This is a genomic window from Pseudomonas sp. B7(2017), assembly GCF_002112745.1.
GTDB classification, from domain to species: domain Bacteria; phylum Pseudomonadota; class Gammaproteobacteria; order Pseudomonadales; family Pseudomonadaceae; genus Aquipseudomonas; species Aquipseudomonas ekonensis.
Genome location: NZ_NEIP01000025.1, coordinates 1 through 50,027, shown reverse-complemented (window position 1 = coordinate 50,027; position 50,027 = coordinate 1). Strand labels below are relative to the sequence as shown.

At 64.5% G+C, this 50,027-nt stretch carries 44 protein-coding genes, 1 tRNA gene and 1 rRNA gene; 12 read left to right on the top strand and 34 right to left on the bottom strand.

Annotated features, from left to right (window positions below):
* Nucleotides 1–39 precede the first annotated feature (39 nt).
* The 5 genes from lon to cmoB all read left to right on the top strand — a co-directional run bounded on the left by lon (nucleotide 40) and on the right by cmoB (nucleotide 5,724).
* Nucleotides 40–2,457, top strand: coding sequence for an endopeptidase La (gene lon, locus CAG29_RS26955; RefSeq protein WP_085634025.1), 2,418 nt, complete (start codon nucleotides 40–42; stop codon nucleotides 2,455–2,457).
* A 354-nt stretch (nucleotides 2,458–2,811) separates the two neighbouring features.
* Complete coding sequence (locus tag CAG29_RS26950) at nucleotides 2,812–3,204, top strand: protease inhibitor I42 family protein (protein WP_085586666.1); 393 nt, start codon at nucleotides 2,812–2,814, stop codon at nucleotides 3,202–3,204.
* Between the two features lies 1 nt (nucleotide 3,205).
* Nucleotides 3,206–3,841, top strand: coding sequence for a lysoplasmalogenase (locus CAG29_RS26945; protein WP_085586665.1), 636 nt, complete (start codon nucleotides 3,206–3,208; stop codon nucleotides 3,839–3,841).
* 222 nt (nucleotides 3,842–4,063) lie between these two features.
* Entirely contained in the window at nucleotides 4,064–4,771 is a 708-nt protein-coding gene (gene cmoA, locus CAG29_RS26940; protein WP_225927287.1) for a carboxy-S-adenosyl-L-methionine synthase CmoA, read from the top strand.
* Nucleotides 4,768–5,724, top strand: a complete 957-nt coding sequence (gene cmoB, locus CAG29_RS26935; RefSeq protein WP_085634022.1) for a tRNA 5-methoxyuridine(34)/uridine 5-oxyacetic acid(34) synthase CmoB — start codon at nucleotides 4,768–4,770, stop codon at nucleotides 5,722–5,724. The genes cmoA and cmoB overlap by 4 nt, the downstream gene beginning before the upstream one ends.
* A gap of 153 nt (nucleotides 5,725–5,877) precedes the next feature.
* On the opposite strand, the gene tadA is transcribed toward cmoB, so the two are convergent.
* Together tadA and CAG29_RS26925 are read right to left on the bottom strand one after the other, a co-directional pair.
* Nucleotides 5,878–6,375, bottom strand: coding sequence for a tRNA adenosine(34) deaminase TadA (gene tadA / locus CAG29_RS26930; protein ID WP_085586662.1), 498 nt, complete (start codon nucleotides 6,373–6,375; stop codon nucleotides 5,878–5,880).
* Nucleotides 6,375–7,751, bottom strand: coding sequence for a multicopper oxidase family protein (locus CAG29_RS26925; RefSeq protein ID WP_085634021.1), 1,377 nt, complete (start codon nucleotides 7,749–7,751; stop codon nucleotides 6,375–6,377). The genes tadA and CAG29_RS26925 overlap by 1 nt, the downstream gene beginning before the upstream one ends.
* Before the next feature lie 184 nt (nucleotides 7,752–7,935).
* On the opposite strand from CAG29_RS26925, the gene CAG29_RS26920 reads away from it, so the two are divergent.
* The gene (locus CAG29_RS26920) at nucleotides 7,936–12,555 is read left to right on the top strand and encodes a membrane-targeted effector domain-containing toxin (RefSeq protein WP_085695407.1); all 4,620 of its coding nucleotides are present in this window, start codon (nucleotides 7,936–7,938) and stop codon (nucleotides 12,553–12,555) included.
* Between the two features lie 94 nt (nucleotides 12,556–12,649).
* Here CAG29_RS26920 and guaA read toward each other — a convergent pair whose 3' ends face one another.
* The 4 genes from guaA to CAG29_RS26900 form a co-directional block, all read right to left on the bottom strand.
* Nucleotides 12,650–14,227, bottom strand: a complete 1,578-nt coding sequence (guaA, locus tag CAG29_RS26915; protein WP_085586659.1) for a glutamine-hydrolyzing GMP synthase — start codon at nucleotides 14,225–14,227, stop codon at nucleotides 12,650–12,652.
* Between the two features lie 96 nt (nucleotides 14,228–14,323).
* Nucleotides 14,324–15,793: an IMP dehydrogenase gene (guaB, locus tag CAG29_RS26910; RefSeq protein WP_085586658.1), complete on the bottom strand. Its 1,470-nt coding sequence runs from the start codon at nucleotides 15,791–15,793 to the stop codon at nucleotides 14,324–14,326.
* A gap of 115 nt (nucleotides 15,794–15,908) precedes the next feature.
* Nucleotides 15,909–16,457: a sugar ABC transporter ATPase gene (locus CAG29_RS26905; protein WP_085586657.1), complete on the bottom strand. Its 549-nt coding sequence runs from the start codon at nucleotides 16,455–16,457 to the stop codon at nucleotides 15,909–15,911.
* Between the two features lie 163 nt (nucleotides 16,458–16,620).
* A complete protein-coding gene (locus tag CAG29_RS26900) occupies nucleotides 16,621–17,388 on the bottom strand; it encodes a sulfite exporter TauE/SafE family protein (protein WP_085586656.1) in 768 nt (255 codons plus the stop codon).
* 101 nt (nucleotides 17,389–17,489) lie between these two features.
* On the opposite strand from CAG29_RS26900, the gene CAG29_RS26895 reads away from it, so the two are divergent.
* The 4 genes from CAG29_RS26895 (at nucleotide 17,490) to leuA (ending at nucleotide 22,998) form a co-directional block, all read left to right on the top strand.
* Nucleotides 17,490–18,422 (top strand): LysR family transcriptional regulator, encoded by a 933-nt coding sequence (locus CAG29_RS26895; protein ID WP_085695406.1) that lies wholly within the window; start codon nucleotides 17,490–17,492, stop codon nucleotides 18,420–18,422.
* Nucleotides 18,423–18,502: 80 nt separating this feature from the next.
* Entirely contained in the window at nucleotides 18,503–19,882 is a 1,380-nt protein-coding gene (gene xseA / locus CAG29_RS26890) for an exodeoxyribonuclease VII large subunit (protein WP_085586654.1), read from the top strand.
* 3 nt (nucleotides 19,883–19,885) lie between these two features.
* The gene (locus tag CAG29_RS26885; protein WP_085695405.1) at nucleotides 19,886–20,707 is read left to right on the top strand and encodes a peptidoglycan DD-metalloendopeptidase family protein; all 822 of its coding nucleotides are present in this window, start codon (nucleotides 19,886–19,888) and stop codon (nucleotides 20,705–20,707) included.
* A gap of 611 nt (nucleotides 20,708–21,318) precedes the next feature.
* Nucleotides 21,319–22,998: a 2-isopropylmalate synthase gene (gene leuA / locus CAG29_RS26875; protein WP_085586652.1), complete on the top strand. Its 1,680-nt coding sequence runs from the start codon at nucleotides 21,319–21,321 to the stop codon at nucleotides 22,996–22,998.
* Between the two features lie 80 nt (nucleotides 22,999–23,078).
* On the opposite strand, the gene CAG29_RS26870 is transcribed toward leuA, so the two are convergent.
* From CAG29_RS26870 to trmJ, 21 genes are all read right to left on the bottom strand, one after another.
* Entirely contained in the window at nucleotides 23,079–23,870 is a 792-nt protein-coding gene (locus tag CAG29_RS26870) for an amidohydrolase (RefSeq protein ID WP_085695408.1), read from the bottom strand.
* Nucleotides 23,858–25,006 (bottom strand): pyridoxal phosphate-dependent aminotransferase, encoded by a 1,149-nt coding sequence (locus CAG29_RS26865; protein ID WP_085586651.1) that lies wholly within the window; start codon nucleotides 25,004–25,006, stop codon nucleotides 23,858–23,860. Before CAG29_RS26865 ends, CAG29_RS26870 begins: the two co-directional genes overlap by 13 nt.
* Nucleotides 25,007–25,140: 134 nt before the next feature.
* A complete protein-coding gene (gene der, locus CAG29_RS26860; RefSeq protein ID WP_085586650.1) occupies nucleotides 25,141–26,613 on the bottom strand; it encodes a ribosome biogenesis GTPase Der in 1,473 nt (490 codons plus the stop codon).
* 194 nt (nucleotides 26,614–26,807) lie between these two features.
* Nucleotides 26,808–27,959 carry an outer membrane protein assembly factor BamB gene (bamB, locus tag CAG29_RS26855; RefSeq protein ID WP_085586649.1) on the bottom strand — a complete coding sequence of 384 codons (1,152 nt, stop codon included), beginning with the start codon at nucleotides 27,957–27,959 and terminating at the stop codon, nucleotides 26,808–26,810.
* Nucleotides 27,952–28,593, bottom strand: coding sequence for a tetratricopeptide repeat protein (locus CAG29_RS26850; RefSeq protein ID WP_085586648.1), 642 nt, complete (start codon nucleotides 28,591–28,593; stop codon nucleotides 27,952–27,954). Before CAG29_RS26850 ends, bamB begins: the two co-directional genes overlap by 8 nt.
* A gap of 41 nt (nucleotides 28,594–28,634) precedes the next feature.
* The gene (gene hisS, locus CAG29_RS26845) at nucleotides 28,635–29,924 is read right to left on the bottom strand and encodes a histidine--tRNA ligase (RefSeq protein ID WP_085586647.1); all 1,290 of its coding nucleotides are present in this window, start codon (nucleotides 29,922–29,924) and stop codon (nucleotides 28,635–28,637) included.
* 22 nt (nucleotides 29,925–29,946) lie between these two features.
* Nucleotides 29,947–31,056: a flavodoxin-dependent (E)-4-hydroxy-3-methylbut-2-enyl-diphosphate synthase gene (gene ispG / locus CAG29_RS26840; RefSeq protein ID WP_007956680.1), complete on the bottom strand. Its 1,110-nt coding sequence runs from the start codon at nucleotides 31,054–31,056 to the stop codon at nucleotides 29,947–29,949.
* Between the two features lie 3 nt (nucleotides 31,057–31,059).
* Nucleotides 31,060–32,109 (bottom strand): RodZ family helix-turn-helix domain-containing protein, encoded by a 1,050-nt coding sequence (locus CAG29_RS26835; protein ID WP_085695404.1) that lies wholly within the window; start codon nucleotides 32,107–32,109, stop codon nucleotides 31,060–31,062.
* Entirely contained in the window at nucleotides 32,109–32,867 is a 759-nt protein-coding gene (gene pilW, locus CAG29_RS26830; protein WP_085586645.1) for a type IV pilus biogenesis/stability protein PilW, read from the bottom strand. The genes CAG29_RS26835 and pilW overlap by 1 nt, the downstream gene beginning before the upstream one ends.
* Nucleotides 32,868–32,879: 12 nt before the next feature.
* Entirely contained in the window at nucleotides 32,880–34,028 is a 1,149-nt protein-coding gene (gene rlmN, locus CAG29_RS26825; protein WP_085641072.1) for a 23S rRNA (adenine(2503)-C(2))-methyltransferase RlmN, read from the bottom strand.
* A 29-nt stretch (nucleotides 34,029–34,057) separates the two neighbouring features.
* A complete protein-coding gene (ndk, locus tag CAG29_RS26820) occupies nucleotides 34,058–34,483 on the bottom strand; it encodes a nucleoside-diphosphate kinase (protein WP_003227894.1) in 426 nt (141 codons plus the stop codon).
* A gap of 88 nt (nucleotides 34,484–34,571) precedes the next feature.
* Nucleotides 34,572–34,772, bottom strand: coding sequence for a Fe-S cluster assembly protein IscX (iscX, locus tag CAG29_RS26815; protein ID WP_085586643.1), 201 nt, complete (start codon nucleotides 34,770–34,772; stop codon nucleotides 34,572–34,574).
* Nucleotides 34,773–34,786: 14 nt separating this feature from the next.
* Nucleotides 34,787–35,128 carry an ISC system 2Fe-2S type ferredoxin gene (fdx, locus tag CAG29_RS26810; RefSeq protein WP_085586642.1) on the bottom strand — a complete coding sequence of 114 codons (342 nt, stop codon included), beginning with the start codon at nucleotides 35,126–35,128 and terminating at the stop codon, nucleotides 34,787–34,789.
* Nucleotides 35,128–36,993 carry a Fe-S protein assembly chaperone HscA gene (gene hscA, locus CAG29_RS26805; RefSeq protein ID WP_085641066.1) on the bottom strand — a complete coding sequence of 622 codons (1,866 nt, stop codon included), beginning with the start codon at nucleotides 36,991–36,993 and terminating at the stop codon, nucleotides 35,128–35,130. Before hscA ends, fdx begins: the two co-directional genes overlap by 1 nt.
* A gap of 51 nt (nucleotides 36,994–37,044) precedes the next feature.
* Nucleotides 37,045–37,566 carry a co-chaperone HscB gene (hscB, locus tag CAG29_RS26800; RefSeq protein ID WP_085586640.1) on the bottom strand — a complete coding sequence of 174 codons (522 nt, stop codon included), beginning with the start codon at nucleotides 37,564–37,566 and terminating at the stop codon, nucleotides 37,045–37,047.
* An 8-nt stretch (nucleotides 37,567–37,574) separates the two neighbouring features.
* The gene (gene iscA / locus CAG29_RS26795; protein WP_085586639.1) at nucleotides 37,575–37,898 is read right to left on the bottom strand and encodes an iron-sulfur cluster assembly protein IscA; all 324 of its coding nucleotides are present in this window, start codon (nucleotides 37,896–37,898) and stop codon (nucleotides 37,575–37,577) included.
* Between the two features lie 31 nt (nucleotides 37,899–37,929).
* Nucleotides 37,930–38,316 (bottom strand): Fe-S cluster assembly scaffold IscU, encoded by a 387-nt coding sequence (iscU, locus tag CAG29_RS26790; protein WP_002552476.1) that lies wholly within the window; start codon nucleotides 38,314–38,316, stop codon nucleotides 37,930–37,932.
* Nucleotides 38,317–38,399: 83 nt separating this feature from the next.
* Entirely contained in the window at nucleotides 38,400–39,614 is a 1,215-nt protein-coding gene (locus CAG29_RS26785) for an IscS subfamily cysteine desulfurase (protein WP_085586638.1), read from the bottom strand.
* Nucleotides 39,615–39,664: 50 nt separating this feature from the next.
* Complete coding sequence (gene iscR, locus CAG29_RS26780; protein WP_007956690.1) at nucleotides 39,665–40,156, bottom strand: Fe-S cluster assembly transcriptional regulator IscR; 492 nt, start codon at nucleotides 40,154–40,156, stop codon at nucleotides 39,665–39,667.
* A gap of 215 nt (nucleotides 40,157–40,371) precedes the next feature.
* Entirely contained in the window at nucleotides 40,372–41,148 is a 777-nt protein-coding gene (cysE, locus tag CAG29_RS26775; protein WP_085586637.1) for a serine O-acetyltransferase, read from the bottom strand.
* 2 nt (nucleotides 41,149–41,150) lie between these two features.
* Nucleotides 41,151–41,921 (bottom strand): tRNA (cytosine(32)/uridine(32)-2'-O)-methyltransferase TrmJ, encoded by a 771-nt coding sequence (gene trmJ / locus CAG29_RS26770; RefSeq protein ID WP_085634015.1) that lies wholly within the window; start codon nucleotides 41,919–41,921, stop codon nucleotides 41,151–41,153.
* Between the two features lie 145 nt (nucleotides 41,922–42,066).
* On the opposite strand from trmJ, the gene suhB reads away from it, so the two are divergent.
* Nucleotides 42,067–42,885, top strand: a complete 819-nt coding sequence (gene suhB / locus CAG29_RS26765) for an inositol-phosphate phosphatase (protein ID WP_085586635.1) — start codon at nucleotides 42,067–42,069, stop codon at nucleotides 42,883–42,885.
* Between the two features lie 189 nt (nucleotides 42,886–43,074).
* Here suhB and CAG29_RS26760 read toward each other — a convergent pair whose 3' ends face one another.
* The 6 genes from CAG29_RS26760 to queA form a co-directional block, all read right to left on the bottom strand.
* Complete coding sequence (locus tag CAG29_RS26760; protein WP_085695403.1) at nucleotides 43,075–43,623, bottom strand: glycine zipper 2TM domain-containing protein; 549 nt, start codon at nucleotides 43,621–43,623, stop codon at nucleotides 43,075–43,077.
* A 120-nt stretch (nucleotides 43,624–43,743) separates the two neighbouring features.
* Nucleotides 43,744–44,658, bottom strand: a complete 915-nt coding sequence (gene secF, locus CAG29_RS26755; protein WP_085586633.1) for a protein translocase subunit SecF — start codon at nucleotides 44,656–44,658, stop codon at nucleotides 43,744–43,746.
* A 9-nt stretch (nucleotides 44,659–44,667) separates the two neighbouring features.
* Nucleotides 44,668–46,536 carry a protein translocase subunit SecD gene (gene secD / locus CAG29_RS26750; protein WP_085586632.1) on the bottom strand — a complete coding sequence of 623 codons (1,869 nt, stop codon included), beginning with the start codon at nucleotides 46,534–46,536 and terminating at the stop codon, nucleotides 44,668–44,670.
* A 63-nt stretch (nucleotides 46,537–46,599) separates the two neighbouring features.
* Entirely contained in the window at nucleotides 46,600–46,935 is a 336-nt protein-coding gene (gene yajC / locus CAG29_RS26745; protein WP_085586631.1) for a preprotein translocase subunit YajC, read from the bottom strand.
* A gap of 45 nt (nucleotides 46,936–46,980) precedes the next feature.
* Nucleotides 46,981–48,096, bottom strand: a complete 1,116-nt coding sequence (gene tgt, locus CAG29_RS26740) for a tRNA guanosine(34) transglycosylase Tgt (RefSeq protein ID WP_170930080.1) — start codon at nucleotides 48,094–48,096, stop codon at nucleotides 46,981–46,983.
* Between the two features lie 14 nt (nucleotides 48,097–48,110).
* A complete protein-coding gene (gene queA, locus CAG29_RS26735; protein WP_085586629.1) occupies nucleotides 48,111–49,160 on the bottom strand; it encodes a tRNA preQ1(34) S-adenosylmethionine ribosyltransferase-isomerase QueA in 1,050 nt (349 codons plus the stop codon).
* Between the two features lie 108 nt (nucleotides 49,161–49,268).
* On the opposite strand from queA, the gene CAG29_RS26730 reads away from it, so the two are divergent.
* Nucleotides 49,269–49,353, top strand: a tRNA-Leu gene (locus CAG29_RS26730).
* Nucleotides 49,354–49,930: 577 nt separating this feature from the next.
* Here the strand turns inward: CAG29_RS26730 and rrf are convergent.
* A 5S ribosomal RNA gene (gene rrf, locus CAG29_RS26725) occupies nucleotides 49,931–50,027 on the bottom strand; the annotation flags it as partial.

Below are 50,027 nucleotides of genomic sequence, written 5' to 3'. Positions count from 1 at the left end.
GCCCCATCTAAGCCCCATACCCCATTGCGCAGGTGCCCCATGAGCGACCAGCAAGAATTCCCGGACAACCCCGACGACTACACCGAAGCCGAACACATCGAACACCGCTCCACCGGCAAGGGCCTGGCCCTGCCCGGCCAGAACCTGCCGGACAAGGTCTACGTCATCCCGATCCACAACCGTCCGTTCTTCCCCGCGCAGGTGCTGCCGGTCATCGTCAACGAAGAGCCGTGGGCCGAGACCCTGGACCTGGTCAGCCAGTCCGGGCACCACTCCCTTGCCCTGTTCTTCATGGACACGCCCCAGGAAGACCCGCGCCACTTCAACACCAAGGCGCTCCCCGAATACGGCACCCTGGTCAAGGTGCACCACGCCAGCCGCGAGAACGGCAAGCTGCAGTTCGTCGCCCAGGGCCTGAGCCGCGTGCGCATCAAGACCTGGCTCAAGCACCACCGCCCGCCCTACCTGGTAGAGGTCGAATACCCGCACCAGCCCACCGAGCCGACCGACGAGGTCAAGGCCTACGGCATGGCGCTGATCAACGCGATCAAGGAACTGCTGCCGCTCAACCCGCTGTACAGCGAAGAGCTGAAGAACTACCTCAACCGCTTCAGCCCCAACGACCCCTCGCCGCTGACCGACTTCGCCGCCGCCCTGACCTCGGCCACAGGCCCCGAACTGCAGGAAGTGCTCGACTGCGTGCCGATGCTCAAGCGCATGGAAAAAGTCCTGCCGATGCTGCGCAAGGAAGTCGAGGTCGCGCGCCTGCAGAAAGAGATCTCCGCCGAGGTGAACCGCAAGATCGGCGAGCACCAGCGCGAGTTCTTCCTCAAGGAACAGCTCAAGGTCATCCAGCAGGAGCTGGGCCTGACCAAGGACGACCGCAGCGCCGACCTCGAACAGTTCGAGCAGCGCCTGGAAGGCAAGGTGCTGCCGGCGCAGGTGCAGAAGCGCCTCGAAGAGGAAATGAACAAGCTGTCGATCCTGGAGACCGGTTCGCCGGAATACGCGGTCACCCGCAATTACCTCGACTGGACCACTTCGGTGCCGTGGGGCGTGTACGGCGAGGACAAGCTCGACCTCAAGCACGCGCGCAAGGTGCTGGACAAGCACCACGCCGGGCTCGACGACATCAAGGACCGGATCCTCGAATTCCTCGCGGTCGGCGCCTACAAAGGCGAGATCAGCGGTTCCATCGTGCTGCTGGTGGGGCCGCCGGGCGTGGGCAAGACCAGCGTCGGCAAATCCATCGCCGAATCCCTGGGCCGGCCGTTCTACCGCTTCAGCCTCGGCGGCATGCGCGACGAGGCCGAGATCAAGGGCCACCGGCGCACCTACATCGGCGCGCAGCCGGGCAAGCTCGTGCAGGCCCTGAAAGACGTCGAAGTGATGAACCCGGTGATCATGCTCGACGAGATCGACAAGATGGGCCAGAGCTACCAGGGCGACCCGGCCTCGGCGCTGCTGGAGACCCTCGACCCTGAGCAGAACGTCGAATTCCTCGACCACTACCTCGACCTGCGGATGGACCTGTCCAAGGTCCTGTTCGTCTGCACCGCCAACACCCTGGACTCGATCCCAGGACCACTGCTGGACCGCATGGAAGTGATTCGCCTGTCGGGCTACATCACCGAAGAGAAGGTCGCCATCGCCAAGCGCCACCTGTGGCCCAAGCTGCTGGAGAAGGCCGGCGTGTCCAAGGGCAGCCTGAGCATCAGCGACGCGGCCCTCAAGGCCCTGATCGACGGCTACGCCCGCGAGGCCGGCGTGCGCCAGCTGGAAAAGCAGATGGGCAAACTGGTGCGCAAGGCCGTGATGAAACTGATCGACGAGCCGAAGGCCGTCATCAAGCTGGGCCCCAAGGACCTCGAAGCCTCGCTGGGCCATCCGGTGTTTCGCAACGAGCAGGTGCTGTCCGGCACCGGCGTCATCACGGGGCTGGCCTGGACCAGCATGGGCGGCGCGACCCTGCCGATCGAAGCGACGCGCATCCACACCCTCAACCGGGGCTTCAAGCTCACCGGGCAACTGGGCGACGTGATGAAGGAATCGGCCGAGATCGCCTACAGCTACGTCAGCTCGCACCTGAAATCCTTCGGCGGCGATCCGAAGTTCTTCGACGAGGCGTTCGTCCACCTGCACGTGCCGGAAGGCGCGACGCCCAAGGACGGCCCGAGCGCCGGCGTGACCATGGCCAGCGCCCTGCTTTCCCTGGCACGCAACCAACCGCCGAAGAAAGGCGTGGCCATGACCGGCGAACTGACCCTGACCGGGCACGTGCTGCCGATCGGCGGGGTGCGGGAAAAGGTCATCGCGGCGCGTCGGCAGAAGCTCTTCGAACTGATCCTGCCGGAGGCCAACCGGGGCAACTTCGAGGAACTGCCGGACTACCTCAAGGAAGGCATCACCGTGCACTTCGCCAAGCGGTTCGCGGATGTGGCGAAAGTGCTGTTCTGATAATCATGTAGTGCCTGCACTACCGCTATCGCTGGCAAGCCAGCTCCCACAGGTTTTGCGTGACCGCAGATCCTGTGGGAGCCAGCCTGCTGGCGATGACGTCAGCCAAGGCTGCGCATGGCCGCAGAACCATGCGGGGGGAGGTTGTACCTTGCCCCCGGCAGCGCCTTCCACGGCGCCATCGCCAGCAGGCAGGCTCCTACAGGGGCGCTGTGTGCACCCTGGATCAGTGCGACGATTCAGCTTGCCCGCGAAGGGGCCGGAATTGACAGCCTCGCCCCGCCAGGTTGTCACACTTTGTCTCATCTTCAGTTATGCTCGCCGTTCGTCGAGAACGCCGGAGCCCCTCACCCCATGTCCCCCATTCGCCTGTTCGTCCCCCTGAGTCTCGCCCTGCTGGCCGCCTGCGCCACGCAACCGAAAACCAACGTGACCGTGGAGAAACAAAGCGAATGCCCGGTGCGGCTGGCCAACGGGCAAAACCTGATCGTGACCCTGCCCAGCAACCCCACCACCGGCTACCGCTGGGCCATCCAGGATTCCGCCGGCGGAGTGCTGCGCGCCCTGAGCCCCGAGGTCTACAGCAACCCCGAGGACGCCGGCGTGGTCGGCGCGGCGGGCCTGTCCACCTGGCGCTTCCAGGCCTTCGCCACCGGCACCGGGCGCCTGCGCCTGACCTCGCAGCAACCGTGGGCGCCGGAAGTGCTGCCGGTGGAAACCTTCGACTGCGCCATTTCGGTCAACTGACATGGGCTGGCTGATCCTGGCGCTGATGGGCGCGGCGACCTTCCTCTACGGCCTGAGCACCCACGCGGCGCTGCTCTGCCTGTTGGTCAAGCCGCTGCCGGTGCTGGCGCTGCTCGGCTGGCTGCACGACGCGCCGCCCGGCGACTACCGGCGCTGGATCAGCCTGGGCCTGATCTTCTCGCTGGTGGGCGACGTGCTGCTGGCCTGGCCGGGCGACCTGTTCGTGTTCGGCCTCGGAGCGTTCCTGATCGCACACCTGGCCTACCTCAAAGCCTACCTCAGCGACTGCCGGCGCCTGGCCGTGCTGCCGCTGGTCCTCGCCCTGGCCTTGGGCGCGGTGCTGCTGGGCATTCTGGTCGCAAGCGGCCTGGGGCCGTTGCTGGTGCCGGTGATCATCTACGGCACGGCCATCAGCGCCATGCTCTGGCGCGCCTTGGCCCGCCTGGGCAGCGGCGTGCCGCAACGTTCGGCGCTGCTGGCCGCCGGCGGGGCCGTGGCGTTCGTGTTCTCCGACAGCGTGATCGGCATCAACCGCTTCGTCGCGCCGTTCCACGCCGCCCCCTACCTCATCATCCTCAGCTACTGGCTGGGCCAGTGGGGCATCGCGGCCTCGGCGTTCTCGCAAAAACCGCGCTGACCGCATCGCCCGCAGGCTGGCTCCCTCATGGACGGTGCAACACCCTGGGGAGCGAGCCCGCTCGCGAAAGCGATGTGCCTGACACGAGGCTGGCAGCGCCGTTCGGGCGTTTATCAGCCAACCCGCGCATCCCCGCAGCAATTTGGCTAAAATGCCGGCCTTTTCCACCGAACCGCCGGAACCGCCGTGAGCAAAGAACCCGACCGCATTTTCGCCCAGCCCATGGCCCAGGTGCCTGACTTCGCCTTCAACGAGGACGTGGTGCGGGTGTTCCCGGACATGATCAAGCGTTCGGTGCCGGGTTACCCGACCATCGTCGAGAACCTCGGCGTGCTCGCCGCGCAGTTCGCCCAGCCCCACAGCGTGCTCTATGACCTGGGCGCCTCCCTCGGCGCCGTGACCCAGGCCCTGCGCCGCCATGTGCGCACCGACGGTTGCCGAGTGATCGCCGTGGACAATTCGGCGGCGATGGTCGAACGCTGCCGCGAGTACCTCAACGGCCAGGATTCGATGTTCCAGGAGTTGCTGCCGGTCGAGGTGATCGAAGCCGACATCCTGGCGCTCGACTTCAAGCCGGCCTCGGTGGTGGCGCTCAACTTCACCCTGCAGTTCATCGCACCAGAGCAGCGCCTGGCCCTGCTCGGCCGCATCCGCCAGGCCTTGCTGCCCGGCGGCGCGCTGATCCTGTCCGAGAAGCTGCGCTTCAACGACGCCGACGAACACGCGCTGCTCACCGACCTGCATGTGGCGTTCAAGCGCGCCAACGGCTACAGCGAACTGGAGATCGCCCAGAAGCGCAGCGCCATCGAAAACGTCATGAAGCCCGACAGCCTCGAAGAACACCGCGAACGCCTGCTGGCCGCCGGATTCTCGAAAGTCGTGCCGTGGTTCCAATGCCTTAACTTCGCCTCGTTGATTGCCCTGCCATGATCGATCTGTCTCCCCTCGCCCGCCGTCTGGCCGGCACGCCGCTGGCCGACTGGGCCAATACCCTGCAAGCGCAGCTCGACAAGAAGATGGAAAAGGGCCACGGCGACCTGGAGCGCTGGCAAAGCGCGCTGGACGCCCTGCCGCAGGTCCAGCCGAGCGAAGTCGACCTGCTCGACGGCCTGACGCTGGACAGCGACTGCGACGACGCCACCCGCGCGCAGATGCGCACCGCGCTGATGGGCCTGTCGCCCTGGCGCAAGGGGCCGTTCGACCTGTTCGGCGTGCACGTGGACACCGAGTGGCGCTCGGACTGGAAATGGTCGCGGGTCGCTCCGCACCTGAACCTTGCGGGCAAGCGCATCCTCGATGTCGGCTGCGGCAACGGCTACTACATGTGGCGCATGCTCGGCGCCGGGGCCGACAGCGTGATCGGGGTCGATCCGAACTGGCTGTTCTTCTGCCAGTTCCAGGCGGTGCAGCGTTACCTGTCGCAGCCGAACGCCTGGCACCTGCCGTTCCCGTTCGAAGACCTGCCGGCGAACCTCGAAGGCTTCGACACGGTGTTTTCCATGGGCGTGTTCTACCACCGCCGCTCGCCGATCGAGCATCTGCTCGCGCTCAAGGATTGCCTGGTCAAGGGCGGCGAACTGGTGCTGGAGACCTTGGTGGTCGAAGGCGACCGGCACCAGGTGCTGGTGCCGGAAGACCGCTACGCGCAGATGCGCAACGTGTGGTTCCTGCCGTCGGTGCCGGCGCTGGAGCTGTGGCTGCGCCGCGCCGGCTTCAGCGACGTGCGTTGCGTGGACGTGAGCTTCACCACCGTGGCGGAACAGCGCAGCACCGAGTGGATGAAGTACCAGTCGCTGAGCGACTTCCTCGACCCGCACGACCACAGCAAGACGATCGAAGGGCTGCCGGCGCCGATGCGGGCGGTGATCGTCGCCCGCAAGTAGATCGACCGGCGCCATCGCCAGCAGGCTGGCTCCCACAGGGTTTTGCGGTGAACACAGTGGCTGCATTCGGCCGAGTCCCCTTGTGGGAGCCAGCCTGCTGGCGATGGCGTCCGCCTAGACGCCGCCGAACGGAAGCAGACACGAGGCAGGCGTTCAGTCCGAAGACTTGGCGCGCCGGGCCCTGAAGAATTCGGTCAGCACCGCCCCGCACTCCTCCGCCAGCACCCCGCCCTCATGCAGCACCCGATGGTTGAGAAAGCCCTGGGTGAAGAACTGCCCCTGGCTCTGCACGATCCCGGCCTTGGGCTCCAGGGCGCCGTACACCACCCGCGCGATGCGCGAGTGCACGATCAGCCCGGCGCACATGCTGCACGGCTCCAGCGTCACATAGAGCGTGCTGCCCGGCAGGCGGTAGTTGCCGGCCGCCTCGGCGGCGGCGCGGATGGCGACCATTTCCGCATGGGCGCTGGGGTCGCTGGTGCTGATCGGGCAATTGAAGCCGCGGCCGACGATCTCGCCGTCCTGCACCAGCACCGCCCCCACCGGCACTTCGCCGAGGGCGGCGCCCTGCGCGGCCAGGGCCAGCGCTTCGCGCATGAAGTCGCGGTCGCGGCTGCGGTCGATGATCGCCGCGGGGCGGATCTGGCGCATCACTTCACCTCGATGGCGGCCATCAGGCCGGTTTCCATGTGGTCGATCACATGGCAGTGGAACATCCACACCCCCGGGTTATCCGCCACCAGCGCCACTTGCGCCCGCTCGTTCTTGCCCAGCAGGTAGGTGTCGGTGAAGTACGGAACGATCTTGCGCCGGTTCGAGGCGATCACCTTGAAGCTCATGCCGTGCAGGTGAATGGGGTGCTGGTACTGGGTCATGTTCTTGAGTTCGAAAATGTAGCTCTGGCCCAGCTTCAGGCTGGCGATCGGCCGGTCGGCGCAGGTCTTGTCGGTGATGTCCCAGGCCTTGCCGTTGATCTGCCACAGGCTCGGCGGCTTGCCGTTGTCGACGTTCACCGACACGGAACCGACCCATTCGAAATTGAAGTTGAGTTTCTCGGCCTTGGCCAGGTCCGGCTCGGCCACCGGGTTGACGGGCAGCGCTGGCGGCCACTCGGTCGGCGCATCGTCGTTGGCCACCGAACGCAGGGTGCCCAGCCGCACCGGGCCGTTGCGCAGCGACAGCTCCTGGCCTGCCGCCGGGGCCTTGATCGCCAGGCAGATGCGCATGCCGGGGCCGAGCCAGTATTCCTTGCCCAGCGGCCGCGGCTCCACCGGGTTGCCGTCCAGCGCGTAGATCTGCGCTTCGACGCCGGGGATGTTGATGCGGTAGGTCAGGGTGTTGTCGAGGTTGAGCAGGCGCACCCGCGTGATCTGGCCGGCGGGCAGTTCGATCACCGGCGACGGCACGCCGTTGATGGTCGACAGGCGCCCCGCCGTGCCGCCCCGGGCCGCTTCGCGGGGGATGCTGAAGTCGACGAAGTTGCCCTCGTCGTCCACGTGCCAGTTCTTCAGGCTCAGGGTCTTTTCGTAGCGGAAGCCGGTCGGCTCGCGCTCCTCGACGATCAGCGGCCCCACCAGCCCGCGGCCGAGCTCTTCGCTGCTGCTGACGTGGGGGTGATACCAATAGCTGCCGGCATCCGGCACACGGAATTTGTAGTCGAAGTATTCGCCCGGCAGCACCGGCAATTGCGAGACGTACGGCACACCGTCCATTTCCAGCGGCAGGCGGATGCCGTGCCAGTGGATGGTGGTCGCCACCGGCAGCCGGTTGATGAAGCGCACCCGCAGCCACTCGCCCTGACGCACGCGCAGTTCGGTGCCCGGCGCCGACGGGCCGAAGGCCCAGGCCTGGGTCTTGTGCCCGGCCACCAGTTCGACGTCCAGGGGCGCTGCGATCAGCTCATAGTCGTGCCCCGCATCGGCTTGCGCCCGCTTGCCCAGCCAGTAGCGCGCCGTCCCTCCCGCACCGACGCCAACGACAACAAGACCGGCCAGGCCACCGAGGATTTGGCGACGGGTAAAGGACATGAACTGGGCTACCTCACGGATCGACGGCAGGCACCGGGCCCGCAAAAGGCGAATACGATACACCCGCAACTGGCAAACAGTAAGGGCGACGTGCCGCCGCAGCGGCAATGCGATAACTATGTACCGCACCTGCGCCGCCCGGACGGGTCATGCTCCCTGCCCGTATCTCAAGGAGTGAGAGAGCATGATCCCAGACAACCACCGCCCGCTTCCCAACGCCGCCGACAAGGCCGCGCTCAAGGCCATCGCCCGCCGCGTCATCGGCGACTGCCCCAGCCTTCAGGACACCGCCCGCGAGGTGGCCGGCGACCTGCTGAAAAAGCACGGCGTCACCGGCCTCGATCCCGACCGGGTGTACTTCCACCGCTTCGATGCGGCCCAGAGCAACGGCCGCACCTTCACCGGCTGGGAACACGTCAACGCCAAACCGACCTCGACGCTGACCCTCACCCAACTGGTGATCCAGCGCTTCCGCGTCGCCGACCAGGACAACGCCGACCTGCTCGACGTGTACGCGGGCTTCTACAGCGCAGGCCCCACCGCCGGCACGTTCAACGAAACCAACGAAGTCCGCCTCCACGGCAACGAAGTATTGAAGGACTTCTGGAGCATCGATTTCAGCACTCGGTACAAGGATCGGCTGAGCACTTTCTGGCACCGCTCGGGCAGCGATTACCGCACCCTGGCCAAGTGCAACTTCCTGCTCAAGGCCGTGCAGGCCCGGGACAAGCGTCTGTTGAGCGACGAAGACTTCCGCTTCGTCACCCAGGCCGCGCTCGGCCCGATCAGTTGGCCGGTCACGCTGCAGTGGCTGCAATCGACGCACCCCACAACGGGTACGGTCCGGACGCTGGACGTCGCCGGCTTCACCGCCACCGACATCCTGCGTTTCGTCGCGCCCAAGGGTCGCCAGATCGTTTATGTGCCCGGCGAAGCCAGCGCCTTCACCGTGCTGGAAACCGCCACCGACATGCATTTCTGGATGCTGCTGCGGATGAACCAGCCGCAGGACCGCCAGATCTTCATGACGCATTTTCCCTTGGCCGACCGACAGGAGATCGCCGACCACATCAATGACCTGATGAACCGCCTGGTCAGCACTTGGAGCCGGTACGACCACCACCTGATCAACCAGAACGACAAAGCCATCGAAGGCGACACCTTCACCTGGCTGCAGACATCGACCCGCGACGCCTTGTTCATCGAAGCCGAACTCACGCTGACCGCCAACGCCGACCTGCGCAAGAAACTCTGGATCGGTTACCTCAGCGCCGGCCTGAGGGTCTTCGCCCCCATGGCCATCGTCGGCTGGCCGGTCGCATTGCCGTTGATCGGGGCGAGCATCGCCGACATGGGGCTGAACATCGATCAGGCGGTCAACGGCAAAACGTCCGAGGAGCGCAAGGCCGGCATCCTGGGGGCCGTGCTCGGCGGCATCGACCTGCTGCTGAACCTGGCCGCCCTCGCCGGCCCTGGCTCACTGGAAGAAGTCGGCCCCGACATCGAAGCGGCCGAGGCCAGGGAAATGGCAGAACTGCAGGAAGCGACGCAGCCGGCACGCACACCCAAGCCACCGCCCCCTCCGGCGGATGCTCAAGCCGTCGAGCCCCCGCGGCCTGTGTCTGGCATCCCGGCATCCTACCGAATCGGCCTTACCCTCGACGACACGACGCTGAGCCGCGAACCGGGCAAGTACCAGGGCATCCACAGCCTGCCGTCCGACCCGTCACGGGCCATCCGCCTCGGCGACGGCAACTACTACGTGCGCTACGAAACCTCGGCGAGCGGCACCGGCCACTGGGCCATCATCGACCCCGCCCGGCCGAATGCCTTCGTCCGTTCGATTCCCGTACGCTTGAACCCCGCCGGCCAATGGGAAACCCTTCCGCAGCTCGGGCTCAAGGGCGGCATGGATCTGCCGCACGCCAGCACCTCCGCCGCGCAGCAATGGGCACAACTGCCCGGCACCCTGGTCACCGAAATCGACGCCCCGGACATGCGCGCCTGGGCCCTGGGCGGCGCGGACGATGTCAGGCCGGTCACCGATGCCTTCGGCCGGACGCGCACCTTGAGCCGCTTCGAACTGAGCCAGGAAACCGCACGCGACAACCTGATCAGCGACGCCCGCACCTGGTATGCGGCCAATCCTGTCACGCCGCGCCTGCCCGTCGCCACGGCGGCGGCCTTCGACTCACCCGGCGACCTGCTCGACGCTGCCTTCGCCCGGAAGCCGGGGTTGGTCATCGGCGAAACGCAAGGCGGCATCGGCAGCAAGCAGTTCCTGATCGAGAACATGCCGGCCCTCGCCCGGCGCGGCGTGAAGACGCTCTACACCCAGCAACTGCTGGCCAACGTCAACCAGACGGCGCTGGATACATTCGCCCGCACCGGCCAGATGCCTGCCGAACTGGAAGAATACCTGCGCAAGCTCGACTTCATGGCCGGCAACGACCCCGATGGCCGCTTCACGCTGACAGAGGTGGTGAAGGCCGCCAATGCCGCAAAGATCCGGGTGCAGGCGCTCGACCTGTCCACCACCTACCACATCAACCGCTCCGCGTTCGGCTCGGAACCGGGTCTGCCGATGGCCAGGAGCTTCTTCGCCGGCCAGGTCATCCGCTTCAACGAAGCCGTCAAAGGCCCGGCCAGGTGGGTGGCGTTGGTGGATCGGGAACACATGACCACCTTCAGGGGCCACCAGGGCATCAGCGAACAGGCAGACGCCCTGAGCCTGCGTTTCGACGACGTGCCGCCAGGCCTTGAGGCGCCCATCGGCACCGACCCCGGGGTGGTCGTCGAGTACGCCGACTACCCCGGCTCACCCGTCGAGGAACCGCTGGACGGAGGCGACATGGATGCCGTGCAGGCCCAGATCCAGGGCACCTGGCGCGTGCAGATGCCGACCCCGTGGGCCTACCGCACACCGCAGAATCTGCGCGCCCTGTTGCCCGAGCCCGGCATGTTCACCTTCCAGCGCTACCGCAACAGCATTCTGGTGGTCTACCGCAACGAAGCGGGCCACATGGCGGACAGCGTCGTGCGTACGACACCCGGCGGCAGGATCAGTCTGCAGGTGCCGATGCGGCCCGAGTACGACTTCATCACGGCCGACCATTGCGATGAGCTCAAGCAGGCCCTGATGGAGCGAGGCCTTCGGCCCATGGGGTGGCCGTTGCCGGCCGAACCCGCTGCGCTGCCGGTCGAGCCCGGCCTGGCCCAGATCCAGGACAAACTCGCACGCTGGCAAGCCAATGATCTGCTTGAAGCTCGAAGGCCTGACACCGGGCCCGGCAAGTTCCAGGGCATCTATCGGCTCGACGGCGACCCTGCGACGGCCATCAGCCTCGACGGCACCGCCTACTACGTGCGCTTCGAACCCGACGTCAACGGCCCCGGCACCTGGGCCATCATCAACCCTGAACGCCCGAACGCGTTTTCCGGCACCCTGCCGGTGCGCCTGAACGCCCAAGGCGAATGGGAACTGGCTCCAACGGGTGGCCTGAAGGGCGGTGGCAACAACCTCAAGGGCATGTCTCGGATCAGGACTGAGGCCGCGCCTGCGCCTGCGCCTGCACCTGCACCTGCGCCTGCGCCTGCACCGTTGCGCGCTCCTGCCACCGGCTACGAATCGCCCATCCGTTACGGCCTCAGGAATGTGGCGCTGGGCAAGCCGGAGACGCACATCAAAGTCAGCAGGTTGCCCGATGGCAGCATTAGAGGAATCACCTCCTATGACGAATACGTCACGGACCTGCGGCGCAAGCTGGCACGGGATACCGATCAATTCTTTGGACGCCGAGACCTTTACCGTGAGTTGCCCGCCCGTCCCGCAGTCGACGCAATCCCCACGACTTCGGCCTCAAGCCTGATCGAACACGTATTCGACGCAGTGCCCGGCCTGGTCATCGGCGAAGGTCAGGACCGGATCGCCAGCCTGCGTTTTCTCATCGAAAACATGCCGACCCTGTCGCGCAAGGGGGTCAGGACCCTGTACTTCCACCGCCTGCTCAACGACTTCAGCCAAGGCGACCTGAATGCGTTTTTCCGCACAGGCGAGATGTCCCCGGATCTCGAAACCGTTCTGCGGCAGCTGCAAAATGATCCATCGGGCGTGCATACGCCGTTGGAAACGGTCAAGGTCGCGCGCCTCAACGGCATCCGGGTTCAGGCGACGGACTGCCTGGCCAGCTACCGCTTTCCCGAGGCACCGTTTACGCAGCTGCAGGAACAAGGCATCAAGAACTACCTTACGCATACCGTCATGCAGGCCGACCAAAAGCTCAACGAAGCGGGCAAGTGGGTTGTCCTCACCGGCCAGGAAAACACCAACACCTTCCGTGGCGTGGTCGGCATCAGCGAACTGCAGGGCGGCATCGGCTTGCGCATCGAAGAAGTGCCGCTCGATGCGCCGGCAACGATCGAGATCGACCGCGGCATCCGCATCGGCAGAGGCTATGTGCATCAAGACAGGCCACAACAGGGGGCATTCGACACGCTCTATGCCGATCTGAGTTTGAAGTCGCCGCAGCCTTCCGTCGAAAGAACGCCGGCGGACATCGAACGGATGCTGATGCGGCGCGGCCAGTACACCTTCCAGAACACCGAAGACGGCGTGACATTGATCCACCGCAACCGGGAAGGAAAGATCGTTCACACGCCGGTCGAACGTCTCGCTGACGGCACCTTGCGGATCCATCGCCCGGTGTGGGTGGGCATCGATCAGGTAGCGTTCGCCAGCCTCGAAGAATTGTCCTGGAGCCTCAGCGAGATGGGCATGCTCCTTGAGGGCCGCTTGCCGCACTGAACCTTCCCGCCAGCCGAAAAAAAGCCCCCGGTCTTGCGACCGGGGGCTTTCGGATGTCACAGCAACGGGCCTGGGTTGACGGGCCCGTTCGTGATCATTCCCACTCGATGGTGGCTGGCGGCTTGCTCGACACGTCGTAGGTGACGCGGGAGATGCCTTCGATCTCGTTGATGATGCGGCCGGAAACGGTTTCCAGCAGCTCGTACGGCAGGTGCGCCCAACGGGCGGTCATGAAGTCGATGGTCTCGACGGCACGCAGGGCCACGACCCACGCGTAACGGCGGCCGTCGCCGACCACGCCCACCGATTTCACCGGCTGGAACACCACGAACGCCTGGCTGACCTTGTGATACCAGTCGGCCTTGCGCAGTTCCTCGATGAAGATGTGGTCGGCGCGGCGCAGCAGGTCCGCGTATTCCTTCTTCACTTCGCCGAGGATGCGCACGCCCAGGCCCGGGCCCGGGAACGGGTGACGGTAGACCATGTCGTACGGCAGGCCCAGCTCCAGGCCCAGACGGCGGACTTCGTCCTTGAACAGTTCGCGCAGCGGCTCGACCAGCTTCAGGTTCATCTCTTCCGGCAGGCCGCCCACGTTGTGGTGCGACTTGATCACGTGGGCCTTGCCGCTCTTGGCGCCGGCCGACTCGATCACGTCCGGGTAGATGGTGCCCTGGGCGAGGTACTTGATGTTGTTCAGCTTGCAGGACTCGGCATCGAACACGTCGATGAAGGTGCGGCCGATGATCTTGCGCTTCTTCTCAGGGTCGGCTTCGCCGGCCAGGTTGTTCAGGAACTGGTCTTCGGCGTTGGCGCGGATCACCTTGACGCCCATGTTCTCGGCGAACATGGCCATCACCTGGTCGCCTTCGTGCAGGCGCAGCAGGCCGTTGTCGACGAACACGCAGGTCAACTGGTCGCCGATGGCCTTGTGCAGCAGCGCGGCGACCACCGAGGAATCGACGCCGCCGGACAGGCCCAGCAGCACGTTGTCGGTGCCGACCTGGGCACGGATGTTGGCGATGGCGTCTTCGGCGATCTTCGACGGCGTCCACAGGGCTTCGCAACCGCAGATGTCGAGGACGAAGCGCGACAGGATGCGGCCGCCCTGCTTGGTGTGGGTCACTTCCGGGTGGAACTGCACGCCGTAGTAGGCGCGCTCGTCGTTGAACATGCCGGCGATCGGGCAGCTCGGGGTGCTGGCCAGGATGTGGAAGTCTTCCGGCATCTTGGTGACCTTGTCGCCGTGGCTCATCCACACGTCGAGGCCGAACAGGCCGTCGGCGTCAATGTGGTCTTCGATGCCGTCGAGCAGGCGGCTCTTGCCGACCACGTCGACACGGGCGTAGCCGAACTCACGCAGTTCGGAGCCTTCGACCTTGCCGCCCAGTTGCTCGGCCATGGTCTGCATGCCGTAGCAGATGCCGAAGACCGGCACGCCCAGGTCGAAGACGGCCTGCGGGCAGCGTGGGCTGTCGGCGACGTGCACGGACTCGGGGCCGCCGGCGAGGATGACACCCTTCGGGGCGAATTCGCGGATCGCATCTTCGTCCATGTCGAACGGGTGCAGTTCGCAGTACACGCCGATCTCGCGCACGCGGCGGGCGATCAGTTGGGTGTACTGGGAACCGAAGTCGAGGATCAGGATGCGGTGAGCGTGAATATCGAGGGCCATGATTCAGTCTCGTCTTAAGTCAATCAGTAACAGTCGTGATTCAGAAACAACTCGGGGCTGAATGAACAGCCCCGGTTGCTTAGCGATTTTGAAGGCTCAACCTACGCGGTAGTTTGGCGCTTCCTTGGTGATCTGCACGTCGTGGACATGGGATTCGGCCATGCCGGCGCCGGTGATCCGCACGAACTCAGGCTTGGTGCGCATCTCTTCGATGTTGGCGCTGCCGGTGTAGCCCATCGAGGAGCGCAGGCCGCCCATCAACTGGTGGATGATCGCGGTCAGGGTGCCCTTGTACGGCACGCGGCCTTCGATGCCTTCCGGAACCAGTTTCTCGGCGCCGGCAGAGGAGTCCTGGAAGTAGCGGTCGGAGGAACCCTGGGCCTGGGCCATCGCGCCCAGCGAACCCATGCCGCGGTAAGCCTTGTAGGAACGGCCCTGGAACAGTTCGATCTCGCCCGGCGCCTCTTCGGTGCCGGCGAACATCGAGCCCATCATCACGCAGGACGCGCCGGCCACGATGGCCTTGGACAGGTCGCCGGAGAAACGGATGCCGCCGTCGGCGATCAACGGAACGCCGGTGCCTTCAAGGGCGGCGGCCACGTTGGCGATGGCGCTGATCTGCGGAACGCCGACACCGGCGACGATGCGGGTGGTGCAGATCGAGCCAGGGCCGATGCCGACCTTGACCGCGTCGGCGCCGGCTTCGGCCAGGGCCTTGGCGGCGGCGCCGGTGGCGATGTTGCCGCCGATCACCTGCACTTCAGGGAAGTTTTCCTTGACCCAGCGAACGCGGTCGATCACGCCTTTGGAATGACCGTGGGCGGTGTCGACCACCACCACGTCAACGCCGGCGTTGACCAGGGCGGCGACACGCTCGCCGGTGTCCTTGCCGGTGCCGACCGCCGCGCCGACGCGCAGGCGACCCTGGTCGTCCTTGCTGGCCAGCGGGTAGGCCTTGGCCTTCTCGATGTCCTTGACGGTCATCATGCCCTTGAGGGCGAACTTGTCGTCGACGATCAGGACTTTTTCCAGGCGGTGCTTGTGCAGCAGCTCGCGGACTTCGTTCTTGTCGGCGCCTTCGCGGACGGTGACCAGACGCTCTTTGGGCGTCATCACTTCGCGCACGCTGACGTCCAGACGGTTCTCGAAGCGCACGTCGCGGGAGGTGACGATGCCGACCAGGTCGCCGTCGTGCAGCACCGGCACGCCGGAGATGTTGTGCTGGCGGGTCAGTTCGAACAGGTCACGCACGGTGGCGTCGGCCTCGATGGTGATCGGATCCTTGACCACGCCGGCCTCGAACTTCTTGACCTTGCGCACTTCGGCGGCCTGCTGCTCGATGGTCATGTTCTTGTGGATGATGCCAATGCCGCCTTCCTGAGCCATGGCGATGGCCAGACGGGCTTCAGTGACGGTGTCCATGGCGGCGGAAACCAGAGGAATGTTCAGCTCGATGCCACGGGTAAGGCGGGTCTTCAGGCTGACTTCGTTGGGAAGCACCTCGGAATAACCGGGCACTAGGAGAATGTCGTCGAAGGTCAGAGCTTCTTGGCTGATACGCAGCATCGCGGGGGCTCCCGGGCGGGAAAATGGAAGCGCGCCATTATACTCAGACACCCCGCCGGGCTCAATGCAAAACTCGCCTGACATCAATGTTGCTGATGTACGGAAAGCCCGGGGCCTAGAGCTCCACCTTGACCCAGCTCACCGGCTGATCCAGCCAGTCGGCGAATTCGTCGATGAAGCTCTGCTTGAACCCCGCCTCCAGCCAGTTGTTGAAGATGAAACCCAGGTTGGAGAACGCGCAGGGCTGCAGGAACAGAAAGCCGTTGATGTCGTCTTCGTGCCCGCACTCGGGGCAGGTGAAGTTGTCGGTGCGGTTGGGCATCCAGTCTTCCAGGCTTTCGAACAGCGCTTCGCCCACCTCCTGGCGGCACTCGGCGCAGCCGGCCTCTTCGAGGAAGCCCTTGGCCGGCGTATAGATGCAGCGCTTGACGATGATCTCCAGGCCGTTGACCGGCTCGCCGAACGGCAGCGCCTCCGGATGCAGCACCACCTCGCGGGCGCCTTCGGCGATCGCATGGCCCATGCGGTTGCCGGTGCGTGCGCAGGTGCTCAACTGTTCCTCGACGATGTTCTTGCGCACCAGCCAGCGCAAGATGGCCCGGGCGCGGGGCTCGTGCACCGGCAAGGTGGAGATTTTCGGGACGAGGATGCTTTGCGAGTTCATGGGCCCAGCCTGCTGCGGATACGGTTGATCATCCTGTAGGAGCGAGCCTGCTCGCGATGGCGTCGCACCAGTCAGCGATGTGTCGACTGAATGGGCGCTATCGCGAGCAGGCTCGCTCCCACAAGGAAGTGCGGCCGGCAGCTTAATCCCTGACGCGCTGCGGTCAAGTGCCCAGGTAACGCCCGATCAGCGCAACCCCGCTGGCCAGCACCAGCCAGGTCACCAGCCGCACGAACGCCTCGCGGGACAGGCGCGCGGTCAGCCGCCGCCCGGACCACAAGCCCAACGCCATGGCCGGCATCAGGCACAGCGCGAGCATCAGCAAGGGTAGCTCGGCATACACCCCGGCGACGGCGAACAGGCTCAAGCGCACCACCGTGCTGCAACTGATCAGCGCACTCTGCGTGGCCCGCGCGGCGTCCTTGGGCAACCGGCTGTTGAGGTAGATCGCATACAGAAACCCGCCGCTGCCGAACAGCGCGCCGAAAAGCCCGCCCACCGTGCCCATCGGCAGCGCCCAGCCGGCGGCCAGCCGCGTCGGCCGGGCCTTGATCCACAGGCTGTAGACCGCATACGCGCTGATGAACAGCCCCATCATCAGCAACAGCAGGTCGGACTTGAGGTTGAGCAGGAAAATCACCCCCAGCGTGCACCCCACCGCCATGCACGGCAACAGTCGCAGCAGTTCCGGTTTCGCCACCTCCCGCCGCGACGGCAACAGATTGCCGAACGCGGCGACGAAGTCGAGCAGCACCAGCAACGGCACGATCTTGGACAGCGGCATGAACAGAATCAGGATCGGCCCCGCCACCAGCGCCGTGCCGAAACCGGCGATGCCGAAGACCACATACGCCAGCGCCACCCCCGCGCCGATGGCGGCCCAGCCCCCCACACCCCACGACCATTCGCTCAACAACGCCGCCACACTCATCCGTCCGCCTCCTCATGTCAGTCCGGGATGACTTTAGCCAGCGGCGAGACTTGCGACTAATATCGCTTGAGCCACCCAGCCATCTCGAAAAGGCATACCTCGTGCTCTCCACCCGTCAACTGCGCTATTTCGTGGAAATCGCCGACTGCGGTAGCTTCAGCGCCGCCGCCGAACGCCTGTTCATCGCCCAATCGGCGCTGAGCCGGCAAATAAAGGACATGGAGCAGCGCCTGCACACCCCGCTGTTCGAACGCACCGCCCGCCAGCCCCGGCTCACGGCGGCCGGCGAAGCCTTCCTGCCCCGGGCCCGCAACCTGCTCGCCGAACTGGACAAGGCCAGCGCCCTGGCCACCGAGGTCGGCAACGGCCGGCGCGGCACCGTGCGTCTGAGCCATTCCAGCACCGTTGCGCTCAGCGGTGGGCTGCTCAAGGACATCGGCGTGTTCCTCGGGCAACTGCCCGGCGTATCGCTGGACATCGGCAAGCTCTCCTCCGAAGCGCAGCTTGAGGAACTCGCCGAGGGCCGCCTCGATGTCGGCCTGCTGCGTTTGCCGGTGCTGCGCCAGCGCGAAGGCGTCCAGGTGCTGCCGCTGTTCACCGAACGCCTGCTGCTGGCGGCGCCGGACACCCATCGGCTGGTCAAGAGTGGTTCGGCCATCGACCTGGCGCAATTGAAGGACGAGCCGTTCATCTCGATCCCGCATCCGCAGCGTGGCGGGCTCAGCTATTTATGTGCGGACCTGTGCATGCGCCACGGTTTTTTCCCGAAAGCGGCACGGGTGATGTCGCGCAAGACCACGCAACTGCAACTGATCCAGGCCGGGTTCGGCATCGCCCTGCTGCCGGAGTCGATGCAGGCCATCGCCCCGCCGGGCGTGCGCTTTCTGCCCTTGGCCGACCCCGGCTGCCGAAGCACCGTCGCCCTGGCCTGCCGACAGGATCCGCCGCCGCTGATCCGACGCTTCATCGAAACCTTCACCGCATCCTGCGGGAGCCAGTCTGCTGGCGATGGCGTCAGAGAGCGCAGCGCCTAACCGGGCGAGACCATCGCCCCCACAAGGGATTTGGGCGCAGTCATGGAGAATCGCCACCGAATGCCTTTACACTGCGCCCCATGATTAAAGATCCCTTTGCAAGGCTCGGCCTTGACCGCGAAGTCCTGACCGTCACCCAGCTCAACGGCCGCGCCCGCGTGCTGCTCGAAGACGTGTTCAGCAACATCTGGGTCGAAGGCGAAATCTCCAACCTGGCCCGTCCGGCGTCCGGCCACGTGTATTTCACCCTCAAGGACAGCGGCGCCCAGGTGCGCTGCGCGCTGTTCCGCCAGAACGCGGCGCGGGTGCGCCAGGCGCTGAAGGACGGCCTGGCGGTCAAGGTGCGCGGCAAGGTTTCGCTGTTCGAGGGCCGCGGCGACTATCAGCTGATCCTCGATACCGTGGAGCCGGCGGGCGACGGCGCCCTGCGCCTGGCCTTCGACGCGCTGAAGGAAAAGCTCAGCGCCGAAGGCCTGTTCAGCGCCGAACGCAAAGTGCCGCTGCCGGCGCACCCGCAGCGCATCGGCATCATCAGTTCGCCGACCGGCGCGGTGATCCGCGACATCATCAGCGTGTTCCGCCGCCGCGCGCCTCAAGTGCAACTGACGCTGGTCCCCACCGCCGTGCAGGGCCGCGAGGCCACCGCGCAGATCGTCCGCGCCCTGAAGCTGGCGGACGCCCGGGGCTTCGACGCGTTGATCCTGGCCCGGGGCGGCGGTTCGCTGGAAGACCTCTGGTGCTTCAACGAAGAAGCCGTGGCACGCGCCGTGGATGCCTGCGTGACGCCGATCGTCAGCGCCGTCGGCCATGAGACCGACGTGTCGATCAGCGACTTCGTGGCCGACGTGCGCGCGCCCACGCCCTCCGCCGCCGCCGAACTGCTCGCCCCGGATTCCGGGCACCTGATCCGCCAGGTCGAAAGCCTGCACCGCCGCCTGGTGATGCGCATGCGCGACCGGCTGATGCGCGACCGCTTGCGCCTGGAAGGCATGACCCGCCGCCTGCGCCATCCCGGCGAACGCCTGCGCCAGCAGGCCCAACGCCTGGACGACCTGGACATGCGCCTGCGCCGGGCCTTCGAGCGCCATTTGAACACCCGCCGCGAACGCCTGCTGCGCCTGGAGACTCGCCTCGCCGGACAACACCCGGGACGCCAGCTGGCCCTGCTGCGCCAGCGCCTGGACAGCCTCGCCGAACGCCTGCCCCGGGCCATGCGCGAAGGCCTGAAGAGCCGGCGCCAGCAGCTGCATAGCCAGATGCAGACCCTGCACGTGGTCAGCCCGCTGGCCACGCTCGGCCGGGGCTACAGCATCCTGCTGGACGAGCGCGGCAACGCGATCCGCAGCGCCGCGCAGACGCAGAACGGCCAACGCCTCAAGGCCAGGCTCGGCGAAGGCGAACTGCACGTGCGCGTCGAGGACAATCACCTGACGCCTGTCACCCTTTCTTTACTGGACTGATCCATGCCGCGTTTCCTCGCTCCGCTGCTGTTGCTGTGCCTGACCTTCAACGCCCACGCCGACAGCTACATCACAAGGCTTTTGAACAAACCGGTGCCGGGCGGCGTGGCGGTGATCGACCTGGGCAGCGCCGCCCAGGCGCCCAAAGCCACGTACCAGGGAAAACCGGTGCTGGTGGTCAAGGAACAGAACAACTGGCTGGCCATCGTCGGCGTACCGCTGACGGTCAAGCCGGGCGTGCAGCAGGTCAACAGCGCCGGCCGCAACCTGAACTTCACGGTGGGCAGCAAGAAATACCCGGAACAGCACATCACCCTGAAGAACACCCAGCAGGTCAACCCGAACCCGGCCAACCTCAAACGCATCGAGGGCGAACTGGCCGAACAGATCAAGGCCTACCGCAGCTTCAGCCCGAACACGCCGAGCAACCTGCTGCTGGACAAACCCGTCAACGGTCCGCTGTCGAGCAAGTTCGGCGTGCGCCGCTTCTTCAATGGCGAAGAGCGCAACCCCCATGCGGGCCTGGATTTCGCGGTGCCGGCCGGCACCCCGATCAAGACCCCGGCGGCGGGCAAGGTGATCCTGATCGGCAATTACTTCTTTAACGGCAACACGGTGTTCGTCGACCATGGCCAGGGCTTCATCAGCATGTTCTGCCACATGTCGAAGATCGACGTGACCAACGGCCAGCAACTGGCCCGCGGGGCCGTCGTGGGCAAGGTCGGCGCCACCGGCCGGGCGACCGGGCCGCACATGCACTGGAACGTCAGCCTGAACGATGCGCGGGTGGATCCGGCGATCTTCATCGGCGCGTTCCATCCCTGAGCCGGCGGCGAAAACGCTGGCCTCATCGCGGGCAAGCCCGCTCCCACAGGGATTTTCGGTGATCCGCGATACCTGTGGGAGCGGGCTTGCCAGCGATGGCGGCAGTCCAAGCGCCGCAGGACATGATTAAGACAGTTGCTCCCACAAGGTCGGCAACTGACCTGAATCTTGTGTGCGACATCAATCGTTGCAGGGCGGGCTTGCCCCGGGTGGAAATCCGACGATGGCGACCTGAACATCAGCGCAACACCCCGGAAAGACCGGCACTTTTCATCCCCTCAAATCCGTATCCGCCAATTGCGCCGACCCAAAACAGTGCGCAATCATTCAGAAATTCAGCGCCACCCAGCACAATAAAATCTCGCGAATCCCCGTTTTCCGAGTATTCCTCTCAAATTTTTCCGACTGCTTGCCATCCTCCCCCCTCGCGGTTAGGGTTGAGGACATGAAAACCTCTCACACCCTTATTCAGCTTCGCCAGCACCGCAGCCTGTGCCTCGTCAGCGCACGACTGCCGGGCTGAATCGCTGCGCCTCGTCTCTGCTTCTCTCCGAACATTCGTTCCACCGGCAGGCCGCCTCTTTTCGGCCCAGACAATAAGGAATTTCCCGATGAGCATGCTCAAAGACCCGTCTTCGAAATACCGCGCGTTTCCCGTGATCAACCTGCCGGACCGCACCTGGCCGTCGAAGACCATCGACGCCGCGCCGATCTGGTGCAGCTCCGACCTGCGTGACGGCAACCAGTCGCTGATCGAACCGATGGACTCGGCGAAAAAGCTGCGCTTCTGGAAAACCCTCGTGCAAGTGGGCGTGAAGGAAATCGAGGCTTCGTTCCCGGCCGCCTCGCAGACCGACTTCGACTTCGTGCGCACCCTGATCGAAGACGGCCACATCCCGGACGACACCACCATCCAGGTGCTCACCCAGGGCCGCGAAGACCTGATCGAGCGTACCTTCGAGTCCCTGCGCGGGGCGAAGAAAGCCATCGTTCACCTGTACAACGCCACCTCGCCGTCGTTCCGCCGCATCGTGTTCAACCAGGACAAGGACGGCATCAAGGCCATCGCGGTCAACGCCGCCAAGCTGTTCGTCAAGTACGCCGCGCAGCAGCCGGAAACCGAGTGGACGTTCGAGTACTCGCCGGAAACCTTCAGCGCCACCGAGCTCGAGTTCGCCAAGGAAGTCTGCGACGCGGTGATCGAGGTCTGGAACCCGACGCCTGAGCGCAAGATGATCCTCAACCTGCCGGCCACCGTCGAATGCGCGACCCCGAACGTGTACGCCGACCAGATCGAGTGGTTCGGCCGTCACATCAACCGCCGTGACAGCGTGATCATCAGCCTGCACACCCACAATGACCGCGGCACCGGCGTGGCCGCCACCGAGCTGGGCCTGATGGCCGGCGCCGACCGCGTCGAAGGCTGCCTGTTCGGCAACGGCGAGCGCACCGGTAACGTCGACCTCGTCACCGTGGCCCTGAACATGTACACCCAGGGCGTCGACCCTGAGCTGGACTTCTCCGACATCGACGGCGTGCGCAAGGTCGTCGAGGAGTGCAACCAGATTCAGGTGCACCCGCGTCACCCGTACGTCGGCGACCTGGTGCACACCGCGTTCTCCGGCTCCCACCAGGACGCGATCCGCAAGGGCTTCGCCCAGCAGAAATCCGACGCCCTGTGGGAAGTGCCGTACCTGCCGATCGACCCGGCCGACATCGGCCGCAGCTACGAGGCGGTGATCCGCGTCAACAGCCAGTCGGGCAAGGGCGGCATCGCCTACCTGCTGGAGCAGGAATACGGCATCAGCCTGCCGCGCCGCATGCAGATCGAGTTCAGCCAGGTCGTGCAGCGCGAGACCGACCGCCTGGGCCTGGAGATGACCGCCCAGCAGATCCACGCGCTGCTCCACACCGAGTACCTGCAGGCCAACACCCCGTACGCGCTGGTCAGCCATCGCCTGCAGGAAGAGAACGGCCACAGCGCCGTCGAAGTGGAAGTGGCGAGCAAGGGCCAGGGCGAGACCAACCTGCACTGGCGCGGCAAGGGCAACGGCGCGCTCGAAGCGCTGGTGGCCGGCCTGCCGATTCCGGTGGAGATCATGGACTACAACGAACACGCCATCGGCGCGGGCACCAACGCCAAGGCAGCGGCCTACATCGAGCTGCGGGTGAACGGCGAACGTGCGGTGCACGGCGTGGGCATCGATGAAAACATCACCACCGCCAGCTTCAAGGCCCTGTTCAGCGCGCTGAACCGCTCCCTGAGCCAGCCGGAAGCGAAAGCCGCATAACCGGCCGCCGCCATGCAAAAGGCCCCAGGGTGTGAACCCTGGGGCCTTTCTTTTTGCCGGATGGTTTTACGTTGGCCACCTCACGTGAACTCGAACGTGTCCGCATCCAGGTTCGCCGGGAAGCGCTCACGGTAGGCGGACAGCGGCGCCGCCTCCAGCACGACCCGGAACACGCCGTCCGCCTCCCCCGCCGCCAGCAGGGTTTCGCCCTGGAAGTCCAGCACCTGGCTGTCGCCGGTGTAGGCGAAACCCTTGCCGTCGGTGCCGATGCGGTTGACCGCCGCTACGTAGCACAGGTTCTCGATGGCCCGCGCCGGCAGCAAACGGTTCCAGTGTTGCCGGCGGGCACCCGGCCAGTTGGCGGTGTACAGCAGCAGGTCGGTGTCCTGGGCGTCACGGCTCCACACCGGGAAACGCAGGTCGTAGCAGATCAGCGGGCGCACGCGCCAGCCCTTGAGCTCGAACTGCACCTGCCGCTCGCCCGGCGTGTAGTGGTTGTGCTCGCCGGCCATGCGGAACAGATGGCGCTTGTCGTAATGCAGCACCTCGCCGTCCGGCCGCGCCCACAGCAAGCGGTTGCGGTGGCTGCCGTCGGCGGCCTGGATGATCACGCTGCCGGTGACCACGGCCTCCAGCTTCTCCGCCTGGGCCCGCAGCCATTTGCTGGTCGGACCGTTCTCGGCTTCGGCCAGCGTCTCGGACGCCATGGAGAACCCGGTGGTGAACATTTCCGGCAGGATCACCAGGTCAGCCCCACGGGCCTGCTCCAGCAGCACCTCGAAATGCTCCAGGTTGGCCTGCCGGTCGTGCCAGGCCAGGCTGGTCTGGATCAACGCCACATCAAGATTCGGCAACGCACTCAGATCACGCATAGTTTTGCCGCCGCTTCGCGCAGCGTCTCCTCGCGTTTGGCGAAGCACAGGCGCACCAGGCGCTGGCCTTGCGGTGGATGCTGGCAGAACACCGACACCGGGATGCTGGCCACGCCATGCTCGCGGGTCATCCACATCGCCATCTCGACGTCGTTCAGGTCGGGACGGATCTGCGAGTAGTCGACCAGTTGGAAATAGGTGCCGGCCACCCGGGTGAACCGGAACCGCGAAGGCGCCAGCAGATCGCAGAACAGGTCGCGCTTGGCCTGGTAGAACGCCGGCAGTTCTTCGACGTGCTCAGGGTGCGCGGCCATGTAGTCGGCCAAGGCGTACTGCAAAGGCGTGACCCCGCAGAAGCTGACGTACTGGTGCACCTTGCGCAACTCGGCGCTCAGGGCCGGCGGCGCCACGACGTAGCCGGTCTTCCAGCCGGTGACGTGATAGGTCTTGCCGAAGGAGCTGACCACGAACGCACGCTGATACAGCTCTTCGTGGGCCAGCACGCTGACGTGGGCCACGCCGTCGTACACCAGGTGCTCGTAGACTTCGTCGCTGATCACGTAGATGTCGCGGTCGCGGATCAGTTCGGCCAACCGGTCGAGCTCGGCACGGCTGATCAGGGCTCCGCTGGGGTTGTGCGGGGTGTTGAGGATGATCATCCGCGTGCGCGGGCCGATGGCGGCGCTGAGCCGGTCGAAATCGATGGCGAAATCGTCCAGGGCGAGCTGCACGTGCACGCAACGGCCGCCGGCCAGCTCCACCGCCGGCTCGTAGCTGTCGTAGGCCGGGTCGAACACGATGACTTCATCGCCGCTGCGGATGACCGCCTGGATGGCGCAGAAGATCGCCTGGGTCGCGCCGGGGGTGACCGTCACTTCGTTGTCGGCATCCACGCTGGCGCCGTAGCTGCGGGCGATCTTCGCCGCGATCTGCTGGCGCAGCGCCGGCAGGCCGGTCATCGGCGAATACTGGTTATGGCCGCTGGCGATGTGCCGCCCGACGGCATCGCGCAGCGCCTCGGGGCCGTCGAAATCGGGAAAACCCTGGGACAGGTTGATCGCTCCGGTCTGCGCCGCGAGCTGAGACATCTGCGTGAAGATGGTGATGCCGACATTCGGCAGCTTGCTGGTGATCATCAAGGTTCCCTGCTCTGCACCCGGCTCTGACGTCGGCGCGGGAGTGCCCGAGGATAGCCCATCCGCCGCACATGAAAAAGGGCGCCAAACGGCGCCCTTCCCGGAACTCCCCAAGGGGAGCCGCAAGCCTTGGATCAGCGCTTGTCGCGGCGCTTCTTCTCGGCTTTCTTGTGGTGCGACATCAAGCGACGCTTCTTGTTGACCTGGCGGTCGGTCAGCGTGTTCTTGTTGCCTTCGTACGGGTTCTCGCCGCCCTTGAACTCGATGCGGATCGGCGTACCGACCAGCTTCAGCACACGGCGGTAGGTGTTCTCCAGGTAGCGCACGTACGACTTCGGCACTTTCTCGATCTGGTTGCCGTGGATCACGATCAGCGGCGGGTTCGCACCGCCCAGGTGGGCATAGCGCAGCTTGATCCGGCGACCGTTGACCATTGGCGGCTGGTGCTCGCTGACCGCGTCTTCGAGGATCTGGGTCAGGCGGCTGGTCGGCCAGCGGGTGACCGCCGACTTGAACGAGTTCTGCACCGAACCGTAGAGGTTGCCCACGCCGGTGCCGTGCAGCGCCGAGATGAAGTGGATGTCGGCGAAGTCGACGAAGAACAGCCGGCGTTCCAGCTCGGTCTTCACGTAGTCACGCTCGCCCGGGGTCATGCCGTCCCACTTGTTGAGCGCGATCACCATCGCACGGCCCGCCTCGAGGGCGAAGCCCAGCAGGTTGAGGTCGTGGTCGACCACGCCTTCGCGGGCGTCCATCACGAAGATCACCACGTTGGCGTCCTTGATCGCCTGCAGGGTCTTCACCACGGAGAACTTCTCGACTTCCTCGTGGATCTTGCCGCGCTTGCGCACACCGGCGGTGTCGATCAGCGTGTACTTCTCTTCATTGCGCTCGAAGGGAATGTAGATGCTGTCGCGGGTGGTGCCGGGCTGGTCGTAGACGATCACGCGCTCTTCGCCGAGCATGCGGTTGACCAGGGTCGACTTGCCGACGTTCGGGCGACCGATGATGGCGATCTTGATGCCGTCCTTCTCGCTCGGGCCAGGAATGCGCTTGGCTTCCTCGCCTTCGGCGACCTCTTCGTCCTCTTCGCCTTCCTGCGGCTCGTCATCATCCTTGGGGAAGTCGCCCAGGGCGATCTCCAGCAGCTGGGTGATGCCGCGGCCGTGGGCACCGGCGATCGGGATGGCGTCGCCCATGCCCATCGGGGCGAATTCGGCGCGGGCCATTTCCGGGTCGATGTTGTCGACCTTGTTGGCGACCACGAAGGAACGCTTGTTACGCTTGCGCAGGTGCTCGGCGATCATCTGGTCGGCGGCGGTGAAGCCGGCCTTGGCGTCCACCAGGAACAGGACGACATCCGCTTCTTCGATGGCCAGCAGCGACTGCTCGGCCATCTTTTCGTCCATGCCGTACTCGTCACCGGAGATGCCGCCGGTGTCGATCAGAATGTAGGAGCGCCCTTGCCACTTGGCCTCACCGTACTGGCGATCACGGGTCAGACCGGACAGGTCGCCGACGATGGCGTCGCGGGTCCGGGTCAGGCGGTTGAACAAGGTGGACTTGCCGACGTTCGGTCGGCCCACCAGGGCGATTACGGGAACCATGCGGCTCTCCACTGCGTTATTTCAGAAAATACAAAAGCCGCTGCGTGGCAGCGGCTGGTGCTCGGGGCTGCTCTGCGGGGGGCTGTCGGCGAAGAAACGCACCGCAAAAGCGGCACGCGTCATCGTTGACGCCCTTCGCGGGCAAGCCCGCTCCCACAGGTGAAGCCGCTTGGGGAACTCCCCAAGCATAGTTGTTACTTGATGGTCAGGGCTTCCAGTTTGCCGCTGTTGCCATACACGTAGATCGTATCGCCCACCACCAGCGGACGTGCGCGCAGGCCGTCGCTGTCGATGCGCTCACGGCCGACGAAACGGCCGTCCACCTGGCTCAGCAGGTGCAGGTAACCTTCCAGGTCACCGACCGCCACGTAGCTGGAGAACACTTCCGGGGCCGACAGTTGACGGCGGGCCAGCGAGTCGTTGCTCCACAGCGCGGTGGTGGAACGCTCGTCGACGCCTTCGACGGTGCCCGAGGACAGGCTCACGTAGACGCTGCCGAAGCCTTGGGCAAGGCCCGCGTAGCTCGACGCGTCGCGCTGCCACAGCTGACGGCCGCTCTCCAGGTCCAGCGCTGCGACGCGGCCCTGGTAGCTGGCGACGTACAGGGTGCCGCCGGACAGCAGCAGGCCGCCGTCGATGTCGACCACACGCTCCAGTTCGGAACGGCCCTGCGGGATCGCGATGCGCTGCTCCCACACCGGCACGCCGTTGGAGATATCCACCGCGACCACCTTGCCGGTCGACAGGCCAGCCACCGCCAGGCGGTTGGTGACGATCGGCGCGCTGGTGCCGCGCAGGGTCAGCACGGCCGGGGTGCTGTCATACACCCAGCGCTGGTTGCCGGTGGACGCGTCCAGGCCGATCAGACGGTCGTCCTGGGTCTGCACCACCACCACGTCGCCGTTGTTGGCCGGCGGCGCGAGGACTTCGCTGTTGACCCGTGAACGCCACTTCTCTTCGCCGTTGATGGCGTCGAGCGCGACGACTTCACCACGCAGCGTGCCGATCAGCACCAGGCCGTAACCCACGCCCACGGCGCCGGACACCGGCAGCTCAAGGTCCTTTTTCCACTTCACGTCGCCGTTGCTGCGGTCCAGGCCCATCACGATGCCGGTCACGTCGGCGGCGTAGATACTGTCGCCGTCGATCGCCGGCACCAGCATGTTGTAGGTTTCGCCCTGACCGTCACCGATCGAGCGGCTCCACTGCTTGTGCAGAACCACTTCCTCTTTGAAGTCGGTCAGTTCGGCCGGTGGCAGTTCCTTTTTGCTGTTGCTGCTGCAACCCGCGGCCAGAATGGCCAGAGCCAGCACTGCTGCATGCTTCCAACCGATCACGTCACGCATCCCCTTTGGCCAGGTCGTCCAGCTTGATTTGAAGGCCACCGACCGCTGCCTCGTCCGACAGCGCCGCCTTGGCCTTTTGATACGCCGCGTTCGCTTCGTCGGTACGGCCCAGCTGCACCAGCAGGTCGCCCTTGAGTTCTTCGCGGGTGGCGAGGAACGCCTTGTCGGCGTCGCCTTCGAGCAGCTTCAGGGCTTCGTCGGCCTTGTTCTGCGCACCCAGCACCTGCGCCATGCGCTGACGGGCGATTTCGCCCAGCGCCGGGTTGGCCGGCTTGTCGATGATGGCCTTGAGCTCGGTCGCCGCGTCGTCCAGCTTGCCGCTGTCGACGGCCACCTTGGCCACGAACAGGCTGCCGTACTGCGCATAGGCGCTGCCGCCGAATTCGCTGTTGAGCTTGCCGGCCAGATCCGTGACGCGGGCGGCGTCAGGCTTGCCGTCAGGGGTCAGCGTGGTTTCCAGCAATTGCTGATAGAGCACCGAAGCGCCTTGCGCCTGGTTGCTCTGGTACTTGTGAAAAGCCTGCCAGCCGAACACGATGACCAGCGCCAACAGGCCGCCGGTGACCAGAGGTTTGCCGTTGCGTGCCCACCAGTCCTTCAAATCCGCCAACTGTTCGTCTTCGGTACTCGACACCCCAATACTCCTTTGATCGCTAATTCGGCTGTTTGACAGCTTCAACCCTGCACGACGCAGGTGGCCAGGTGCGCAGCGAGCGCGTCCCAGCCGATGTTTTGTTGTTCGCCCTGGCCACGCAGGGGTTTGACGCCGACGGTGCGCTGGGCCATTTCGTCGTCGCCGAGGATCAGCGCGAACAGCGCGCCGCTCTTGTCGGCCTTCTTGAACTGGCTCTTGAAGCTGCCGGCGCCGGCGTTGACCTGCAGACGCAGGTTCGGCAGCGCGTCACGCACGCGCTCGGCCAGGGCCAGACCGGCCAGTTCGGCCTCTTCGCCGAAGGCGCAGAGGTAGACGTCCACCTGGCGGGAAATCTCTTCCGGGATCTGCTCCAGGGTTTCCAGCAGCAGCACCAGACGCTCGATGCCCATGGCGAAACCGACGCCTGCGGTCGGCTTGCCGCCCATCTGCTCGACCAGGCCGTCGTAACGGCCGCCCGCGCACACGGTGCCCTGGGCGCCCAGCTTGTCGGTGACCCACTCGAACACGGTCTTGCTGTAGTAGTCGAGACCGCGGACCAGCTTCGGATTGAGCACGTACGGAATGCCGACGGCATCCAGACGGGCCTTCAGGCCTTCGAAGTGCGCGCGGGACTCGTCGTCCAGGTAGTCCGCCATCTTCGGCGCACCGACCAGCACGGCCTGGGTGTCGGCGTTCTTGGTGTCGAGCACGCGCAGCGGGTTGGTCTTGAGGCGGCGCTGGCTGTCTTCGTCCAGTTTGTCGTGGTGCGCCGAGAGGTACTCGACCAGCGCATCGCGGTAACGGGCGCGGGACTCGCTGGTGCCCAGGCTGTTGAGCTCAAGCTTGACCGCATCGCGGATGCCCAGCTCGCCCCACAGGCGCCAGGTCAGCACGATCAGTTCGGCGTCGATGTCCGGGCCGTCGAGGTTGAACACTTCCAGGCCGATCTGGTGGAACTGGCGGTAACGGCCTTTCTGCGGACGCTCGTGACGGAACATCGGGCCGATGTACCACAGCTTCTGCACCTGGCCGCCCCCGGTGATGCCGTGCTCGAGCACAGCGCGCACGCATGCGGCGGTGCCTTCCGGACGCAGGGTCAGGGAGTCGCCGTTACGGTCCTCGAAGGTGTACATCTCTTTTTCGACGATGTCGGTCACTTCGCCGATCGAGCGTTTGAACAGCTCGGTGAACTCGACGATCGGCATGCGGATCTGGCGGTAGCCGTAGTTGTCCAGCAGACGCGAAACGGTGCCTTCGAAATAGCGCCATACCGGGGTCTGCTCGGGCAGGATGTCGTTCATGCCACGGATGGCTTGCAGAGACTTGCTCACAAAGATTCCTTAATTCGTTCGATCAGCCGCGCGCGATGACCGCTGCGTCGGCTTCGACCTTCTCGGCCGCCTTCTCGCGGATCAGCTTTTCCAGCTCGTCCACCAGATTGTCGTTCGTCAGTTTCTGCGACGGCTTGCCGTCGATGTAAATCAGGTTGGGCGTGCCGCCGGTCAAGCCGATATGGGCTTCCTTGGCTTCGCCTGGGCCGTTGACCACGCAGCCGATCACCGCGACATCCAGCGGCACCAGCAGGTCTTCGAGGCGCCCTTCCAGCTCGTTCATGGTCTTGACCACGTCGAAGTTCTGCCGCGAGCAGCTCGGGCAGGCGATGAAGTTGATGCCTCGGGAACGCAAATGCAAGGACTTGAGGATGTCGTAACCGACTTTCACTTCCTCGACCGGGTCGGCCGCCAGCGAGATGCGGATGGTATCGCCGATCCCTTCGGCGAGCAGCATACCGAGGCCCACGGCGGATTTCACCGTGCCCGAGCGCAATCCACCGGCTTCGGTGATGCCCAGGTGCAGCGGCTGGACGATTTCCTTGGCCAGCAGGCGGTAGGCTTCGACGGCCATGAACACGTCGGAGGCCTTCACGCTGACCTTGAAGTCCTGGAAGTTCAGGCGCTCGAGGTGCTCGACGTGGCGCAGGGCGGATTCGACCAGCGCGGCCGGGGTCGGCTCGCCGTACTTCTTCTGCAGGTCCTTTTCCAGGGAGCCGGCGTTGACGCCGATGCGGATCGGGATGCCGCGGTCGCGGGCCGCGTCGACCACCGCACGCACGCGGTCTTCGCGACCGATGTTGCCCGGGTTGATCCGCAGGCAATCGACGCCCAGCTCGGCCACTCGCAGCGCGATCTTGTAGTCGAAGTGGATGTCCGCCACCAGCGGCACCTTGACCAGTTGCTTGATCTTGCCGAACGCCTCGGCGGCGTCCATGTCCGGCACCGACACCCGCACGATGTCGACGCCGGCGGCTTCCAGACGGTTGATCTGGGCGACGGTGGCGGCGACGTCATTGGTGTCGCTGTTGGTCATGCTCTGCACAGCGATGGGCGCATCGCCGCCCACCGGCACGTTGCCGACCCAGATCTTGCGCGATTCGCGCCGTTTGATTGGAGATTCGCCGTGCATGACTTATTGACCCAACTTCAGGCGAGCGGTCTCGCCACTGGTGAACGGAGCCACATCGACCGCCTGGCCGTTGTAGCTGACCTGAGCGCCGCGGGCATAGCCCAGGCGCACCGCGAACGGAGGCTTGCCGGCGACCGACAGGCTGTCGCCCTTGCGCTTCAGCCCGCTGAACAGCACCTTGCCGCTGCCGTCGGTGACCTGTGTCCAGCAATCGGCGGTGAACTGCACCTGAACCTGGCCCTGGCCGGCCACCGGGGCGGCTGGTGCCGCAACCGGCGCAGGCGCCTGGACGACCGGAGCCGCCGGGGCGACAACGGCTGGCGCAGGGGCGGCCGGAGCAACAGGGGCAGGCGCGGCGACGACAGGTGCCGGCGTGTGAACCGGGGCGGCAGGCGTTGCAGTCGGGGCAGGCGCTGCCGGCGCAGTCTGCGCAGCGGCCGCTTCGGTGCCGGTCGCTTCTGCGGCGGTTTCAGCGGCGATTTCGCCCTGCGGCAGCGCCAGCGGGGCGGAAGCCTCGGCCTGGCCCTCTTCGACGGCCTGGTCTTCAGGCTCGTCGATCGGGTGGATCTGGGTGGTGCCGTCGGCGCCTTCGACTTCGACGTGCTCCGGCGCCAGGCCGATCAGATCCTTGGTGCGCAGCGAGGTCTGGTCTTGCCACCAGACGAAACCACCGCCGATGACCGCGATCAGCAGCAACAGGCTGACGATGCGCAAGATGGTGTGGGAAACCCGCACCGGCTCCTCGATCCGCCCCAGGCTGTGCACGTTGCTGCCCTGGGAGTCTGTGCCGGTGGACTGGTCGAACTGCTGGACCAGGACAGCCTGATCCATGCCGAGCAATTTGGCGTAGGCGCGAATGTAGCCGCGAGCGAAGGTATGCCCCGGCAGCTTGTCGAACGCACCGGCCTCCAGGTTGCTCAGGGAAGTCACGGTGAGGTTGAGCTTGAGGGCCACTTCGGCCAGCGACCAGCCATTGCTTTCGCGGGCCTGGCGCAAGGTCTCACCGGGGTTAACGCGAGTCGCTGCTACAACTTCGGGATGCGCCGCTTTCATCATTGCTCCGACAGGTATTGCTGATATTCCGGCGTACCGGGATAGAGTCGTTTTAGTTGCAGGCCGTAACTGGCGGCCTTGTCGCGATCTTCAAACACTTTCGCCAGGCGCACGCCGAGCAGCAGGCTGCGTGCGTTCTGCTCGGACAACTGGCTGTAACGGTCGTAATAGTCTCGCGCGGGCACATAATGCCTGTCTTCGAAGGACAACTCAGCCATTTCCAGCAACGCGCGCGGCTGTTGACGGTTCAGGCGCAGCGCCTTTTCCAGCTGTTGCTGCGCCAGGTCGCGCTGGCCGAGCTTCGCCGCGGTCATGCCGAGGTTCTCGAAGACCCGGGAACGCTCAGGATACAGGGTATCGGCGGCTGCCTGTTCAAATCGCTCGTAGGCGTCCTTGTAACGCTGCTGCTCGTAGAGAAAACTGCCGTAGTTGTTGAGGATCCGGGCATCGGCGGGACGGGCGGACAGCGCCTTGCGAAAGTGCTCGTCGGCCAGCTGGGGCTCCAGCTCGGCCTGGAACACCAGCGCCAGGGCGGCATTGGCGTCGGCATCCGAACCGTCCAGCTCCAGGGCCTTCTTCAGCGGCACCTTGGCCCGCTCGGTCATACCCTGTTGCAAATAACCCAGCCCCAACTGCACGTAGGCAGCCCGCGCCTCGTCGCGGCCCTTGCTGGTCTTCATCGGGTTGTAGTCGCCCGACAGGACACAGCCAGCACAGAGGCTGGCCAACAGCAACAGCAGCGCGAAGCGCAGGGACATAGAGATCCTCTCTTAGTGAGTGTTCGCGGCGTTCTGCGCCAGATCGCCGTCGGCGCTCAATTCGCGCACCGCGATGTAGCGTTCGCTGCGACGGGTGCGATCCAGCACCTGTCCTACCAATTGACCGCAGGCGGCGTCGATGTCCTCACCACGGGTGGTGCGCACGGTGACGTTGAAGCCTGCGTGGTGAAGCTGATCCTGGAACCGGCGGATGGCGTTGTTGCTCGGCCGCTCGTACCCGGAATGCGGGAACGGGTTGAACGGGATCAGGTTGATCTTGCAGGGGATGTCCTTGAGCAGCTCGATCATCTCGAGCGCATGCTCGAGCTTGTCGTTGACGTCCTTGAGCAAGGTGTACTCGATGGTCAGCACACGCTTCTCGCCGAGGGCGGACATGTAGCGCACGCAGGAGTCGAGCAGCATCTTGAGCGGGTATTTCTTGTTGATCGGCACCAACTGGTTACGCAGAGCATCGTTCGGTGCGTGCAGGGACAACGCCAGGGACACGTCGATGTGCTTGGCCAGCTCATCGATCATCGGCACCACACCCGACGTGGACAGGGTCACGCGGCGCTTGGAGATCCCGTAGCCCAGGTCATCCATCATCAGATGCATGGCGGCCACGACGTTGTCGAAGTTCAGCAGCGGTTCGCCCATGCCCATCATCACCACGTTGGTGATGGCGCGGTCGATGGTGGCCGGAACGCTGCCGAAGGATTTGTTCGCAATCCACACCTGGCCGATGACTTCGGCGGCGGTGAGGTTGCTGTTGAAGCCTTGCTTGCCGGTGGAGCAGAAACTGCAGTCCAGGGCACAGCCTGCCTGGGACGAAACGCAGAGGGTGCCGCGCTTGCCCTGGGGAATGTACACGGTCTCGACGCAGCTGCCGGACGCCACGCGCACCACCCACTTGCGGGTGCCGTCGCTGGAGATGTCCTCGCTGACCACTTCGGGACCACGAATTTCGGCAACGGCCTTGAGCTTTTCGCGCAAGGCCTTGCCGACGTTCGTCATGGCGTCGAAATCATCCACGCCAAAGTGGTGAATCCATTTCATAACCTGACCGGCACGGAAACGCTTCTCCCCGATTGAGTCGAAGAATTTTTCCATTTCCGGCTGGGTCAGACCCAGCAGGTTGGTTTTAGCAGTCGATGTCGTCATGGATTCACCTTCACTCTTTAAGCCGATGCTTAGCGAGTGGTTACTTCGGTAGCTGCGAAGAAGTACGAGATTTCGCGAGCGGCAGCGGCTTCGGAGTCCGAACCGTGAACGGCGTTGGCGTCGATCGACTCGGCGAAGTCAGCGCGGATGGTGCCGGCAGCAGCTTCTTTAGGGTTGGTGGCGCCCATCAGCTCACGGTTGCGAGCGATGGCGTTTTCGCCTTCCAGAACCTGAACGACCACTGGACCGGAGATCATGAAAGCAACCAGGTCACCGAAGAAACCGCGCTCTTTGTGCTCAGCGTAGAAGCCTTCGGCTTCGGCTTTGGACAGTTGCTTCATTTTCGAGGCAACCACTTTCAGACCGGCCTTTTCGAAACGGGTAACGATTTCGCCGGCAGCGCCTTTTGCAACGGCGTCAGGCTTGATGATGGAGAAAGTACGTTGAACAGCCATGGTGTAACTCCAGAAACAGTAATTTGCGAAAAATTAAACCCGCGAATTATACGCGGGTTCTTGGGTATTGCCTAACCTGCGAGGACGATCAGTCTAACTCGTCGGCCCAGAGCGTCTGAACCGCTTCCAACACTTTCTCGCCCACACGGCCCGAGTTGTTGTCGAAATCCGGCAGCGCCATGATCCATTCTTTCAAGTCGACGAAATTGACAGAGTACGGATCGACGCCCGGATGGGCCTCGGCCAGCTCCTCTGCAATGCGTTGAACATCATTCCAGCCGTAGCTCATGACAGTCTTACCAGTCAGTGCGGCGCTTCGGCCGCATGGTTAAGCGAATATTTCGGGATTTCGACGGTCAGGTCGTCCTCGCCGACAATGGCCTGGCAGGCCAGGCGCGACTGCGCTTCCAGGCCCCAGGCCCGGTCGAGGAAGTCCTCTTCCAGCTCGTCGGCCTCTTCCAGCGAGTCGAATCCCTCGCGAATGATGCAGTGACAGGTGGTGCAGGCGCAAACGCCGCCGCAGGCGCTTTCCATCTCGATGTGGTGCTCGTGGGCCAGTTCGAGAATGGACGTGCCGGGCTCGGCCTCGACCACCATGCCATCAGGGCAGAACTTCTCGTGTGGCAGAAAAATGACCTGCGGCATCAGTTATCCTCGATTTCATTCAGGTTGCGCCCCGCCAGCGCGGCTTTCACCGTCGAATCCAGGCGGCGGGCGGCAAAGGCGTCGGTCACTTGCGACAGACGCTTGGTCTGCTGCTCGATGGCGAAGCCATCGGTGCCTTTCATCAGTTCGGTCAGTTCCTGCACCTGCAGGTCGATGACCATGCGTTCTTCGGCGTCCAGCAGGCGCTCGCCGTCGGCGTCCAGGGCAGCCTGCACCGCCTCGACCAGACGCTGGGCGTCGACCTGCTGCTCGCGCAGGACACGGGCGACCTTGTCGTCGTTGGCGTGCTGGAACGAATCCTTGAGCATCTTGGCGATTTCGCCGTCGGTCAGGCCGTAGGACGGCTTGACCTGGATGCTGGCCTCGACGCCCGAGCCCAACTCACGGGCGGAGACGCTGAGCAGGCCATCGGCATCGACCTGGAAGGTCACGCGGATCTTCGCCGCGCCAGCCACCATCGCCGGGATCCCGCGCAGTTCGAAGCGCGCCAGGGAGCGGCAATCGCTGATCAGCTCGCGCTCGCCCTGCAGCACATGGATCGCCATGGCCGACTGGCCGTCCTTGTAGGTGGTGAAGTCCTGGGCGCGGGCGACCGGGATGGTGGTGTTGCGCGGAATCACCTTCTCCATCAGCCCGCCCATGGTTTCCAGCCCCAGGGACAGCGGAATCACGTCGAGCAGCAGCAGTTCGCCGCCGTCACGCTTGTTGCCGGCCAGGGTGTCGGCCTGGATCGCGGCCCCGATGGCCACCACTTGATCCGGGTCGATAGAGGTCAGCGGCTGACGGCCGAAGGCTTCGGCGACGGCTTCGCGCACACGCGGCACACGGGTCGAACCGCCGACCATGACCACGGCATGGACGTCTTCAAGCTCAATGCCCGAGTCACGCACCGCGCGGCGGCAGGCCTTGAGGCTGCGGGCGACCATCGGCTCGATCAATGCGTCGAACGCTTCGCGGGTCAGCTGCGCCTTCCAGTCGCCGTAGACGACCTCGACGGCAGCGGCGTCGGTCAACGCTTCCTTGGCCGCGCAGGCGGTCTGCAGCAGGTTGCGTTGCGCGCCCGGATCGAGATCGACGGACAGGCCGGCGCCCTCGATGATCCAGCCGGCGACGGCGTGGTCGAAGTCATCGCCGCCCAGGGCGCTGTCGCCACCGGTGGCCAGCACTTCGAAGACTCCGCCGGTCAGGCGCAGAATCGAAATATCGAACGTACCGCCGCCCAGGTCGTAGATCGCGACCAGGCCTTCGGCGTGCTGATCCAGGCCATAGGCCACAGCGGCCGCGGTCGGCTCGTTGAGCAGGCGCAGCACGTTCAGGCCGGCGAGCTTCGCCGCATCCTTGGTGGCCTGGCGCTGAGCATCATCGAAATAGGCCGGCACCGTGATCACCGCGCCGACCAGCTCGCCGCCCAGCGTCGCTTCAGCGCGCTGACGCAGCACCTTCAGGATGTCGGCGGAGACTTCGACCGGGCTTTTCGGCCCCTGGACCGTGTCGATGAACGGCATGTGCGACTCGCCGCCGACGAAGCGGTACGGCAGTTGCTCGCCCAACTGCTTGACGTCGGACAGGCCGCGCCCCATCAGGCGCTTGACCGACAGCACGGTGTTCAGGGGATCGGAGGACGCGGCCAGCTTGGCCGACTCGCCGACTTCGACGCGGTCGGCGTGATAACGCACGGCGGACGGCAGGATCACCTGCCCTTGGGCGTCGGCCAGCGGCTCGGAAAGACCACTGCGCAACGCAGCGACCAGCGAATTGGTAGTGCCCAAGTCGATCCCCACAGCCAGACGGCGCTGGTGCGGTTGAGGACTTTGGCCGGGTTCGGCGATCTGCAGTAGGGCCATCGTGATCAGGACTTATCTGTATATCAGGCGTGCGACCGGAGCGGCACTGGGTTAATCGTCGAGGCGCTCTTCTAACTGGCGCACTTCGTAGGAGAGCTTGTCGAGGAACTGCATGCGCCGCATCAGGCGTTCGGCCTGCTCGCGTTGCGCCGCGTCGTTCCAGCAGGCTGCGAAGCTTTCGTTCAATCGGTCCTGGGCGGCCTTCAGCCGGCGCTTGAAGGCGGCGACACCGTCCAGGTCGGCGCTGTCCTGCAGATCCTCGAGCTCCTCGCGCAGCTCCATCTGCTGCAGCAGGAACTCCGGATCGTGCACCGTGACCTCCAGCGGCAGCTCACGCCCGCTCATGGTGAGCAGGTAACGCGCGCGTTGCGGGGGGCTCTTGAGGGTCTGGTACGCCTCGTTGAGCCGGGCGGACTGCTCAAGCGCCAACCGCTGCTCGCGCTCGGAGGCGTCGGCGAAGCGGTCAGGGTGAACCCCGCGCGCCAGCTCGCGGTAGCGCGTGGCCAACTGCTCGAGATCCAGGCGGAAATCCGGTTGCAGGTCAAACAGGGCGAAATGACAAGGAATACCCACGAGCGGCCTCAGACGTTGAAGCTTTCGCCGCAGCCACACTCACCGCGCACGTTGGGGTTGTTGAACTTGAAGCCTTCGTTCAACCCTTCCTTGACGAAATCGAGTTCGGTGCCGTCCAGGTACGCCAGGCTCTTGGGATCGATGATCACCTTTTCGCCATGGCTTTCGAACACCTGGTCGTCTTCGCCCAGGGCATCGACGAATTCCAGCACATAGGCCAGCCCCGAGCAGCCCGTGGTACGGACGCCCAAGCGGATCCCTTCGCCCTTGCCGCGACCGTCCAGGGAACGGCGCACATGCTTGGCGGCGGCTTCTGTCATGCTGATGGCCATCGAGACTCCTTACATCTTGCGATGTGTGCTGTTAGAGCAAACCTTTCTTCTGCTTGTAGTCGCGCACGGCCGCCTTGATGGCGTCCTCGGCGAGCACGGAGCAGTGGATCTTCACCGGCGGCAGGGCCAGTTCTTCAGCCAGTTGGGTGTTCTTGATGGTTTCGGCTTCGTCCAGGGTCTTGCCCTTCATCCACTCGGTGGCCAGGGAGCTGGAAGCGATCGCCGAACCGCAGCCGTAGGTCTTGAACTTGGCGTCTTCGATCACGCCCTGCTCGTTGACCTTGATCTGCAGGCGCATCACGTCGCCGCACGCCGGGGCGCCGACCATGCCGGTGCCGACATCCGGGTCTTCGGCGTTCATCTTGCCGACGTTGCGCGGGTTTTCGTAGTGGTCGATGACCTTTTCGCTGTAAGCCATGATGCTTAATCCTCACTCATCAGAGAGTCGCTCTTTGGGCCCTGCCGCCTCTGGCCGCAGGGCTGGTTCGCGGCGACTTGAAATCAGTGTGCCGCCCACTCGATCTTCGAAATGTCGACACCGTCTTTGTACATGTCCCACAGCGGCGACAGGGCGCGCAGCTTGGTGACGGCCTCGCAGACCTTCTGCGCGGCGTAGTCGATCTCTTCTTCGGTGGTGAAGCGGCCGAAGGTGAAGCGGATCGAGCTGTGCGCCAGTTCGTCGTTGCGGCCCAGGGCGCGCAGCACGTACGAAGGCTCCAGCGACGCCGAGGTGCAGGCCGAACCGGACGATACCGCCAGGTCCTTGAGCGCCATGATCAGCGACTCGCCTTCGACATAGTTGAAGCTCAGGTTCAGGTTGTGCGGAACGCGGGCGGTCAGGCTGCCGTTGACGTACAGCTCTTCCAGGTGCTCGACCTGCTTGTAGAAGCGGTCGCTCAGGGCCTTGATCCGCACGTTCTCGGCGGCCATGTCTTCCTTGGCCACGCGGAAGGCTTCGCCCATGCCGACGATCTGGTGGGTCGCCAGGGTGCCGGAGCGCATGCCGCGCTCGTGACCGCCGCCGTGCATGGTCGCTTCGATGCGCACGCGCGGCTTGCGGCTGACGTACAGCGCGCCGATGCCTTTAGGGCCGTAGGTCTTGTGGGCGGAGAACGACATCATGTCGACTTTCAGCTTCTGCAGGTCGATCTCGACCTTGCCGGTGGACTGAGCGGCGTCGACGTGGAACAGGATGCCTTTGGAACGGGTCAGTTCGCCGATGGCAGCGATGTCGTTGATCGTGCCGATCTCGTTGTTCACGTGCATCACCGACACCAGGATGGTGTCTTCGCGCAGGGCGGCTTCGACCATTTCCGGGGTGACCAGACCGTCTTCACGAGGCTCGATGTAGGTCACTTCGAAACCTTCGCGCTCCAGTTGGCGCATGGTGTCGAGGACGGCCTTGTGTTCGATCTTGGTGGTGATCAGGTGCTTGCCCTTGGAGGCGTAGAAATGTGCCGCACCCTTGATTGCCAGGTTGTCGGACTCGGTGGCACCGGAGGTCCAGACGATTTCGCGCGGGTCGGCGTTGACCAGGTCGGCCACCTGACGACGGGCGTTCTCCACGGCTTCTTCGGCCTTCCAGCCGAACACGTGGGAGCGGGACGCCGGGTTACCGAAGTTCCCGTCGACCAGCAGGCATTCACTCATCTTTTGCGCAACGCGCGGATCGACCGGGGTGGTCGCAGAGTAATCAAGGTAAATCGGCAATTTCATGGACTATCTCCTAAATCAGGCTGGCTGGCGTACCGCTGGCTCTCTGGCTGTCATTCGACGGCGGACGCTTCAATCTTGTCCAGGCGCGGCGCCTTGCCATTGCAACGACGCTGATCCTGGCGCTGGGCCACTTCCTGCACCTCACGGCGAGTTACGAGGTCGGCCAAGCTGATACCGCTGAGAAATTCGTGGATCTGCAGGCTGAGGTCGCACCACAGGTGATGGGTCAGGCAGGTGTCGCCGGAATGGCAATCGCCCTGGCCCTGGCATTTGGTCGCATCGACCGATTCGTTGACCGCATCGATCACCTGAGCGACCTGGATGCCCTGCATGTCGCGGGACAGCTGGTAACCGCCGCCCGGACCACGGACGCTGGACACCAGGTTGCTGCGGCGCAGCTTGGCGAACAGCTGTTCGAGATAGGACAGGGAAATGCCTTGGCGCTCGGAGATATCGGCCAGGGACACGGGCCCGTGCTGCGCGTGCAACGCCAGGTCAAGCATGGCGGTCACGGCGTATCGGCCTTTTGTAGTCAGTCGCATGGACAATTACCACGGAGTTCGGAATGGGCGGGAGTATGCAATTCCCGAGCATTTAAGTCAACTATAAGACCTAGTGCTTTAGTCGGGTTTACCCGCAAAGAGCGCGCGCATGATAGCAGGGTCTGCGGCTTAATGGCACACCGGCCAGCGCTGCGCCGTTGCCTGATCACGACACCCGAAGGCCGGCGCCGCTCGCGCCGCCCCTCGGGCAGGCCTCATCCCGCCGTGGTGTCTTCCTTGCCCTTGACGCAGGCGAAGTCTTCTTCGCGCAGCTCAGGCAGATCTTTCGCACAGTAATTGCTGCCCAGATCCTTCAGTGCGCCGCACATGCCCTCCAGCCGCCCGTCCACCGCCTGCAGGTGATCGAGCAACTGACCGATGGCCCGGGCCACCGGATCCGGCATGTCGCCGCTGACGCCATAGGCATCGAAGCCGATTTTCTCGGCCATCGCCTTACGCTTGGCGTCCAGCTCGTCATCGGACTTGACGATGATCCGCCCCGGAATGCCCACCACGGTCGCGCCCGGCGGCACTTCCTTGGTGACCACCGCATTGGAGCCGACCTTGGCGCCGGCACCCACGGTGAACGGTCCGAGCACTTTCGCGCCGGCCCCGACCACCACGCCGTCGCCCAGCGTCGGGTGACGCTTGCCCTTGTTCCAGCTGGTGCCGCCGAGGGTCACGCCCTGGTACAGAGTCACGTCGTCGCCGATCTCGGCCGTTTCACCGATCACGATGCCCATGCCGTGGTCGATGAAGAAGCGGCGACCGACCTTCGCCCCCGGATGGATCTCGATCCCGGTCAGCCAGCGGCCGAAGTTCGACACCAGTCGCGCCAGCCATTTCAGCTCCGCGCGCCACAGCATCGCCGACAGCCGATGGATCCAGATCGCGTGCATGCCGGGGTAGCAGGTCAGAACCTCAAAAGCGTTACGCGCCGCCGGGTCTCGGTGGAATACGCTCTGGATATCTTCACGTAAACGTTCGAACATCATCATTCCTTCCGTTTAAGGAGCTCGCCACGGGCCGCTTTCTGGGTTTCCGTGAGGATGCCACGCAAAATATTCATTTCCGCCCGGCTGACCGAGCTGCGTCCGTACAACCGGCGCAGGCGCGCCATCAAGTGCCGCGGCTTCTCAGGATCGAGGAACTCGATGGCCACCAGGGTCTGTTCCAGGTGCTCATAGAACCGCTCCAGCTCATCCATGGTCGCCAGCTCATTGCTTTTGACGGAGGCCACCTCTTCCTTCTCGAACTTGCTCGGCTGGCCCTGCGCCGCCAGCCACGCCATACGCACTTCATAGCTCAACACCTGCACCGCCGCCCCGAGGTTCAGCGAGCTGAACTCCGGATCGGAGGGGATGTGCACGTGGTAGTGACATCGCTGCAGCTCTTCGTTGGTCAGGCCGGAGTCCTCGCGCCCGAACACCAAAGCGATTTCCGCGCCCTGCCCGGCTTCCGAGACCACTTTTGCGCCGCATTCGCGAGGATCGAGCAACGGCCACGGGATCCGCCGGTCACGGGCGCTGGTGCCCAGCACCAGGTTGCAGCCGACCAGCGCGTCTTCCAAGGTGGCGACGACTTGCGCGTTTTCAAGGATGTCGCCGGCGCCCGAGGCGCGGGCGTCGGCTTCGTGGTGCGGAAACACCCGGGGCTCCACCAGCACCAGCCGCGAAAGCCCCATGTTCTTCATGGCGCGCGCGGTCCCGCCGATGTTGCCCGGATGGCTGGTGTTGACCAGGACGACACGAATGTTTTGCAGCACGGCGCAGGCTCTCGGACTCGGGAAAGGGGTGCAAATCTTACAGAACAGCCTACCGTTAAGCCATGAATGCGAACAGCGACCTTCACCTGAAGAAAACTTCTGATAGAATGCGCGGCTTTCTTTAACAACCTTAGGTGACACATCCATGCAGCCCATGCTGAATATCGCGCTGCGCGCCGCCCGCAGCGCCAGTGAACTGATCTTCCGCTCCATCGAGCGCCTGGATACCATCAAGGTCGACGAAAAAGACGCCAAGGACTACGTGTCCGAGGTGGACCGCGCCGCCGAACAGAAAATCATCGACGCCCTGCGCAAGGCCTACCCGAATCATTCGATCATGGGTGAAGAGACCGGCATGCACGCTGGCTCCGGCATCGAAGGCGAAGAGTACCTGTGGATCATCGATCCGCTGGACGGCACCACCAACTTCCTGCGCGGCATCCCTCACTTCGCGGTCAGCATCGCCTGCAAATACCGTGGCCGCCTGGAACACGCCGTTGTCCTGGATCCGGTCCGTCAGGAAGAGTTCACCGCCAGCCGTGGCCGTGGCGCCCAACTGAACGGTCGTCGCCTGCGCGTCAGCGGCCGCACCAGCCTGGACGGCGCCCTGCTGGGCACCGGTTTCCCGTTCCGTGACGACCAGATGGACAACCTGGACAACTACCTGGGCATGTTCCGCGCCCTGGTGGGCCAGACCGCCGGCATCCGTCGCGCAGGTTCGGCGAGCCTGGATCTGGCCTACGTGGCCGCCGGCCGTTTCGACGCGTTCTGGGAATCGGGCCTGTCCGAGTGGGACATGGCAGCCGGCGCCCTGCTGATTCAGGAAGCGGGCGGCCTGGTGAGCGACTTCACCGGCGGTCACGACTTCCTGGAGAAAGGCCACGTCGTCGCCGGCAACACCAAATGCTTCAAGGCCGTGCTGACCGCCATCCAGCCGCACCTGCCGGCCTCGATGAAGCGTTAAGCGCTGCGCAATACGAAAAAAGCACCCTTCGGGGTGCTTTTTTTTATGCCTGTGATTGGCACGCTTTCGGCAGCCACCACAGTCCATGTGGGAGCCAGCCTGCTGGCGATGGAGTCAGCCAAGCCCCCAAGTCGTACGCCGAACGACAGGCACAAAAAAGCACCCCGCAGGGTGCTTTTTCATGTTTGATCACTGCCCGGGTTGGACCTGGGACAGGATCAACTTGCCTTCCTTGTCCACCGGAATCTGGTTGCCCGGATCCCGGTCCATCCGCACTTTGCCTTCCTTGCCGTCCAGCGAGTAACGAACGTCGTAGCCGACGACCTTGTCGCTGATGTCATTCACGGTGTTGCAGCGTGTCTGCGTCGTGGTGTAGGTGTCACGCTCCTGCATGCCCTCCTGCACCTTGTTGCCGGCGTAACCGCCGCCGACCGCACCGGCCACCGTGGCGATCTTCTTGCCGGTGCCGCCGCCGATCTGGTTGCCCAAAAGGCCGCCGGCCAGCGCACCGACCACCGTACCGGCGATCTGGTGCTGATCCTTCACCGGCGCTTGACGGGTCACGGTGACGTCCTTGCACACTTCACGTGGAGTCTTGATCTGCGTCTTGACCGGCTCGACAGCCAGCACTTGCGCGTACTCAGGGCCGCTTTTCACCAGGCTGTAGGTAGCAACAGCACCCCCGGCGGTCACACCGACAGCACCCAATACCGCACCAACCAGCAACGACTTGTTCACATGAACCTCCTGACCATCACATGCGGGGCGTGCCCGCGCTTCTCCCAGCCTTGGAGCATGAAAAAAGGCGCGAGTTCAACTCGCGCCTTTTTCGGGTGACACCGTCAGGAGAAGCCGGCCTCAAGGACGGTCGTCGATTTCCTTGTCGGTGTTGGCCGGAGGGATCAGGTCTTCGCTGGTCAGGTTCAGCCAGATCAGCACCACGTTGGCGATGTAGATCGACGAGTAGGTACCCGCCAGAACACCGATGAACAGGGCGATGGAGAAGCCGAACAGGTTGTCGCCGCCGAAGAACAGCAGCGCCGCGATCGCCAGCAACGTCGAGATCGAGGTCGCCATGGTGCGCAGCAGGGTCTGGGTGGTCGAGATGTTGATGTTCTCGATCAGGTTGGCCTTGCGCAGCACACGGAAGTTCTCGCGAACCCGGTCGAACACCACGATGGTGTCGTTGAGCGAGTAGCCGATGATCGCCAGCACCGCCGCCAGCACCGTCAGGTCGAAGGTGATCTGGAAGAACGACAGGATGCCGATGGTCACGATCACGTCGTGGATCAGCGAAACGATGGCGCCCACCGCGAATTTCCACTGAAAGCGGAAAGCCAGGTAGAGCAGGATGCCGCCCAACGCCAGCAGCATGCCCAGGCCGCCCTGGTCACGCAGCTCCTCGCCCACCTGCGGGCCCACGAACTCGACGCGCTTGACGGTCGCCGGGTTCTCGCCGCCGACCTTCTGCAGCGCCTCGGCCACCTGATGGCCCAACTGCGGGTCTTCACCCGGCATGCGCACCAGCAGGTCGGTGGTCGCGCCGAAGTTCTGCACGACGGCCTCGTGGTAACCGGCCGTCGTCAGTTGCTCGCGCACCTTGGTGACGTCGGCCGGACGCTCGTAGGTCAGCTCGATGAGCGTACCGCCGGTGAAGTCCAGGCCCCAGTTCATGCCCTTGTGGAACACGCTGAACAAGGCCAGGGCCGTCAGGAACAATGTGACGCCGAACGCGAAGTTGCGAACGCCCATGAAGTTGATAGTACGTAACATGGCAGCCCCTTAAATCCACAACTTCTTGAAGTCACGACCGCCGAAGATCAGGTTGACCATCGCGCGGGTCACCATGATGGCCGTGAACATCGAGGTAAAGATCCCGAGGGACATGGTCACCGCGAAGCCCTTCACCGGGCCGGTGCCCATGGCGAAGAGGATGCCGCCGACCAGCAGGGTGGTCAGGTTGGCATCGAGGATCGCGGTGAACGCCCGGCCGAAGCCTTCGTTGATGGCGCGCTGCACGGTCATGCCGGCGGCGATCTCTTCGCGGATCCGCGAGAAGATCAGCACGTTGGCGTCGACCGCCATGCCCATGGTCAACACGATGCCGGCGATGCCCGGCAGGGTCAGCGTCGCGCCCAGCAGCGACATCAGCGCCAGCAACATCACCATGTTCACGGCCAGCGCGACCGTGGCGATCAGACCGAAGAAGCGGTAGATGGCGATGATGAACAGCGAGACGAACAGCATGCCCCACAGCGAAGCGTCGATGCCTTTGGTGATGTTGTCCGCACCCAGGCTCGGGCCGATGGTGCGTTCTTCGGCAAAGTACATCGGCGCCGCCAGGCCGCCGGCGCGCAGCAGCAGCGCCAGTTCGGAGGACTCGCCCTGGCCGTTCAGGCCGGTGATGCGGAACTGCGCGCCCAGCGGCGACTGGATGGTCGCCAGGCTGATGATCTTCTTCTCTTCCTTGAACGACTGCACCGCCACGTCTTTCTCTACGCCGTCGACCACCTGCTTGGTGTAGGTGGTGACCGGACGCTGCTCGATGAAGATCACCGCCATGCTGCGACCGACGTTGCTGCGGGTCGCACGGCTCATCAGCTCGCCGCCGTGACCGTCCAGGCGGATGTTCACTTCAGGGGTGCCGTGCTCGCCGAAACCGGCCTTGGCGTCGGTCACCTGGTCACCGGTGATGATCAGGCTGCGCTCGATCTGCGCCGGAGGACGCTTGCCCTCGCGGAACTCGAAGGTCTCGGAGGTGGCCTTGGAGGCACCCGGCTCGGCGGCCAGGCGGAACTCAAGGTTGGCCGTCTTGCCCAGGATCCGCTTGGCTTCGGCGGTGTCCTGCACGCCCGGCAGCTCAACCACGATACGGTTGGCGCCCTGGCGCTGGACGATCGGTTCGGCGACACCCAGCTCGTTGACGCGGTTACGCACCGTGGTCAGGTTCTGCTTGATGGAGTATTCGCGGATTTCCACCAGCTTGGCCGGGGTCATCGCCAGACGCAGCACCGGCTGGCCGTTGAGGTCGGCCGGAACAATGTCGAAATCGTTGAAGCTCTTGCGGATCAGCGCACGGGCCTGTTCGCGGGACGCATCGTCGCTGAAGCCCAGCTGGATGGCGCCACCCAGTTGCGGCAGGCTGCGGTAGCGCAGCTTCTCTTTGCGCAGCAGGCTCTTGACTTCGCCTTCGTAGATTTTCAGGCGAGCGTCGATGGCCTTGTCCATGTCCACTTCCAGCAGGAAGTGCACACCGCCGGACAGGTCGAGACCCAGCTTCATCGGGTGCGCGGCCAGGTTGCGCAGCCACTGCGGCGTGGTCTGGGCCAGGTTCAGCGCGACGACGTAGTCGTCACCCAATGCCTTGCGCACCACGTCCTTGGCCGGCAGCTGGTCTTCAGCCTTGGTCAGGCGGATCAGGCCGCCCTTGCCGTTGGCAGACAGGCTCGCGGCCTTGACGGCGATCCCGGATTCCTTGAGCGCAGTACCCGCACGGTCCAGGTCGGCCTGGTTGACCTGCAGGGCCGTGCTGGCGCCGCTGATCTGGATGGCCGGGTCATCGGGGTACAGATTGGGAGCGGAATAAATCAGACCGATCGCTAGCACCGCCAGGATCAGAATGTATTTCCACAGAGGATATTTGTTCAGCATCACGCCGCCCGCTATGACGCGGGGCGCCTTGCGCGCCCCGTCGATTGAGTGGAAGTTGAAACTTTAGATCGCCTTGAGCGTGCCTTTTGGCAGCGTGGCGGCGATCGCGCCCTTCTGGAACTTCATTTCCACGGTGTCGGACACTTCCAGCACCACGAAGTCATCGGCCACTTTGGTGATCTTGCCGGCGATGCCGCCGGTGGTGACCACTTCGTCGCCCTTCTGCAGGCTGCTCAGCAGGTTTTTCTGCTCTTTGGCGCGTTTGGCCTGCGGACGCCAGATCATCAGGTAGAAGATGACCAGGAAACCGACCAGGAAAATCCACTCGAAGCCGCCGCCGACAGGCGCCGCAGCCGGTGCAGCCGCGTCGGCCATGGCGTTAGAGATAAAAAAGCTCATTTAGCACTCCAGTTGCAAAAATGTTGAATCTTGGGGTCAGGAAACTCAGTCCAAAGGCGGTACGGGAAGCCCGCGCTTGGCATAGAAGGCCTCGACGAAGGCGGCCAATGTACCCTGTTGAATAGCCTCGCGCAAACCAGCCATCAGCACCTGATAATGGCGCAAATTGTGGATGGTATTGAGCATGCTGCCGAGCATTTCGCCGCATTTGTCCAAGTGGTGCAGATAAGCGCGGGAGAAGTTCCGGCAGGTGTAGCAATCGCAGGTCGGATCCAGCGGCGAATCATCATGGCGATGGAACGCGTTACGGATCTTCAGCACACCGGTGTCGATGAACAGATGCCCGTTGCGGGCATTGCGGGTCGGCATCACGCAATCGAACATGTCCACCCCGCGGCGCACACCCTCAACCAGATCTTCCGGTTTGCCAACGCCCATAAGGTAACGAGGTTTGTCAGCAGGCATCTGGCCAGGCAGGTAGTCCAGCACCTTGATCATTTCGTGCTTGGGCTCGCCCACCGACAGGCCGCCGATGGCCAGGCCGTCGAAGCCGATCTTGTCCAGGCCTTCGAGCGAGCGCATGCGCAGATCCTGGTGCATGCCGCCCTGGACGATGCCGAACAGCGCCGCCGTGTTGTCGCCGTGGGCGTTCTTCGAACGCTGGGCCCAGCGCAGGGACAGCTCCATGGACACCCGCGCGACGTCTTCGTCGGCCGGGTATGGGGTGCATTCGTCGAAGATCATCACGATGTCGGAACCCAGGTCGCGCTGGACCTGCATCGATTCTTCCGGCCCCATGAACACCTTGGCGCCGTCGACCGGAGAGGCGAAGGTCACGCCCTCCTCCTTGATCTTGCGCATGGCGCCGAGGCTGAACACCTGGAAGCCGCCGGAGTCGGTCAGGATCGGGCCTTTCCACTGCATGAAGTCATGCAGGTCGCCGTGCTTCTTGATCACTTCCATGCCCGGACGCAGCCACAGGTGGAAGGTGTTGCCCAGGATGATCTCTGCGCCGATCGCCTCGATGTCCCGCGGCAACATGCCCTTGACGGTGCCGTAGGTGCCCACCGGCATGAACGCCGGGGTCTCGACGGTGCCGCGCGGGAAGGTCAGGCGGCCACGGCGGGCCTTGCCGTCGGTGGCGAGCAACTCGAACGACATGCGACAGGTGCGACTCATACTGTTTCCTCTGGGCCGCGTGGAGCGGGGTTGCGGGTGATGAACATCGCATCACCGTAGCTGAAAAAGCGGTAACCGTTGTCGACCGCAGCCTTGTAAGCCGCCATGGTCTCCGGATAACCGGCGAACGCCGAAACCAGCATCAACAGCGTGGATTCGGGCAAATGGAAGTTGGTGACCAAGGCGTCGACCACATGGAACGGCCGGCCCGGGTAGATGAAGATGTCGGTGTCGCCGCTGAACGGCTTGAGCACGCCGTCGCGGGCGGCGCTCTCCAGCGAACGCACGCTGGTGGTGCCCACCGCGATCACCCGCCCACCCCGCGCACGGCAGGCGGCGACGGCATCGACCACGTCCTGGCCGACTTCCAGCCATTCGCTGTGCATGTGATGGTCTTCGATCTTCTCGACCCGCACCGGCTGGAACGTGCCCGCGCCGACGTGCAGCGTGACGAACGCGGTCTCGACGCCCTTGGCGGCGATCGCCTCCATCAGGGTCTGGTCGAAATGCAGGCCGGCGGTCGGTGCCGCCACCGCGCCGAGGCGCTCGGCGTACACGGTCTGGTAACGCTCGCGGTCGGCGCCTTCGTCAGGACGGTCAATATAAGGAGGCAACGGCATGTGCCCGACGCGGTCGAGCAGCGGCAGCACCTCTTCGGCGAACCCCAGCTCGAACAGCGCGTCGTGACGGGCCAGCATCTCGGCCTCGCCGCCGCCATCGATGAGGATCTTCGAACCCGGCTTGGGCGACTTGCTGGAGCGCACATGGGCCAGCACGCGGTGCGTGTCGAGCACCCGTTCGATGAGGATCTCCAGCTTGCCGCCGGACGCCTTCTGCCCGAACAACCGCGCCGGAATCACCCGGGTATTGTTGAACACCATCAGATCGCCAGGGCGCAAATGCTCAAGCAAATCAGTGAATTGACGGTGTGCCAGGGCACCGCTGACCCCGTCCAGGGTCAACAGCCGGCTACCGCGTCGCTCGGCCAACGGATGGCGGGCGATCAACGAATCAGGAAGCTCGAAGGTAAAGTCAGCAACACGCATGATGGGGTTCGTCTGGCAGGGCCGGAAAGTCTAGCGGAAATATCAAAAATTGACCATGAAACGTGATTGACCAACGGTAGACGCCTCTCTATACTTCGCCGCCATTAAGCCCTGATGGCGGAATTGGTAGACGCGGCGGATTCAAAATCCGTTTTCGAAAGGAGTGGGAGTTCGAGTCTCCCTCGGGGCACCATCTGCAACACATAGACGACTACCAACGTCTACGTAACATCTCTAGAGCCCGCTAACAGCGGGCTTTTTTGTTTTTGGGGTTTATCTCTCACCCCTTCCCCCACCGATCGCGAATCTGATCAGGCATGCGCCCATGCATTGGGCGCTGCCACTGCCCGTTTCCGGATAGTGGCGAGCAATGTCCCGCCATCAGCAATGGCAAGAAACTCGTCATCGCCACTGCGGCTGATCAATTGCACGGCGCCAGCTCGACCAGAACCGCGCTGCGCGGCGATCAAGCCGAGGCAAGGCATTGGAAGTGCAGCGACCAATGCCCATCGCTCGACGCCTCCAGGGCGCGGCACAGCCCCTCTCTGCGGTCATCACAGCCACGTGCTGCCACCATTGCAGTTGGGGCGCAAACAATCGCTTGCGTTTGCGAGAGGCCATCCTGAACAGCCCCACACCCCTCTTCTGCACGGCAATCATCAGCCATGCCCCCTGCGAGTGCCCCCCCCACCAGGAAACTCGACGTAGGAACTTTCCTGCGGGCAAAACAAAACCCCAACCGCTTTCGCAGTTGGGGTTTCGGAATTTAATCTTGACGATGACCTACTCTCACATGGGGAAACCCCACACTACCATCGGCGATGCATCGTTTCACTTCTGAGTTCGGGATGGGATCAGGTGGTTCCA

Bases quoted from the DNA above. Each gene is read 5' to 3' on its own strand.
- lon (WP_085634025.1), top strand. From the start codon at position 40: ATGAGCGACCAGCAAGAATTCCCGGACAACCCCGACGACTACACCGAA.
- CAG29_RS26950 (WP_085586666.1), top strand. From the start codon at position 2,812: ATGTCCCCCATTCGCCTGTTCGTCCCCCTGAGTCTCGCCCTGCTGGCC.
- CAG29_RS26945 (WP_085586665.1), top strand. From the start codon at position 3,206: ATGGGCTGGCTGATCCTGGCGCTGATGGGCGCGGCGACCTTCCTCTAC.
- cmoA (WP_225927287.1), top strand. From the start codon at position 4,064: ATGGCCCAGGTGCCTGACTTCGCCTTCAACGAGGACGTGGTGCGGGTG.
- cmoB (WP_085634022.1), top strand. From the start codon at position 4,768: ATGATCGATCTGTCTCCCCTCGCCCGCCGTCTGGCCGGCACGCCGCTG.
- tadA (WP_085586662.1), bottom strand. From the start codon at position 6,375: ATGCGCCAGATCCGCCCCGCGGCGATCATCGACCGCAGCCGCGACCGC.
- CAG29_RS26925 (WP_085634021.1), bottom strand. From the start codon at position 7,751: ATGTCCTTTACCCGTCGCCAAATCCTCGGTGGCCTGGCCGGTCTTGTT.
- CAG29_RS26920 (WP_085695407.1), top strand. From the start codon at position 7,936: ATGATCCCAGACAACCACCGCCCGCTTCCCAACGCCGCCGACAAGGCC.
- guaA (WP_085586659.1), bottom strand. From the start codon at position 14,227: ATGGCCCTCGATATTCACGCTCACCGCATCCTGATCCTCGACTTCGGT.
- guaB (WP_085586658.1), bottom strand. From the start codon at position 15,793: ATGCTGCGTATCAGCCAAGAAGCTCTGACCTTCGACGACATTCTCCTA.
- CAG29_RS26905 (WP_085586657.1), bottom strand. From the start codon at position 16,457: ATGAACTCGCAAAGCATCCTCGTCCCGAAAATCTCCACCTTGCCGGTG.
- CAG29_RS26900 (WP_085586656.1), bottom strand. From the start codon at position 17,388: ATGAGTGTGGCGGCGTTGTTGAGCGAATGGTCGTGGGGTGTGGGGGGC.
- xseA (WP_085586654.1), top strand. From the start codon at position 18,503: ATGATTAAAGATCCCTTTGCAAGGCTCGGCCTTGACCGCGAAGTCCTG.
- CAG29_RS26885 (WP_085695405.1), top strand. From the start codon at position 19,886: ATGCCGCGTTTCCTCGCTCCGCTGCTGTTGCTGTGCCTGACCTTCAAC.
- leuA (WP_085586652.1), top strand. From the start codon at position 21,319: ATGAGCATGCTCAAAGACCCGTCTTCGAAATACCGCGCGTTTCCCGTG.
- CAG29_RS26870 (WP_085695408.1), bottom strand. From the start codon at position 23,870: ATGCGTGATCTGAGTGCGTTGCCGAATCTTGATGTGGCGTTGATCCAG.
- CAG29_RS26865 (WP_085586651.1), bottom strand. From the start codon at position 25,006: ATGATCACCAGCAAGCTGCCGAATGTCGGCATCACCATCTTCACGCAG.
- der (WP_085586650.1), bottom strand. From the start codon at position 26,613: ATGGTTCCCGTAATCGCCCTGGTGGGCCGACCGAACGTCGGCAAGTCC.
- bamB (WP_085586649.1), bottom strand. From the start codon at position 27,959: ATGCGTGACGTGATCGGTTGGAAGCATGCAGCAGTGCTGGCTCTGGCC.
- ispG (WP_007956680.1), bottom strand. From the start codon at position 31,056: ATGCACGGCGAATCTCCAATCAAACGGCGCGAATCGCGCAAGATCTGG.
- CAG29_RS26835 (WP_085695404.1), bottom strand. From the start codon at position 32,109: ATGAAAGCGGCGCATCCCGAAGTTGTAGCAGCGACTCGCGTTAACCCC.
- pilW (WP_085586645.1), bottom strand. From the start codon at position 32,867: ATGTCCCTGCGCTTCGCGCTGCTGTTGCTGTTGGCCAGCCTCTGTGCT.
- rlmN (WP_085641072.1), bottom strand. From the start codon at position 34,028: ATGACGACATCGACTGCTAAAACCAACCTGCTGGGTCTGACCCAGCCG.
- ndk (WP_003227894.1), bottom strand. From the start codon at position 34,483: ATGGCTGTTCAACGTACTTTCTCCATCATCAAGCCTGACGCCGTTGCA.
- iscX (WP_085586643.1), bottom strand. From the start codon at position 34,772: ATGAGCTACGGCTGGAATGATGTTCAACGCATTGCAGAGGAGCTGGCC.
- fdx (WP_085586642.1), bottom strand. From the start codon at position 35,128: ATGCCGCAGGTCATTTTTCTGCCACACGAGAAGTTCTGCCCTGATGGC.
- hscA (WP_085641066.1), bottom strand. From the start codon at position 36,993: ATGGCCCTACTGCAGATCGCCGAACCCGGCCAAAGTCCTCAACCGCAC.
- iscA (WP_085586639.1), bottom strand. From the start codon at position 37,898: ATGGCCATCAGCATGACAGAAGCCGCCGCCAAGCATGTGCGCCGTTCC.
- iscU (WP_002552476.1), bottom strand. From the start codon at position 38,316: ATGGCTTACAGCGAAAAGGTCATCGACCACTACGAAAACCCGCGCAAC.
- CAG29_RS26785 (WP_085586638.1), bottom strand. From the start codon at position 39,614: ATGAAATTGCCGATTTACCTTGATTACTCTGCGACCACCCCGGTCGAT.
- iscR (WP_007956690.1), bottom strand. From the start codon at position 40,156: ATGCGACTGACTACAAAAGGCCGATACGCCGTGACCGCCATGCTTGAC.
- cysE (WP_085586637.1), bottom strand. From the start codon at position 41,148: ATGTTCGAACGTTTACGTGAAGATATCCAGAGCGTATTCCACCGAGAC.
- suhB (WP_085586635.1), top strand. From the start codon at position 42,067: ATGCAGCCCATGCTGAATATCGCGCTGCGCGCCGCCCGCAGCGCCAGT.
- secF (WP_085586633.1), bottom strand. From the start codon at position 44,658: ATGTTACGTACTATCAACTTCATGGGCGTTCGCAACTTCGCGTTCGGC.
- secD (WP_085586632.1), bottom strand. From the start codon at position 46,536: ATGCTGAACAAATATCCTCTGTGGAAATACATTCTGATCCTGGCGGTG.
- yajC (WP_085586631.1), bottom strand. From the start codon at position 46,935: ATGAGCTTTTTTATCTCTAACGCCATGGCCGACGCGGCTGCACCGGCT.
- tgt (WP_170930080.1), bottom strand. From the start codon at position 48,096: ATGTCGTTCGAGTTGCTCGCCACCGACGGCAAGGCCCGCCGTGGCCGC.
- queA (WP_085586629.1), bottom strand. From the start codon at position 49,160: ATGCGTGTTGCTGACTTTACCTTCGAGCTTCCTGATTCGTTGATCGCC.